The following is a 57671-nucleotide window of genomic DNA, read 5'->3' as shown; positions in this document are numbered from 1 at the left end:
CTTGTTCTTAAATTTTTATACGAGGAGGTGAGGGCAATGGATGCTGGTGCCAGTTTTGATCCCAAAATACGAACGAAAAATAAAATAATGAAAAGGAGAACTGACTATGAACAGAACAACTTTTATCGAACTGTTAGAGAAAAGAGATTTCAAAACGCTCAAAAACACGTTGGAGATAATGAATGCAGTAGACATTGCCCTGCTGCTTTCTAACTTAGAAGACAAGGAGAGAGCCTTTGCGTTTCGTCTGATTCCCAAGGACAAAGCTGCAGATGTATTCTCCAATATGAGTAATCCCATTCAGTCTTACCTTGTAAAAATTTTTACCGAAAAAGAACTTCGTGAACTGCTGGATAATTTATATATGGATGACACGGTAGATTTATTAGAGGAACTTCCGGCAAATCTTGTAACCAGGATTTTGCATACTGTCAGTTCCGATAAACGAGATCTGATCAATCAACTTTTGAAATTCCCTGAAAACAGCGCGGGAAGTATCATGACAACCGAATATGTATCTTTAAAGAAGACTATGACAATCAAAGAGACTATGAAACATATCAAAGAAGTCGGAATACACAAAGAGACCATTTATACGTGCTATGTGTTGGAAAACCGTCGTTTGATTGGAATTGTCTCTGCCAAAGACCTGATGACTTTAGACGACAATACATTTATCCAGGATATTATGGAGACTGAGATCATCTCTGTAGGCACACATACCGATCAGGAAGAGACAGCCAGACTGTTTTCCAAATACGATCTGCTCGCACTTCCTGTTGTAGACCTCGATAACCGAATGGTGGGAATCATCACTGTGGACGATGCTATGGACGTTATGGTGGATGAGGCAACTGAAGATATCTCTATCATGGGGGCTGTAAATCCAAGTGAAAAAACTTATTTTGAGACTTCAGTCTTTTCACATGCAAAAAACCGTTTTTTATGGCTTTTGATTTTAATGCTGTCGTCAACCATTACCGGAACAATTATAACACAATATGAAAATGCATTTGCTGCTATCCCTCTGCTTGTCTCCTTCATCCCAATGCTGATGGATACCGGCGGAAACTGTGGTTCTCAGAGCTCCACTTTAATCATACGCGGACTTGCATTGGACGAGATCCGTTTCAAAGATATTTTCAGAGTCATATTCAAAGAATTCCGTGTGGCACTGCTTGTAAGTCTTGGACTTGCACTCGCAAACGGACTGCGAATTTTTATCATGTACAAAGATTTGAAGCTTGCTGTCGTGATTGGTCTTTCCCTAATTTGCACTGTCATTTTATCAAAGATCATCGGCTGTATTCTGCCACTGTTTGCGAAAAAAATCAATTTAGATCCTGCAATCATGGCAGCTCCGCTTATCACAACACTCGTGGATACCTGCTCCATCATCATCTATTTTACGATTGCCACGCACATCTTTCAGCTTTAGAGAAAATTAGGGACATCACAACTTTCTGCGATGTCCCTTCTGTTTCTTTCCTATTTAATAACTTTAATCCAGCTTTCCGGAGCTTTGATATGTCCCATTTGAATTCCTGTCAATGTGTCATATAATTTCTTTGTAACAGGTCCCATCTCCTCCATTCCACTTGGGAAACAGATCTCTTTTCCATGATCTACCACTTTCCCAACCGGTGAGATGACTGCTGCTGTTCCGCAAAGACCACACTCTGCAAACTCCTTCACTTCTTCAAACAACACTTCTCTTTCTTCCACTTCCATACCAAGGTACTCTTTTGCAACATATACAAGTGAACGCCTTGTGATAGATGGAAGAATCGTATCAGACTTCGGCGTTACCAACTTATTGTCTTTTGTAATAAAGATAAAGTTCGCTCCACCTGTTTCTTCTACTTTTGTTCTTGTAGCAGAATCTAAGTACATATTCTCATCATATCCCTGTTGATGCGCATCTACAATTGCATGAAGACTCATCGCATAGTTCAAACCTGCTTTGATGTGTCCTGTCCCATGTGGGGCAGCGCGGTCAAAATCGCATACACGAATTGTGATTGGTTTTGCACCACCTTTGAAATACGGTCCTACCGGTGTTGCAAATACACGAAATTGATATTCATCTGCCGGTTTCACTCCGATCACCGGATTCGTTCCAAACATATATGGGCGGATATACAATGTAGCTCCTGAACCATATGGAGGCACATAATCTGCATTTGCCGCAACAACCTGCTCAACCGCTCTTATAAAACGATCTTCCGGAAACACCGGCATCTCCAGTCTTCTTGCACTGTCTGCCATTCTGCTCGCATTCAAATCCGGACGAAATGTGACAATATGTCCATCTTCAGTCCTATATGCTTTAAGCCCTTCAAAAACTGTCTGAGCATACTGAAGAACACCCGCACACTCATTTAATACCACATTCGCCTCTTCTGTAAGTCCGCCTTCATCCCATTTTCCATCTTTATAATTTGAAACATATCTTTTATCCGTCTGTACATAGCCAAATCCGATATTTGACCAATCTATCTCTTTTTTACTCATCACAATTCCTCCATTCCGTTACTGATTTCTCTTGTTTTTTATTATTATACTTTTTTATCCGCCTGTCAATAGAGCGCACTCTGTTTTTTTGTGTTTTTTCAAAAAGAGACTAAAATACTTATCGTTCTGCCATATTGATTGCTTCTATTCCAACGCTTCCGCCACGTACAACCTCAATTGCCTGAAATTCTTCATTCATCAGCTTAATCAGCGCATCATTTTTTGACGCCGTCTGCACAAATTCCAAAAGCAGGCTGTCTTTCCCGTAATCGATGATCTTTGCTTTAAAAGACTGTGCAATCTGGAACAGTTCTTCTTTATCCTCTCTCGTACATTTTTTGACTTTCACATACATTAGTTCTTTCATGCACACAGAACTGTTTGTAAAGTCAATCACTTTAATGACCTCCACAAATTTATTGAGCTGTTTTTTGATCTGTTCAAATGTCTCATCGTCACTGACTGTCTCAATCGTCATTCGCGAAATCGTCGGATCCTCCGTTGTTCCTACGGTAAGACTTTCCAAATTGTATAATTTTCCGGAAAACAACCCTGATATTTTAGGAAGTACACCTACCTGATTTTCCACATACAGAGAAATCCATCTCTTTTTCATTGTCGTATTCATAATTTTTGCTCCTCCTAACAATCCATCAACATCTCTTCTAATGTTCCGCCCGGCTTGATCATCGGATATACCAAGTCCTCCGGATCCATAATGAATTCAATCAATGTCGGGGTCTTTGTATTCTTTCTCGCCTCTTCAAATGCTTCTTTGATTTCCTCCGGTTTGAATACGCGAATTCCTTTTGCGCCATAGCTCTCTGCCAGTTTCACAAAGTCAGGTGTATACGGCGGGCACTCACATTCCGGTGTTCCGCATTTTCCCTCGCAGGATTTTCTAGCACGAAGGCAGGTCATGGAATAACGCTTTCCGTAAAATAACTTCTGCCACTGACGCACCATTCCAAGATAGTTATTGTTAAACACGCATAAAATGAGAGGAAGTTCCTGCCCGACTGCAGTCGCAAATTCCTGTATATTCATCTGCATACCACCATCTCCGGAAATCGCAATGACCGGTGTGTCTGGATTGCCAAGTTGTGCGCCGATCGCCCCCGGAAATCCATACCCCATTGTCCCCAGTCCACCGGATGTCAAAAGTTGTTTTTTCTCCGTCAGCTCCAAATATTGTGTTGTGAACATCTGATGCTGTCCCACATCTGTCACCACAATTGCCTCCTCAAACATCTCATTGATTGTCTCAATGACTTTTTGTGGTGTCAGCACTGGTTTTTCTTTCATTTTCAATGGATGTTCTTCTTTCCATCCTTCTATCTTTTCAAGCCACTGTGCCGTATCATGAAAGGCCGCATACTCCAAAATCTTTTCGGTCGCGGTTTTCGCATCTGCCACAATCGGAATATCTACATGTACGTTTCTTGAAATAGAAGCAGTGTCAATATCAATGTGTACAATCTGTGCATTCGGAGCAAATTCATGTATCTTTCCGGTAATCCGATCATTGAATCTTGTTCCAATCGAAAACAAAAGATCACATTCACTGACTGCCATATTTGCCGCATATGCTCCATGCATGCCCAAATTTCCGATAAACAGTGGGTGATTCGTAGGAATCGACCCTCTTCCCATGATCGTTGTCACTACCGGAATCTTTGTGATGTCTACAATTTTTGTAAATATCTCGACCGCGTTTGCAATCTTTACACCGCCCCCTGCTAAAAACAGCGGTTTTTTCGCTTTATTCAGCATCTTCATGGCACGTTTTAGCTGTCCGATATGAACCTCTGTATTCGGCTTATACCCTCTGATATTCACAGTCTGCGGATACTCAGGACTTCCAAGTTCTGCCATCACATCTTTTGGAAGGTCTATGACTACCGGTCCCGGTCTTCCTGTCCTTGCAATATAAAATGCTTCTTTGATAATCCGCCCCAAATCTTCTCTTTTTTGTACCGTAATTCCATATTTGCAGATACTTCTTGTAATTCCGACAATATCAACTTCCTGAAATGCATCATTTCCGATCAGATTTCTTGCGACCTGCCCTGTAAAACACACAAGCGGAACACTGTCATAGTTGGCTGTCGCAATTCCGGTAACAAGATTCGTCGCCCCGGGACCGCTTGTCACAAGACAGACACCTACCTTTCCGGTAGATCTTGCATAGGCATCCGCCGCATGCACAAGCGCCTGCTCGTGTCTTGGCAAAATCACTTTTGTATAGTCCTGCTTATAAAGCTCATCGCTGATATCAATCGTACAGGCGCCTGGATATCCGAACAGAATATCCACCCCTTCTTCTTTTAGTGCCTTCACAAACAATTTATTTCCTGTAATCTTCCTCATATATGTCCTCCTTCCAGATACAAAAAAACACCCCAAGCATACAGCTTAGGGCGAATCATTTTCTATATTGCCGACCAGTTTTTCAAAAACTGTGTACTCCTCCTTGACACTGTATTTTACAGACAATTTAGAGTTATTATAAAATTTTCTGACACTTTTGTCAACTAAAGTTTTCCTTTTTTGCAAAACTAATTGCAATGCATCCAGGACCCACATGTGTCCCGATAATGCCGCCAACCGGATAGATCTCGTATTTTTTCAGACCATATTCTGCTACCGTCTTTTCCATAAATTGTTCTACAATCTCTTTATCGGAAGTATATCCAAAATATACCGGCTCATTTTTATCAATCTCATATGAGCCAAACTCCTTCCAAAGATATTTCATGCCTCCTTTTTGTCCCCTCGCTTTTCCAAGCATGACCAACACCTTGTCCTTCAATTCAATGACCGGTTTGATTTGGAGTGCATTTCCAAGCACTGCCAACGGTGCAGGTATTCTTCCGCCCTTTTTCAAATAGGTCAGAGTGTTCAGCATTCCACATACGGTCAAACGCTTCTTTAAATCTTCAAGACATGCGACAATCTCTTCCACACCCTTCCCTTCTTTGCGCATTTTCACCGCGCGCTGAACAAGAAAACGCTGAGTGATGATTGCCTGCTCTGAATCCACAATCCAGATTTTTTCATACTCTGCCATCTGTTTTGCCAGATTCGCCGCATTGACCGTTCCACTTAATCCACTTGAAAGTGTGATCACCAGTACTTCTTCTCCTGCATCTTTCGCTTCTTCGTAAAGCTCCAAAAATTCTTCCGGAGATGGCTGACTCGTAGTCGGAAGATCTTTTTCCGCTGCAAGTTTTTCGAAAAACACAGAAAAGTCTTCTTCCGTATTCTGAGGAAACTCCCCATCTGAAAATCTTATCTTTAAAGAAACGATTCGGATATTCATCTCCAATGCTTCCTGCTTTGTGATATCCGAAGCAGAATCCGTAATAATCATCATATCATTTTCCTCCTGTACCAATTGACAACATCTGTTTGATTTTTTAAAATAGATGATACGAATGTATCAACGAGAAACTATATCACAACTGTTAAAAAAAGCAATTAAAAAATTATAAAATAAAAGGAGAATGACTATTTATGATAAATCCGATGAAATTCATGCAGGTAAAAAGCATGTTAGCAACACTCAAACAAAACCATCCAAAGTTTCCTTCTTTTTTAGATGCTGTTTCAAAAAGAGCACTCTGCAAAGATACAATCATTGAAATCAAAGTTACAACACCGGACGGGGAATCTCTCGAGTCCAATCTTCGCTTAAAAGAATCCGATTTAGAGGTCTTACGGCAAATGCAGGAGCTCAGAAAAGAAGGGCTGTCTTCTTAAGACACGCCCTCCTTTGTTTCTTTATAATGCTTCAAAAGCTCTTCTATTGCATACGACACTCCATACGCTTCATTGCTTTTTGTCACATATTTTGCCACTTCTTTAATCTCAGGTTCCGCATTTTCCATTGCAACCGTCGCTCCAAAATCCATAGAAAGCATTGAGTAATCATTCATGCTGTCGCCAAATACCATCACCTCATCCATCGTATATCCAAGCGACTCAATATACCGCTTTAACATCGGCCCTTTCTGCGCATGTACATCTGTAATCTCCAGATTCGTAATAAACGAAGATGCCACCGCAACCTTGTTGTTTTCACCTAGTACGCTCTGAATCCGTTTCAATAGCGGAATATCTTCGGTAAAAATAAAAACCTTATAGATTGGCGCTTTTCCCTCTTTTAATTCTGCAAAATCCGATATTCTTCTGGTCGCTTTACAGATACGCTCATACAATTCAGAATGTCGGATTTTCTCCGGCTCCAAATCCAGATGGAACAGATGAATCTGTTCTACAATGCTTTCCTCTATCTCCTCCTCGGTTCCGATTCGATAGTCAAAATCATCTGTAGAAAAGATGATCGACACCGGAAATTTTATCAACTGTCGATATAGTTCTTCACACACCTCAATCGGAATCGGTGTTTGCAGCACCACTTCTTTTTGCGAATTTCTCACTTCTGCGCCACTTCCCACAAGATAATCACACTCTAGGTCCAATTCCTCCAGTTCCTCCATTGCACTTCGGAAATTTCTTCCTGTCGCGATCATAAAACGAATTCCCTGCTCCTGTGCCCTATGAATTGCCTCCAACGTCCTCGGTGCGACCTTATGATCTAACCCAAGCAGCGTCCCGTCCATATCTGATGCAATCACTTTTATCATCTTGTCTTATCTCCTAACCAATTCTTTCGTATTTTACAAATTCATATTCCAGATTGAAATATGTCTGTTCCTCGCTGATCCCTGTAATCTTCCACTCCGGCATCTCATCCAGATTTGGAAAATATGTATCTGCCTCATACGCATGGTCAATCTTTGTAATGTGCGCAACCTTACAGTATGGGAGAAGCTGACGGTAAATGCTTTCCCCGCCGATCACATAAATATCCTCATCGTTATACTGTCTCAGTTCCTCCAAAAGCGCTTCCACACTGTTGACTACAACAGCATCTTTGACCTTGTAATTCTGATCACTTGTCAGAACAATATTCGTTCTCTTTTTGAGTGGCTGCCCTCCCGGAAAACTCTCCAATGTCTTTCTTCCCATCACGACCACTTTTCCCATCGTCGTCTCACGGAAAAATTTCATATCTGCCGGAATACTTACCAAAAGTTTATTATGCAGACCAATTGCCCAATTCTTATCCACTGCTACAATCAAATTCATCTTTTTTCCTCCTACACTGCAATCGGAATATTTTTAATCTGTGGCCCTGTCTCATAGTTGTCCAGTCGCACATCATCCGGTGTGAATTCATAAAAATCCTTCACCTTTGGATTCAGCCAGAACGTAGGTGCAGGCAGCGGCTCTCTGGAAATGAGTTCTTCCACAAGCGCAATATGTCTGTCATAAATATGCGCATCTGCGATCACATGGACAAACTCGCCCACTTGCATATCACACACCTGTGCCAGCATATGCATCAACACCGCATACTGGCATACATTCCAGTTATTCGCCGCAAGCACATCCTGAGAACGCTGGTTTAAAATTCCGTTTAGGACCAGCTTGTCACTGTCATTCTTCTTTGTCACATTAAATGTCATGCTGTACGCACACGGATACAGGTTCATCTCGTGCAAATCCTGGTGGACATAAATATTTGTCATAATACGGCGGCTATATGGATTATTTTTCAAATCATAGATTACACGGTCCACCTGATCCATCATTCCCTCTTTATATTGATGCTTTACACTCATCTGATATCCATAAGCCTTTCCGATCGACCCATCTTCATCTGCCCAGCTGTCCCAAATATGTGGCTTTAGATCATGCACATTATTGGATTTTCTCTGCCAAATCCACAACAACTCATCCACACAACTTTTGATACCGGTACGTCGAAGTGTCAACGCCGGAAATTCCTTTGACAAATCATATCGATTCACCACACAAAACTTTTTCAGCGTATAGGCAAAGCTTCCATCCTCCCACTTTGGGCGCACCTTTTCACCTTCCGTACTGACACCGTTATCGATAATATCACGGCACATATCTATAAACACTTTATCTGCATAACTCATATCGTTAACTCCTCCTTTTCACGCTCTCCATTGTACCACGAGAAGCAATTGTTCTGCAATGCGATTTTCCACACAGACCTTCCACATAAATATTCATTGACTGCATGCACTTTTGCCATATCATACATCAAAAACTGTAGTTGTGCTTTCTTTATATTCGAATAAACCTTCCAATATCCGCACAAAACCGCCCCCTTCCCATTTTGCTTTATAAAAGCTTTTACATCCTCAGGCGGATACCCCAAGAACACACCTATCTCATGTGGAAATAGCTGTTCTTTCTGCAAATAGCATTTCAGTCTCATGCCGAGCAGGTTCAAACAGTTTTCCATATGCTCACAGTCATATCCATATGCTATTAAAAACTTACGCACCTCCGTCCTTCTCAGATAGGTTTGAAATTCTTCTTTTCGATATAAGAACACTTGAAAACCACCCTGCACTTTATAGAGCAGTTTATAACAGATATCCGTATTGTTCAATACTTCCACACATATTTTCTCGTCAAAGCACTTCGCACAAAACATACCTGCTATCTTTATCCTTTTCAGAAAAGGAGCACATTGCAGAACCATCTGAGACTGCAAGTACTCCTTTTCATTCTCCTGTGAAAGCAAATAAGAGATTACTTCTGCCGTCATCTCGCATTCTCCTTTTTGCTTTAGTATGCCACATTCTTCTTTAATTATTTTATACTTTCACTCGAAATGCGGAAAAGACTTTTGCTTTTGCGAGCACCTCAACAACCGCATACAACATGATCGACTGTATCGGCACCATGATGATCTGTTTGATCAGACGTGGCGGTAAAATTGCCATAAATGCATTTCCATACAACATCGAAAGCCAATACGTATTCAAAAATACATTGACAACGATTGCCACAACAATCTTTGACGCCAATATTCTTTTAAAGCTGATCGGCTTTTTATAGAGCATCACGCCATAGATCACTGCTCCGAGTATCGCATTGAATGTAAACCCAAAGAAAAACGGACCGGTAGGTTTGAGCAGATATTTGATAATATCGGCAACTCCTCCCATAATACCGCCGACTACCGGACCAAACAGCATGGCTGTCAGTTCATTGGCAATAAATGAAAATCCGATTTTCAAATTTTCCGTCAACTGAACACTGAAAAATCCAAGTACGACGGCAATGGCAATCAGCAGCGCTGTCACCACAATTGTCCTCAAGTTCTTCAACTCCTCAAAAGAGTCTGCAAATTGTTTCTTCATTTGCAACATAAAAAATACCTCCTTTGCAGTAGTCCTGAAGCTACGCATAGCAGGTATTTTCCTTATATCTGTCATGTGCAGCAGCGGGATGCAGAGTATGTACCGCAAGCAATTTTGCTTTTCGTCCGACTGGCAACTCCCCGTCCAACTGGCACTTAACGCACATACTCTTACTCTGCTTTTCTTTTTATTTTATTTTTCCTCGACAATTGTAACACAATCTGTTTTTCACGTAAAGACTGATTTTTAATAAACACGGATCTTACTGCTGATTTCCTCCAAAATCGGCATTTGCATCAGCTCATCTAACGCCTCCTGTAAATATCCTTCTTTCACATACTCTGTCACAATTACCAGCTCCGCTTTTTCTTTTTCAACATCTTTTTGAATGATTCGTTCGATACTTACCTTATGTTTTCCAAATACATTTGCAATGCTTGCCAGCACTCCCGACTGATTCGTGACCTGCATGCGGAGGAAAAATTTATTCTTGACATCGGCTATTGATTTGACCTGTGTTTCTCGATAACAACCGCAGCCAATTCTGCCTGTACATCCATATTCCATATTTCTCACAACGTCCAAAACATCTCCCACAATCGCGCTTGCCGTCGGAAGTTCTCCCGCGCCCCTTCCATAGAACATGGCATCGTCCACCGCATCTCCATGCACAAATACTGCATTGAATGAATCTCTTACCGACGCAAGTGGGTGCTGATTTGAAATCATCATCGGATAGACAGCTACCTCGATTCCTTTTTCTGTATTGTGAGCTGCGCCGAGCAGTTTGATCACACTGTCAAATTCCTTTGCATACGCAATATCCTTTGCTGTAATTTTTGTGATTCCCTCTGTATAGACATCCGAAAAAACGACTCTGGAATGAAATGCAATCGATGCCATGATTGCAACTTTCCGCCCTGCATCGTATCCTTCTATATCCGCTGTAGGATCTGCTTCCGCATATCCAAGCTCAGTAGCTTTTGCAAGCGCCTCCTGAAAATCCATTCCTTCTTCGCACATCTTGGTCAAAATATAATTCGTTGTTCCATTGACAATTCCGATAACATCTGAAATCTCATTTCCCGCAAGACACTGTTTCAGCGGACGGATGATTGGAATACCACCTGCGACAGCCGCCTCGAATAAAAAGTCTTTTTGATTCCTCTCTGCTGCTTCAAACAGTTCTTTTCCGTGCTCTGCCACCAGATCTTTATTCGCTGTCACTACATTTTTTCCTGCATTTAACGCCTCCAAAATCATAGCTTTTGCCGGTTCGATTCCACCCATCACTTCTATCACAAGCTCAATCTCATCATTTTCAATGATCTCTTTCCACTGATCTGTCAAAAGACACTTCTTCACTCCCGGTCTTTCCTTTTTCAGATTATGTACCAGAATTTTTTCAATCTGAATCTTCGCACCCGTGCGTTTTTCAAATTCTTCTCCCTTTTCTTCGATCAATTTATATACACCGCTTCCGACTGTTCCCAAACCTAATAATGCTATTTTTACAACTTTTATTCCTTGATTCATCACTTATTTCTCCTCCTGTTTTTTGATTTGTATATAAGAATAACACATTTGTACGCACTTTGCACACGACAAACGCATGAATGAATAAATTATGAACACCCTGTCCGGATTTTTTGATATAATCAAAGAAAAAAGGATGGGGTGTTCCTATGAAAGAGATTTTAGACTATGCAGGTACGGTGATGGACATAAGACAGGAGAAGAAAGTTTTGCATAAGATGGCGGATATTATCCTGCTTGTATTTTTTGCTACGCTTGCAAATGCAGATGATTGGGTAGAGATTGAGATGTTTGGAAAAGAACATGAAGATTTTTTGCAAAATTATCTGGAACTTCCAAATGGAATCCCTTCCCATGATACACTCCAAAGAGTTTTTGCAATGGTGCCCACTGAATTTCTGGAAAGTTTTCAGCAAAAGTGGAATGAAATGTTAAGCAGCGATGAGGGGGAGAAAGTAAAGCGCCTGCTTGCGATTGACGGAAAAACCCAGAGAGGGAACGGAAATAAGAACCAGAGACCGAATCATATTGTCAGTGCTGTAGATGAAAGAGGCTTTTGCCTGGGACAGAAACGAGTAGAAGAAAAAACAAATGAGATCAAAGCAATCCCAGAACTGTTGGACCATCTGAATATAAAAGGGACAATCATAACAACAGATGCCATGGGAACCCAGGTGGCTATTGTAAAGAAAATCCGCCAAAAGCGTGCGGATTATGTTCTGGCATTAAAGGCAAACCAGGGGAGTCTTCTGGAAGATGTGAGGGAATATTTTGCAGATAAAGAACTTCGTGAGAAATGCGCTTATAAAAACCGGATAGAAAAGGCCAGGGGGAACCTTGAGAAACGGGAATACTGGCAGACAGAAGACATCAGCTGGTTAAGCCGGAAGAAAGAATGGGCAGGATTAAAAAGCATTATCATGACTCGTAATACAATAGCAGGGACAGATGGCAGTACAACAGTAGAAGAAAGATATTTCATAAGCAGCCTGTCGACCAATATAGAAGAAGCAGAGCGAGCTGTGCGTGGTCATTGGATGATAGAAAGCTATCATTGGCATTTAGATGTAACCTTTCGAGAAGATGGGAATCACACATTAGAAAAGCAGGCATCCTATAATCTGAACATTATAAGAAAACTGGCTTTGAATATGTTAAAAATTTTAGAGGTAGGAAGCCGTCCGTTAAGCATGAAAAAGAAACGGTATGTGATTGGAACAAATCCAGAAAAGCATTTAGAGAAGATTATGTCTTTATAATTTTTGAATTTAGTATATGGTGTGGTTGAGGAGCACATTCATGCGTTTGGCTTGGCACTTTGCACACATTTTCTTACGTTAAATGATTCACGTAGTTAAGTATTTCTTGACTTTCCCTCATTTTTATATTACACTTTAACCAAATAAAATCTAGAAAAAAGTAGCAAGTACTTGTGAAAGCCAATCAAATTTGACCACAAGTACTTTTTTTAAGAGAAAAAATCCTTTGCTGCTTTTTTCTGCCAAGCAAAGGAGGAACTTATTGTGTTTAACAATTTATTGGCAAGTCTAAATGACTTTCTCTACAGCTACATTCTAATCTTTTTACTTGTAGCTGCTGGTATCTATTTTTCCATTCGTACAAAATTTGTACAATTTCGTCTGATTGGTGATGCGATCAAAGCGCTGAAAGAAAAAGCGGAAAAGAATGACAATGGAAAATCCGTCTCTTCTTTTCAGGCTCTGATGATTTCTACTGCATCAAGAGTCGGTACCGGAAATATTGCCGGAATTGCAACTGCAATTGTAGCCGGAGGACCGGGCGCTGTATTTTGGATGTGGGTTATGGCAATCGTCGGCGGTGCATCTGCCTTTGTCGAAAGTACACTGGCACAAGTTTACAAAGTAAAAGATGGAAAAGAATTCCGCGGAGGTCCATCTTATTATATTGAACGTGCCCTCGGCAAACGTTGGCTTGGAGTTCTCTTTTCCATTCTGCTGATTGCATGTTTTGCCTATGGTTTCAATGGTCTTCAGACTTATAATATGTCATCTGCTTTGGAATATTACATTCCAAATTACAGCGATACAATCCTTCCTGCCGTTGTCGGACTTTTGATTGCTGCTGCAACTGCATTTGTCATCTTCGGAGGGGTTCACAGAATCGGATTCATTTCTTCTGTAATTGTTCCGATTATGGCTGGAATCTACATTTTGATGGGAATCTTCATTACACTGACAAACTTAGACCGTGTTCCTGAGATGTTTTCACTCATCTTTGAAGGCGCCTTTGATTTTCGGGCAATCTTCGGTGGATTTGCCGGAAGTACTGTCTTAATCGGGATCAAACGCGGGTTATTCTCCAACGAGGCCGGTATGGGTAGCGCGCCAAATGCATCCGCAACCGCAACTGTTTCTCACCCGGTAAAACAAGGAATGGTTCAGGTTCTTTCTGTATTTATCGATACACTTATGATCTGTACGACTACCGCTTTTATCTTGTTGCTTTCCGGAGTAACGGGCATTCCTGAAAAATTGGACGGTATCCCATATGTACAGGCTGCGATCAGTGCAAATGTCGGTTCACTTGGTATCCATTTTATTACATTTTCCATTTTTGCATTTGCATTCACAAGTTTAATCGGAAATTACTATTACGCCGAATCAAACATTCTGTTCATCAAGAACAATCGCATTCTGCTGAATGTATTCCGAATCACATGTCTGATTGCGATTTTTCTCGGTGCACAGGCTGATTTTAGCACTGTATGGAATCTCGCAGACGTATTGATGGGATTCATGGCAATTGAAAATATTCTGGTCATTTTCTTGTTAGGCGGAATCGCTTTCAAAGTGCTTGACGATTACACAAAACAGAAGAAACAGGGAATCGATCCCGTATTTAAGGCAAAAAATGTCGGTTTAAATAATACTGATACTTGGAAATAATCATTTTCAAACAAAGAGAGGGCATCGCTCAATCATCTCACCCGATGATTTTGCGATGCCCTCTCTTCATTTTTAACTTATATTATATTAGCGTTTTTTTCTTCTTACAAAGAACGCTGCCACAACCGCAAGCACTGCCAAAACACCTGCAAGTGTCCATCCGATTGGTGATGTCGCATCTCCTGTCTTAGCCACTTTCTTACTGCTATCTGCTTTTTTCGCATCTTCAACTGCTACAAGTCCATCTCGACTTGCCCTTAGGGCTTTCTCAGCTGCATCTACTTCTTTTTGGTCAGCTTCCGGATCTTCCATAACTGCTTTTACTTCAAGAAGCACATTTTTGAGCGCCTGTACGCTCTCCGTTGTGTAACCGCTCAGATCCATACTTTCCACTTTGTTAATCAAATCTTCCAACGCCTCTTTGTTTGGAATCAATCGTAATCCAAAAATAGCTTTTTGAAGCGTTGTATAGGCTGAATCCACTTGTTTCTGAGTTGCATTTTCATCTGCGAGAACTGATCTTGCCGCATCCAACGCTTCTTTGAAACTTTCTCCACTCGCCGGAGTATACTTGTCTAAATTCGGCTCATATTTTGTCTCAGAATCTTTCACCAGTTTTTCCAGTTTTGATTTATCTGCCAATGGTTTCTTCACCAAGCCGTCCATCGCTGTCTTGAGAGCTGCTCTCACTGCATCAATTTCCTCTTGAAGAGCATTCTCATCTGCAAGAACTGCTTCTGCTTCTTTCAGAGCCTCCGTAAATGGCTTCCAGCTCTCTGCTGTATAGAATTGTTCTTCTAATCCTTTTGCCGCGTCCACAAGCACTTTCAAAGAACTTGTATTTCCTGTAAATTCCAAGTGATGAACCATATCTAACAACTTATCATATGCTGTATTCACTGCCTCCTGAGTTGCCGCATTATTTGCACTCACTTTCTCAGCTTCCGCTAATGCCGCCTCAAATTTTTCTTTTACAACCGGCACTACATACTGATAATTTTCATTTTCCTGCTGGCTCTTTGCATACTCGATCAACGCATTTAATTCTGTTTTGTCTAACTCTACTACATATTCCGCTGCACCAATGTCTGTCTTTCCATCAGCAAGTGGTGTTCCAAAGTAATCTTTTCCACCATTGTTTTCGATATTCAGACCTGCATCAATTGCCGGTGAGTCTGCCTGAAGTTTGTAACCTTTTACAGAATCAATTCCTTTTCCACCTGTTCCAGGAGCCACAAATTTCGGGTCTTCCTGAATCAATGTTGTATCGTTTGACGGAACTTCATCAAATCCTACAAAGATATTGCTCTCGTAGTCGATTTCCTGTTCATTAAATCCTTTTCCAGGTGTCATATTTCCTTTATTTACTACGATATTATTGTAGAACTTCGCATCACTCTTTCCACCTGTATAGCCGTTTTTCAACCATTCTCTGTCAATTCCTTCACCTAGATAAATCGTGTTGTTGTAAGCCATACTTCCTTCATGACCTTCTCTCCAGTCAATTACACCGTGTTTTGCACCGTCATTCTGACTGATGTTATAGCGATAAATTCCATTAAATCCTCTTAAGCTTGCAGTACAGCACCACATAAATACGCCACCTGCGTTATCATGCAGATAATTGTACTGTACTAATGTATTTTGGTTCAGCGCATCAATTTCGATTCCCTGTCCATCTCCTGCTCCAAGTAATGCATCTGCCGGAGATGATTCATATACTTCATTGTATTCAAATACGACATTGTCTGAGTTCCAGTTGAAAAGTCCAACACCATACCAGCAGTTATATACTGCACGATATACTGTGTTATGATCTACTGTTACATCTTTACAACCATCTACAATTGTTCCATCACCGTCAATATCATGAATAATATTGTTGCTCAGTGTAAATCTTTCATATGGTTTCCATGCACCTTTTCCTGCATATCCAAATGGTGCATACTTATTCCATTTGTCACCTTCTCTTGTTGTCCAAGGTGAAACAAAGTTGATTCCAGATCTTCCCAGATCATACAGTTCACAGTTTGTAACGCTGATGTCATGCACCGCTGTTGGAACTCTTTTTGATGCATCGTTCAGGTTTGTTGTCACTGTCATAATAATTCCACCGGAAGATTTCCCTTCATTGCTGATTGGTCCTCTAAATCCGTGAATTGTCAGATTATCAAACTTAAAGTAAGAAAGATCCCCAACATCTTCTGCTGAGATATTGATACCTCTGCGGTAAACATTTGTATTTGTATTTTGTTCATACGTAGAATCATATAATTCCAAATCTCTTACTTCCCAGTATTCCTGGTTGAAGAATGTAATTACATTGTTGACTTTTGGGTTGCGAACAACTTGATTCGCAATGTTCATATGAGAAATCGTCCAGTCTTCACCTGGCATTAAAATTGGTTTCTTTCCTTCACCATAGCTTGCAATCACAATCGGTGCTCCATCCACACCAGATCCTTGTGGTTTTAATGCACCTGTCCAAGTCTCTCCTGCTTTAAACAGAATCTGGTCTCCCGGCTGGAAATTTTCCTGGTTGACTCTGTCAATTGTCTGCCATGCAGTCTCAGGACTTGTACCGTTGTTGCTGTCCTTTCCGTTTGTAGCGTCCACGTAATATTTCACGCCGCTTCCAAGTTCTACTCTGAACTCTGCTGTCTTAGCCACATCTTTATATGTTACTTTTACGGTTACATCTTTCGGATCTACAGCCCCTGAGATTTTGTCAAATGTCATAACAACATTTTTGCTGTCCTTATTATAAGTAAACTCTTTAATTGCAGCCTTCTCAAATGCTCCATCATTCACTTTATATTCTAATGTAAAGTCATATTTTACCGGAGCTACTGTAGGCACTTTATCCAAATTCGCTGTGACACTGCCATTTTCAGCAGTAATTCCGGTAAGATTTGCTTCTACCAACTCTTCTCCGGATGCATCTACATCAAAGTCTACTACCATAGGCTGTTTGCTTGGTTTATAAGTAGCAGTGACTGTGATTGTCTGTTTCATAGGCTGTTTTGCAATCTCTGCAAAATTCATTGTCAATGCCTTGCCGTTCACAGTTTCACTTGTAATATCCAGTTTCTTTGCCACTTCAGGTTCTAAAGAGGATGTATAAGAGATATCAAAATCAGAACTCTTCATTTCGCCCTGATAGTCTGCATTATATTCTGCTTTCAGCGCTCCATTTTCCACGCTTAAGCTCTTAAGATCACTGGAAATCTGTAATGACCAGTCATCCACATATACATTTCCACTATTGCCTCTTTCCACCCAGATTGCAGCTCTTGTATTTTTTCCTGCATCTGTTCCAGTTGCCCCTGTATATGTAAATTCAATCTCATATTGTTTGTATTCTGAAGAATCGATTGCAACTTTCTTTTCGCTTCCTCCGTACCATTTCAGACACAGCCATGTTTTAAGACCAGATGGGTTCGTATTTTTTGCCCATACAGAAAGTTTGTATGTTGCTCCCTTCTGAAGATCCGGCACATCCTGCTCCAATGCATCATTTTGTTTTGCAACAGTTGCTGACCATTCTCCGTTGTGTGCATTTTCCTGTACTTTTTTTACTGTTCCCGGATTTTGTGTTGAATACGCGAACCAGTTTCCTACTTTGTTATTCTGATTACTATCAGAATGAGTGCCAAGATCCACACCTTCTTCAAATGTAGGATTTTTCAGCAGATTTTCATTTGTCACTGTAGAAGCCGCCTGTACAATTCCAGGACCAGAAGTTCCCACTGTCTGGAACGTTGTCACCGCCATTGCAATAGACAAACCAACTGCCAGTAAACGTTTTACCATTTTCCCTTTCATATTTTTTTACTTCCTTTCTTTATTATTTCTTAAAACAGAAACAGTACATCCTCTTTACTGCCCCTGATTTAATTCAAACTCCAGTGGATGCTCTTTCTCAGCCTGTTTCACCAGCTTTTCATAATAAACATCCGATATGTAAATCTTAAGGACCGTGCTTTTGTCCGCCTCAAAATCAGCAGTCTTCATTGTTTTTTTCAAAATCTCTCCACTGATTGGTTCGTCCCTCTCCGATAATGTGAACTGATCACCCTCTTCCCCATAATACAAATATTCAAACAATTCACTATCTGTCTTTTCCAATGTGGAAAGTTCATCCCAGACAACTTTTTTCGTCTCTTCACCTAAACGATATGTGATCTCATCTACTCTCTCAAATTTATCAGGGTGTGCTTCCCAATATGTTTTTGCTTCTTTCTCTAAGGATTCCTCATGATTTCTTACCATATAATCCACTGTCTGTATTTTCAGATTACTGAGTGTATATTCAAGATAACTGTCTAATGTATATTCCAATGTACCGTAAACAACTTCTCCTGCACTCTTTTTCGCCTGACGCTGCTGATTTTCTGCTTCCATATCCATCTTTAGCGATTCATAGGAGTACGGTTTGCAAAGATTATACGCTTCCCCTAATGCAAATTGAGCATACACTTCCTTTGCATATTCTTTTGTCTTTTTCTCTAGTTCTTTCTGATCTTGCTCTTTATAATCTTTTTGCACAACTTCGCTATAAAACTGATATCCTTCCTCCGACACAACTGTCACCACTTTCGACGAAGAATTTTCTTCTGCATTCTTGTTTCTGCCATTAAAGATGACGGCAATTGCTATACCTAAAATGACTAATATAACTATCCCCGCCAAAAAATATTGTTTCTTTTTCATATATCATTTCTCCCGACTAATCATTTTTATCTCTCTTTTTTATAATTATAACACCTTTTTTTTTCAATAATGCTTATATAAACTGCTCCTGTTTCCCTTGTTTTTTGTATAATTCGGAACTCCATTTCGACCTTTATCTTAGAAGTGCATTTTTTTATTATAGGATTCCAAAGGATTTTCCTATAATAAAAAAAGCCAACAGCACCTGCATATCATCAGGCAGCCATTGGCAATCCATTCTTTCCTTATCAGTCAAGACACAAAAAGCACGAGACGGGATTCGAACCCGCGACCCTCGCCTTGGCAAGGCGATACTCCACCACTGAGCCACTCGTGCATATTATTGTTCTTTAAATCAGAACCTTTATTCAATTGTCATTGAAAGAGCACGAGACGGGATTCGAACCCGCGACCCTCGCCTTGGCAAGGCGATACTCCACCACTGAGCCACTCGTGCATATTGTGTTCTCTGAATCAGAACAATATTCATTATACTGATGAAAAGCACTTTTGTCAACACTTTTTTTATTTTTTTATTTTGTACTATTATTTAGAATATTTACAACACCCCGGAGCATCAACTTCCCCGGGGTGCACATATCACCTTATTACACTACATGTTTTTTTCTTTACGAAATTTTGCCACTACAACTAAAATCGCTGCGAACATTAAACCAAGAAGGTTTCTCTTTCTTCTTTTTTTGTGATAGCCAAGCAAAGCTCATCTAACTGTTTCTGATCTACCCCTGAAGGTGCTTCTGTCATCAGATCCGATGCATCTTTTACTTTCGGGAATGCAATAACATCACGGATACTGTCTTCTTTTGCCATCAGCATCACAAGACGATCCAATCCATATGCAAGTCCTGCGTGAGGCGGCACTCCGTATTTGAATGCATTCAACAAGAATCCAAACTGTTCCTGCGCCTGCTCTTTTGTAAACCCAAGCACTTCAAACATCTTGCTCTGAATCTCCTGATTGAAGATTCTGACACTTCCACCACCGATTTCTGTACCGTTCAGTACAATATCATAAGCTTTTGCACGTACTTTTCCCGGATCTGTGTCGATCAGATGCAAATCTTCTTCCATCGGCATTGTAAATGGATGATGCATTGCTGTGTATCTTCCGGCCTCCTCATTCCACTCTAACAATGGGAATTCTGTGATCCACAAGAATTTATATTCATTCTTATCAAGAAGTTCCAGCTGACGTGCAATTTCAAGACGTAAGTTTCCAAGGACATCCCATACGACCTGATTTTTATCTGCTGCAAAGAGCAGTAAGTCACCATTTTCTCCATCCATTGCTTTTACAAGTGCTGCCATTTCCTCTTCACTCATGAATTTTGCAAAAGAAGACTTGATTGTGCCATCTTCCTGTATTGCCACGTATGCGAGACCTTTCGCACCAAAGTCTTTTGCCAAATCAACCAGTTTATCGATTTTCTTACGCGGCATTGCCCCCTGGCCTTTGGCATTGATTCCTCGAACGCTTCCGCCATTTTCCAATGCATTTTTAAACACTACAAATTCGCAGTCTTTCACAACTTCCGACACATCTGTCAATTCCATTCCGAACCGGATATCCGGTTTGTCTGAGCCGAAACGATCCATTGCTTCCTGCCATGTCATTCTCTGGATTGGAAGAGAAACTTCTATCCCAAGAATCTCTTTGAACATTTTAGCCAGTAATCTTTCATTAACGTCAATGACATCGTCCACATCAACAAACGATAATTCCATATCAATCTGTGTAAATTCCGGCTGACGGTCTGCACGTAAATCTTCATCACGGAAACATTTTACAATTTGGAAATAACGATCATATCCCGCACACATCAAAAGCTGTTTAAAAATCTGTGGTGACTGTGGAAGCGCATAGAAATTTCCCGGATGCACACGGCTTGGCACAAGGTAATCTCTCGCTCCCTCCGGAGTACTTTTGATCAACATCGGTGTCTCGATTTCCAAAAATCCTTCCTCTGCAAGGAATTGACGTGTCAATGTCGCCGCTTTACTTCTCATCATCAGGTTTCTCTGTAAATCTGGTCTTCTCAAATCCAACACGCGGTATTTCAGACGTAATTCCTCTTTTGTCTTGCTGTTCTCTTCAATTGGGAACGGTGGTGTCTCAGACTCAGATAAAATACGAAGTTCTTTTACACGAATCTCAATCTCTCCTGTCGCAAGATTTTCATTCACTGCACCGGAACGTGCTTCTACAGTACCCACTGCTGCAATTACAAATTCACTGCGAAGCTTTCCTGCTTTTTCAAAATCTTCTTCGCTCACGCTTCCATTTTCAAAAATAAGCTGCAGCAATCCGGAACGGTCACGTAAATCCACGAATACAATTCCACCTTTATTACGGTTCTTCTGCACCCATCCCATTACAGTTACTGTCTCTCCGATATTTACCTTACTTAACTCTGCACATCTGTGGCTTCTCTTCAAGCCCTGCATTGATTCTGCCATTGTTCTCTCTCGCTTTCTATTTTATATTATCTTTAAAAATTTCCTGAATATCTGTATATCCTTCATTCATAAGCTGTTCTTTCTGGAACTTTTTGTTTTTCTTCATATTCACAAGCATCACCTGTTTTCCGTTTGCACGCTCTTCTTTCGCAATCGCAAGGATTTTTAACATTCCTTCTGCAGACATTCCTTTTTCAATCAGCAATGCCTTCTTTTCTCTGCTGGTTGGAACTTTATATCCTCTTTCCAAAAGCAGCATTACGATACGCTCAAATCCGATTGAAAATCCACATGCCGGTGTCGGCTGCCCTGTAAATTTCCCGATCATCTCATCGTAACGTCCGCCGCCTCCTACAGAGCCGCCGAATTCATCCATGGAAATCTCAAAAATCGTTCCTGTATAATATGACATACCGCGTACTAATGTCGGGTCAAAGCTCACTTTAAATTCTGCCTCTTTTGCACTTTCTACACTGGAAATAATCATTTCTAATCCATCGGCTGTCTCTGCTTCCAAAAATCCTTCCAGTTTTTCTTTGCAGTAGCGCACACCTTCGATATCATTTGTAATCTTTTTAAAGAGTTCTAAGTATTTCTCAATAGATTCCTTTGCATATCCGTTCTCTTTCAGTTCTTTCGCCACACCGTCCAAGCCAATCTTATCCATTTTATCTAAAATAATAAATACAGTATCGTAATCTTTCTCTTCAAAACCACTGTAAGCAGCCATTGCTTTTAAGATTTTTCTGTCATTGATACGAATTGTAAAGTTTTTGAAATCTAACTTTCCAAGCAGTGTTGTTGTCGCCAAGATCAGCTCAATCTCCGCTAAGTTACTTGGTTCACCAAGAATGTCGATATCGCATTGCATAAACTGACGGAAACGTCCTCTTTGCGGTCTATCCGCTCTCCACACATTTCCCATCTGCAATGCTTTAAACGGTGACGGCAACACACTTGCATTGTTCGCATAATATCTGGACAACGGCACTGTCAGGTCATAGCGAAGACCTCCATCCACCAAATCCATCTCTTCTTTCGCTGTATCTAATTTTAATTTTTCTCCACGTTTTAAAATCTTGAAAATTAGTTTTTCATTGTCTCCACCCTGTTTGCTGCACAGATTCTCAATGTGCTCCACACATGGTGTCTCCATGGAAGAAAATCCAAATGTGCGGTATGTGTCTTTAATCATCTGAATCACATAATCGCGGATCTCCATCTCTGCCGGCAACATATCTTTCATGCCTGTGACTGGTTTTTTCTTTAATGCCATAACCATTCTCCTTTTCGCTCTATCATTTCATCAATTCGATTGATGTATTGTTCGACGTCTTTTACATTCTCCGTCCTGACAATCTGCTTCGGATTGCCTGTCTTTTCATCTATCAAGGTCTTCTCTTTTGGCAGCACGATCTTTGTCGATGCCCCTGCTCCCACAGCCACGATAGATTGTTTCTCTTCCATAATAAGTATATTGTATATTCCGGCTTTGTCAACCTTTGCATAACCAACATTTTCAAAATTTCCCGCAATATTCTTCTGCCTATACAGATAATACGGTACGAGCTGCATTTTCCCCGCATATTCTGCTGCGAGTTCGATCATCTCCGATAACATCGTGGCACTGTCTGCCTGGTCATTTCCCCGATAGCTTCCCTCTCGTTTTTCCTGTGTCAGTCTGGATGCACGCTTCATCGCAAGCGCATGCACAGTCAGACTGTCCGGGGCAAACATTTCTATCTGTCGCAGTGTATCTTTCATATCGTCTAAAGTTTCTCCCGGGAGTCCCGCAATCAAATCCATATTAATGTTCTCAAATCCCAGTTCCCTTGCCATCGCATACACTTGTCGAATATCCTCTACTGTATGTTTTCGCCCGATACAATCTAATGTCTTTTGCTGCATTGTCTGCGGATTGATTGAAATTCTGGAAATTTGATGTCTTCTCAGCACTTCCAACTTTTCTTTTGTAATACTGTCCGGACGCCCCGCTTCCACCGTAAATTCTTTCAAATCTTCAAATGAAAATGTTTTTTCAATATGTGACAAAAGTCTCTCCAACTGTTCCGGTTCCAGCGTCGTAGGCGTTCCTCCACCAATATAAACCGTATTTAGTTTCTTTTCTTTTGACACTTCTCCTACAAAAGTGATCTCTTTACACAAGGCATCTAAATATTCGTCTACCCGGTCTTTCCATTTGTGAATTGGCTGCGAGGTAAAGGAGCAGTAACTGCAGGTAGTTGGACAAAATGGAATCCCCACATAAAGACTGTAGCCATCCTTATAGTCTAATTGAGCCAGCAGCGCTTTCTCTCGTTTTGCAATCTCCATGCCGAGGTTTGCTTTTTTGTCCGTTGTCCGATAATTTTCTTTCATATAGTCAATGACATCCTGTTCGCTTTTTCCTTCTTCCAGCAAGTTCATCATAATCTTCGTCGGTCTGATTCCTGTCAACACACCCCAGGCAAGTTCCTTTTCGGTTTGTTTTGACAACCAGTCATACACTTTCAGGTTCACATACCTCTTTTTCTGCTTTCGCTCTGCGTATTCTTCCACCTCATTTTGGTTGATCAAAAGACACTCTTTTCGCTGCCCATCTATTCTCAGTTCAATCAAATTAGGGACACCACTGTCGATTGTTTGGTCAATCTCACTCCCCGGGTAAAAAGCCCTTAAAATATGGTACATATCGTATATATACATTTCCTCTTTTACGATTATTTTTATCATTTTACACCTCACTTCAACCCAATTTGGGACGTAGTAAACTTCAATTTTACTACGTCCCAAATTGAACCTTTAAATAAACGGATTATACTGTTTTTCATCCGCAATGCAAGTCAAATCGTTATGCCCCGGATAGACCATCACCTGATCCGGAAGGGAGAATAATTTTTCTTGAATCGATTTCACCAAAACTGATGCGCTTCCGGTCGGGAAGTCGCTTCGACCAACGCTTCTGCAAAACAGTGTATCTCCGCTAAACAGCACTTCCTCATCCTTCACATAGTAACAGCATCCGCCACTTGTATGCCCGGGTGTATGAATCACTTCAAACGTATATCCTGCCAGCACAAGTTTTTCCCCATCACTCAGACAGGTTACTTTCTCATAGGCATAACTTGTCCCAAACATGCTGGAAAGATTTAATGCCGGATCTCTCAATATTGCCGCTTCATCTTTATAAATATATACCGGAATATCGAATTCTTTTGTCCACCCTTCAATTCCCATCACATGATCAAAATGACCATGTGTCAGAAGAATTGCTTTCGGCTCATAGCCGATTCGTTTCACATAACTGATCATATAATCCGGACAAATCGCCGGATCAATGATAACCAGCTCTTTTGTCTCCTCATTTTCCACTAAATAACAGTTGGTCCCCAGTGAACCCAATGCATATTTTTCTATCTTCATTCTTTTACCCTGCCGTACGTTCAATATCAATCACGCCCTCTATCTGACGCAATTTTTCCACAATTCGACTCAATTCTTCTCTGCCGCGAACAACAAAACCAAGTTCAATTGTTGCAACTCCCTGTTTGCTGACACGCGTATTCATCAAATTGATATCAATTTTATTCTCTGTAAATATCTTAGAAATCTCCATAAGCAGACCTTGCCGGTTATTTGCATACATCTTGATTCCCGACATATACTGCCCACCGGCTTCATCCGACGCATTTGTCTCCCACTCCGCATCAATCAATCTGGCTCTTTCCGCCTCCGATAAATGAATGATGTTGACACAGTCCGTTCTATGAATAGACATTCCACGTCCTCGTGTCACAAAGCCGACAATCTCATCTCCCGGAACCGGATTACAGCATCTGGAAAACCGAACCGCCATGTCATCAATTCCCTTTACAACAATTCCGCTTTTCGACTTCGTCACATGTACTTTATTCTTAGACGCTTCAGATACCCGTTCAATAATCGTCTCATCTGTCACAGCTGCCTTATGATCTTTTTCGTATTCCTCCAAAAGACGATTGATAACCTGACCTTCTTTTAAGCCGCCATGCCCGATTGACGCAAGCACCGCATCCCAATCACGGAAGCCATATTTGATCTGTACTACCTGCATGTATTTCGGCTTGGTCAAATCACTGAGCACAATAGATTTTGTCTTGCAATACGCCGCAAGCATCTCTTTTCCGCGAACAATATTCTCTTCCTTAAATTCTTTCTTAAACCACTGATTGATCTTGTTACGCGCCTGCGTACTTTTTACAATGTTCAGCCAGTCACGACTCGGTCCCTTGGAATTTTGCGAAGTAAGAATCTCAATTCTGTCACCATTTTGAATCTTATAATCAATATTTACAAGTTTTCCGTTCACACGGGCTCCTACCATCTTATTTCCGACCGCACTGTGAATTGCATAAGCAAAATCAACCGGCGTAGAACCATTCGGCAGATTCTTTACATCCCCATTCGGCGTAAAGCAGTAGACATCTTCTGCGAACAAATCCAGGTCTCCTTTCAAGAGACTTAAAAATTCGCGGTTATCTGTATCCTGCTGCCATTCCAAAATCTGTCTTAACCAGCTTAGTTTTTCCTCTTCCTGCGCGGCAACACTCTTTTTGCCATCATTGGATTCTTTATATTTCCAATGGGCAGCAATACCATACTCCGCCGTCTTATGCATCTCCTCGGTACGGATCTGAATCTCAAATGGCTGTCCCACTGAGCTCATCAATGTCGTATGCAATGACTGATACATATTCGGCTTTGGCATCGCAATATAATCTTTAAAACGCCCCGGAATCGGCGTGTACATCTCATGAATAACACCAAGTGCAGCATAACAGTCTTTCACTGACTCCACAATGATCCGGACTGCAAACAAATCATAAATCTGATCCACTGTCTTATCCTGATTGACCATCTTTTTATAAATACTGAAGAAATGTTTCACTCTGCCTTTTACTTCTGCCTTAATCTTCGCATTTTTCATATGTTCTGACACTTCTTCGACAATCTGCTGCACAAATTCTTCACGCTCTGTCTTTCTCGCATTGATCTGCTGCACAAGATCATAAAATACTTCCGGTTGAGAATATTTCAAAGACAGATCATCAAGTTCTGTCTTAATCCTGGAAATACCAAGTCTCTGTGCAATCGGCGCATAGATGTCCATCGTCTCACGCGCTTTCTCAATCTGCTTTTCCGGACGCATGAACTGAAGTGTTCTCATATTATGCAGTCTGTCCGCAAGCTTGATCAGAATCACTCGGATATCTTTTGCCATCGCCAAAAACATCTTTCTTAAGTTCTCCGCCTGCACCTCCAGTTTGTCAGCGGAATACGACAATTGTCCAAGCTTTGTGACACCGTCCACAAGCAGTGCAACTTCCGAACCAAAAATCTCGGTAATCTCCTGCTCTGTCATCACAGTATCTTCCACAACATCATGCAAAATTCCGGCAACAATCGTCTCTTTATCCAACTCCAGATCAGCAAGAATGATTCCTACCCACAACGGGTGAATAATGTATGCCTCACCTGATTTTCGAAACTGTCCTTCATGCGCATGGTACGCGATATTGAACGCTTTTTCCACCATGGAAATATCTGTAGACGGATGGTACTTTCTAATTCGTTTGATCAATGCCTCATATAACATCTTCGGGTCCTGATAATCTTCCGGCGCCTTCACCGCATGCCCATCCACAATCTCAAGTCCCTTGTATGGATTCTCTATTACTTTATTGTCGGCCACATTAATCCCCCCTTTCTGGTTCTTATTTTCCAGGGTATGCAATAACAGTCTCTACGTCAACCCCTTCTAATCTCTTTCTGCCTTCTAATCCTTCCAGTTCCATTAAAAATACTGCTTTGACAATCACTCCGCCCATCCCTTCAATGAGCTTTGTAATCGCCTCGATCGTACCTCCGGTTGCCATCAGGTCGTCGATGATCACTACTTTTTGTCCCGGTTTGATCGAGTTTTTATGCATCTCAATCTCAGCGCTCCCATATTCCAAATCATATTGAATCGAAACAGTCTCGCATGGAAGTTTTCCTTTTTTCCGAACCGGAATAAACGGTTTATGCAGATTATATGCAATCGGTACTCCAAAAATAAATCCTCTGGATTCCGGTCCTACCACTACATCAAATTCCGTGTCTCCGATTTTTTCCTGCATCAAATCTATCGCCAGCTGAAGTCCGTCAGCATCTTCTAAAATACTTGTTACATCTCTAAAAATAATCCCTTTTTCGGGAAAATCCGGTATACTTCTTACATATTCTTCTATTGGTTTTTTCATTCTAACTCACTCCTATTTTTACAGTATATTATAGTATAGCATTTTTTTGTCATTTTTTCAATTCATTTGCACTACTCTCACTGATAGTTCTGAATGATGATCTGAACAGTTTTCTGCCCCATATATTCATTAATTCCGGGATAATATGTAAATGCCGCCTCAACTTTGCTTCTCTGTCCCCGAAGCAGACCATCTACCGCAGGCTTTCCATACTTTTCTCTAAAAAATTCCAAAAATGCCTCCACATCACCAAAGTACATGGCATCCATCTGGGTTCCAGGCGCATCCTGCACCTGCATCTTCAACACATTTTTATTCTTCCCAAGAATTCTCGCGCTTAAAATTTCAATGTTTTTCTCCACAAATACAGGCTTTATATTTCCTTTCCCAAAAGGCTCCAGAAGCTCTAATTCATCCACAAACGCTTCATTGATATAGCCAAGCGGCATCTGCATATCAATAGAAATCTTAGGAATCAGATCTTCTTGTGTGAGTGTTGACAGATCATTTAAAGTTTCTCTGAGTCTGTCTACATTTTCCTCCTCCAAAGACAGTCCCGCCGCAAGTTTATGTCCGCCAAATTTCGTCAACAGCGATTTGCACTTATTCAATTCTTCATACATGTGGTAACTCTCAATAGAACGCCCCGATCCTTTCACGCCTTCTTCTGCCTTCGTCAAGATAAATACCGGCTTATGATAACGCTCCCTCACTCTTCCAGCTACAATTCCGGCAAGACTTTCGTGACAATCCGGAAGATAGATCACCAGCACTTTATCCTCGCCAAGTCTGGTCTCCTCCACTTGCTTCACCGCCTCTTCCACCGCTGAAGCTGTCATATCCTTCCGGTTGTCATTTAGCGCTTTCAAGTCACCCGCCAGTATGTCTGCCTCCTTTTTTGTCTTTGCACACAAAAGCTCCAATGCCCGTTTCGCCGTATCCAGTCTCCCGCTTGCGTTCAGGCACGGTCCGATCACAAATCCGATATGATATGCCGAAAGTCTCTCCACAGGCACACCGGTACATTCCATCAGCGCCCGCAATCCCAAATTATTTGTGCGTTTCAGCATCTCCAAACCTTGTTTTACAAAAATACGATTCTCTCCGACCAGATCCATAACATCTCCGACTGTCGCAATTGCCACATTCTCCATCAGATAATCCACATCTTCGATATCTTTTCCACACGCGCCGAACAACGCCTCGATCAGTTTATATGCAACTCCTGCTCCACACAATTCTTTGAATGGATATGCACATGTCTGCTGTTTTGGATCAATCACTGCATCAGCGGGCGGCAGAATATATCGTTTTTCACTTTCTACCTCCTCATAAGGAATCTCATGATGATCTGTCACTATGATCGTCATCCCAAGACTCTTTCCATACGCAATCTCTTCTCTTGCCGCAATTCCATTATCACAGGTGATGATTGTATCAATATCATCGTCAAATGCACGATCAATCAGATTTCGGTTCAAGCCATATCCATCCTTCATGCGGTCCGGTATATCGATATCAGCTTCTCCTCCAAGATACTTGATTCCTTCCAATAAAATGTAAGTCGAATTGATTCCATCAATATCATAATCTCCGATAATTCGAATCTTTTTGTCCTCACGTATTTTCTCCAGCAAAATGTCTACCGCTTTATCCATATCTTTCATGAGCATGCCATCATACAAATCTGCGATCGTGCCGTTCAGATACAATTGAATCGCTTCATCCCCTATCACATCACGATTCCGTATCAGGCGGGCAAGAATCGGATGAATCTGAAATTTCTCTGCAATCTCCTGAAACGGAGCCCCTTTTCTCATTACAAACCATTTTTCCATACGTACTCCTCAATGCAAAAACGGGAGTAATATCATGATTACCCCCGTCCCCGTTTATTTTTTCTTTGCAAATCTTGTTTTCATAACATACCACAATGGTCCTGTGATACAGATAGAAGAGAATGTACCTCCTAACACACCAACCATAAGCGGCATTGCAAACTCTTTAATCGAACTTACTCCAAGCACATACAGTACCGCAAGCATGATAAAGGTTGTCGCATTTGTGTAAATACTTCTCGTCAAAGTATCTGTAATACATCTGTTGACCAATCCTGATAATTCTTCGTTTTTCTTTTTCGTCTTTAACTCTTCTCGGATACGGTCGAAGATAACAATCGTCGCATTGATCGAGTAACCTACAATTGTCAGGATACATGCGATAAATGTATTTCCGACAGACGTTCTCGAAATTGCATAAAATGCGATTACAAACAAAACGTCATTTAACAATGCGATAACCGCACTTGTTCCGAAACGAATATCTTTGAAGCGGAACCAAATGTAAAGCAGCATACATACCGTAGCAATCACAAGCGCAACGACTGCATCTGTCCGCATCTCGGAGCTGACTGTGGAACTGATATTCTCCGCAGTTATCGTAGATGCATCTACACCGAAGTTATCCGCCATCGCTTTGTTAAATGCCTCACGTGCTTCCAAATCCAAGCTGATTGTCTTAATAACAACCGCATTCGAATCTTTTACCTTCTGGAACTGAACGTTCTTATCTCCTGTTACTTTCTCTACAACCGGCACAATCTTAGAATCGATCTCTTCAATCGAGTAATCTTTGTCAAATGTTACCGTAGATGAAGTTCCTCCCATGAACTCAAGGCTGTACTTAAACGCACCTTTTCCGTTTGCCGAGTTCACTCCCATCATAGCAAATCCCGCTACAATGATCACAAGTGAAATCGAAAAGCTCAACACTCTTCTCTTTAAGAAATCTCTTTCTTTTCTTGGTTTCTGACTACCATATAATTTTGGACTTCTAAGTCCGACTGCATATAATGAGTAGATAATGATTCTTGTCACAACCAGTGCCGTAAACATAGACACTACAATACCAAGCGCCAATGTCTGAGCAAACCCTTTTACGCTTCCTGTTCCCTTAACCCAAAGTACAATTGCCGCAATCAAAGTTGTCATATTACCGTCCACGATCGCTGACATCGCCTTCTGGAATCCAGACTTCAGAGATGATTTTACACTTTTCCCTGCTGCCATCTCTTCTTTTACTCTGGCAAAAATAATAACGTTCGCATCTACCGCCATACCAATTGAGAGCACGATACCTGCAATACCAGGAAGGGTCAATGTAATGTTAAACGCATTCAGCAATACAATTACAATTCCTGTGTAGATAACCAACGCAATGCTCGATGCAAGTCCCGGAAGCAGATATACGATACACATAAAAATAAATACAATTGCAAGTCCGATTGCACCTGCCATCAAACTTGTGCTGATTGCCTCTTCTCCAAGCTGTGCTCCGACTACTTTTGAGCTCAATTCCTCCAGCTCCAGTTTCAGACCACCTATACGGATTGTAGATGCAAGATTGTCTGCTTCTTCATAAGACTCCATTCCATCAATATAAGCCTGTCCACCGGTAATCGCTTCGTTTACTTTTGGATTACTGATGATTTCATCATCGTAGACAATAGCAATCTGTTTCCCGATATTCGCCTCTGTAGCCTCAGCAAATTTAGTCTTTCCTTCATCTGTAAGATTCAACTCAACGATATACTGTTTGTTTCCCATGTTATCTTGACTCGTTTTCGCAGATGCTGTTTTGATATCTGTTCCTTCTAAAACAACATTCCCTTCCGCATCCTGAAATTCAAGCGATCCCGGTTTTCCGAGTTCTTCCAGAATTGCATTCGCATCTGAAACACCTGGAATCTCAATATTGATACGATCCGAACCTTCCTGATAAACAGTCGCTTCTGTACTGTATTGCTCTACACGCTTTTGCAGCTTGTAGATCGTATCTTTCATCTCTTCCTCTGTCGGATTCTCATCTTTTACCTGGTATGTAATGCTGACACCTCCGGCAAGGTCAAGTCCAAGCTTAATATTTTTTGCCGCTCCCGCACCTGTTGCACCAAATCCTACAACTGAGGTAAACCCTAATAAACAGATTACCACCACTGTGAGGATCAGGTTAATGACACCTCTACTCTTTTTCATCTCTTACATCCTTTCTCCGTCTGCCAATGCAGCCTTGATCATAATCGCACATTCCACACGTTTCCTTTGCATCTCACAGCCAATATCATATGCATCATGAATCGAACCATGAAACTTGTAAGAATTTGCCATACATCCCCCACTACAATAGAATTTCGCAAAACAGTTCTTACATTTTTCTTTGGAATAGACACTGCAGCCTCTGAATTCATCTGCAATTTCCGGTCTCACAATCCCTTCGTCGACATTTCCCATCAGGAAATCTTCCTCACCGACAAACTGATGACAAGGATATAAGTCCCCCCAAGGTGTGACTGCAAGATACTCTGTTCCCGAACCACATCCGGAAAGTCTCTTCGCAACGCAAGGACCTCCGTCCAAATCAATCATAAAATGGAAGAAGTTAAATCCTTTTCCCGCCTCTTCTCTCTCAATGATTGCTTTTGCCAATGTATCATATTCTTCAAAAATCTGTGGAAGATCTTCTTTCTTGATCGAATAAAAATCTGAATCCTCTCCTACTACAGGCTCAATGGAAATCTGCTCGAATCCCAAATCCGCAAAATGCAGAACATCTTTTGAGAAATCCAAATTATCTCTTGTAAAAGTTCCTCTGATATAGTATTTTTCCTGATTACGGCTTTCTGCCAGTTTCTGGAATTTCGGCACGATCAGGTCATAACTTCCTTTTCCGTTGCGGAACGGACGCATCTTGTCATTGACTTCTTTTCGTCCATCCAGACTTAATACCACATTGTCCATCTCTTTGTTGACAAATTCCTTTACCTCGTCATTCAGAAGCACACCGTTCGTTGTCAGTGTAAAACGGAAATGCTTATCATGGAGTTTTTCCTGCTCTCTTCCGTACGCCACAAGATCTTTTACTACCTGCCAGTTCATAAGCGGTTCCCCGCCAAAGAAATCTACTTCCAGATTCTTTCGGTTACCCGAATTTGCAATCAAGAAGTCCAGAGCCTTTTTCCCGACCTCATATGACATCAGAGCTCGTCTTCCATGATATTCGCCCTCTTCTGCAAAACAGTATTGGCATGCGAGGTTACAGTCATGCGCAATGTGGATGCACAATGCCTTTACAACCGTCTTTCTGCTTTTTACCTCTCCGATATATGCCTCGTATATATCTTTTGTAAAGAGCTGTCCAGCCTTTGTAAGTTCCGCAATATCTTCTAACGCCTCTTTTAATTCGTCCTCTTTATATTTTTCTCCTAATTGTTCTTTCACATACGCCGATGTCTCTTCGCTTTGCAGTGTCGCTTCTGTATGATCCGGGTTCATTGCCTCTAAACAGGCGATCAAATCATAACACAAATCATCTACCACATGCACGGAACCGCTGTTCACATCGAGCACAATATTATAACCATTGTTTCGGTACTGATGAATCACAACATGTACCCCTTTCTATTTTCTCTATTTTTTCTGTCATGCAAAAAGAATGTGCCATCGCACATTCTCTGCCTGCGTCTACTGTCAAAAGACAGCACTTGTCTTTTTGTTCAGCTTACGCAATCATTATCTTTTTTGTTCGCAAGTCTGATTTCCTACTGTACAAGATGTCTTACATGCTGACTGGCATGATGTCTGACATTCTCCACATCCACCTTTTTTCACTGTATTGTTTAATGTCTGTGTATTCAATGTTTTGATATGTTTCATTGTCATTTCCTCCTTCGCTTTGCATTACTTCTGTTATTATACCACAGGACTGTATGTTTTGAAAGCCTTTTTTCTCAGTTCGGTTAAGAATTACTTAAGAAATCATTCCTCCAAACATCCCCCCTCCGGCACACATCAGAAATGTCGTAAGAATATTGCTCCAGTTCCCGTCAATCCCCCTGTATATCCCAAGCGATATCAAAAGCAGCAATACAAAATAAGCAACCCCAAGCGTCAAGCCCCATGCAAATCGTTTTACTTTTGTAAGCTTTCCTAATATAAGACCTCCCACAAAAGTAGACACCACATAAATCACCACAATCCCCGCAGTCACTTTCTGTTCGTCCAGCTCAAACTGATACAATAAAAATGTCAGCAGCACAAGCAATATACCCGTTACAAGATACGCCGCAAGCAGTGATTTCAAGATCCATATGAGCTTCGATTCTTTTTGAACCTGTTTTTCCATACTATTCCCTCCTCGCATATCACAATCTATGATTGTCCGAAGGGTTTTATGCTTCTATTGTTCCATTTGTCTTCCAAGAAAATTAGCTGCGCATGCGGCGAGTTTTTCTTCTGTCTCTCCAAATTTTTTCTTCTTTTCTAACAGAATTACCGCTCCGATGACATCTCCTCCGCACAGGATCGGATGAATGATCTCATCTTCATATTCCTGTATCCGTTCATCAATCACCGCCACATATTTCTTTTCACCTGCCGATGCATGCACTGCTTCCCGTTCCTTAAAAATACGTTCCAACTGTTTACTCACATATTTATCCTGTAATTCTTTTTTTCCCGCACCGGATACCGCAATAATCTGATCATGATCCGTCACACAGACCGTTGCTCCGCACGTTACCGCAAGACTTTCCGCATATTCTTTTGCAAATGAGGAAAGCTCACTGATCGGTGAATATTTTTTCAGGACAATCTCTCCCTCTCGGGCCGTGAATATTTCCAATGGGTCTCCCTCTCGAATCCGAAGTGTTCTCCTGATTTCTTTTGGAATGACCACTCTCCCCAGATCATCAATTCTTCTTACAATTCCTGTTGCTTTCATAATAAAAATTCCTCCATTTACTGTACTTTCCAACTTTGGAAATAGTATCTGTAAACAGAGGAAAATTATACATTTTTACTGGTTCAAATAAAATCTATTATTTTAACAGTGCGTTTTCTAAATCTTCAAGCATAAATCCGAGTGCATTTACACCGCCTTCTGCCGTATACCAAACTGCAGGATGTTCTAAATAGACGATTTTTCCGTCCTTATAAGCATCTGTTCCCATAATCAGCTCGTTTTCCATAATATCCTTTGCAAGCTGCGCGCCATCTGTACCGATCGCCGCATCACGGTCCAATACAAAGATGTAATCCGGATTCTTCTCTACCACAAATTCAAATGACGCCTCATTCCCATGTGTAGAAGTATCGACATTTGCATCCACTCCGATATTCTCAAATCCAACCTCATTACCGATCAAAGCGCAACGTCCATCGTTTCCGAGAACATTGAATCCTCCACTTGTACACATTCCGATAATCGCACTTTTTCCTTCGGCAAACGCTTTCAGCTTTTCAATTCTCGCATCATAGCCGTCCATCAGATCTTTCACATCATCTTCCACACCAAACATAGATGCAATCGTCTTTGCATTTTTCTCCACACTTTTTACAAGTCCGATTTCTGTGTCTGTGGACAGATAGACAACCGGTGCAATTTCACTCAGTGCATCATAAGACTGTGCAAGACGTCCTCCGATAAAGATCACATCCGGCTCACACGACATCACTGCTTCCATATCTGCCTCTTTGATTGTTCCTAAATCCACAATTTCATCATTCGTAACGTACTCCTGAAGATAGTCCAATGATGTGCTGGAAGAACCCACTACACGATCTCCCAATCCGAGACTGTCTAAAATATCAAGCGCCGCCATATCCATCACAGCGATTCTTTGTGCATCATAAGGCACTTCCAAATCTGTTTCTTCATTGTTCGCATTAAAGCTTTTAATTGTAACTGTTTTTGGTTTTTCTGTTTTATTTGTATCTTCTTTTGAAGTTGTTCCTGAATTCTTATTTCCGCAAGCTGCAAGACTAAATACCATCACAAGCGCAAGCACTAAAGTTGTCAATTTTTTCATCTTGTTTTCTCCTTATCTCTTCCCAATAATCTTTTGTTGTAAAATTCTGTTTCTACGTCGTTTCAACAGACCTGATTAATAATAGATTGATAGCGGTTTCCCGGCAATCTTCATAATCTCAAAATCTACTTTATAAATTTCTGTCAATGCCTCTTTCGTCATCACCTCCTCCACGGTTCCGAATTTTGCGATCTTGCCGTCCACAAACGCACAGATATAATCGGAATAAAATGCCGCATAATTAATCTCATGCAATACTAAAACAATCGTTTTCCCAAGCTCATCACAAAGCTTTCGAACCGTTTTCATCAGATTTGTTGCATGGTAGATATCAAGGTTGTTCGTCGGCTCATCGAACAGAATGTACTCCGTATCCTGTGCAATTACCATTGCGATATACGCTCTCTGTCTTTGACCTCCTGACAGCTCATCGATAAAACGCTCTCGAAATTCGTCCAGTTCCATGTATGAGATTGCCCTGTCAATCATCTTTTTATCTTCCTCTGTAAGACGGCCTCCTGAGTAAGGGAATCTTCCAAACGCCACCAACTCTTCCACCGTCAGCTTCATCTGAATGTGGTTGCTCTGCGTTAAAATCGCAAGGCGCTTCGAGAGCTCTTTGCTCTTCCATTTTCCGATATCCTGCCCTTCAAACTCGACAAGTCCTCCATCTCTTGCAATCAGTCTGGAAATCATTCCCATAACCGTTGATTTTCCTGCTCCGTTTGGTCCGATCAAAGATGTCACTTTCCCTTTCGGGAGTGAAAAGCTGACCGAATCTACCACCGGTTTTCCATCATATGTTTTTATCAATTCTTCTACAATCATTGTCTAACTTTCCTTCCTTTCTCTCAGCAGCAGATACAGAAAATAGATTCCTCCAAACACGGTAATAAACACACTTACCGGAACGGTATAGGAATAAATCTGCTCTACCAAAAGCTGTCCTGCCACCAGAATCACCATTCCGAAAAATGCCGATCCCAAAATAAGATGACTGTGACGATATGTCTGCAAAAGCTGTCTGGAGAGATTTGCAATGATCAGTCCCAAAAAGGAAATCGGTCCAACCATCGCAGTCGCCACTGCAATAAACAGCGTCACACCCAATAACAGTCGTCTGATACATCTGTCATAATCCACTCCCAGATTAATTGCCTGTTCTTTTCCGAGTGTGATCACATCTAACAAAGCCAGTTCTTTTCTCAGGCAAAAGACCACGAGTCCCATAACAATCACAGAAAATACAATAATCTCTGAATTGACGTTACTAAAACTTGCGACTAAGGTCGCCAGCAGGCTGTCATATTCATTCGGATCCATCACCCTCGTCAAAGTGGACTGGATACTTCCGAAGAAGGAAGTCAACACAGTTCCTATAAGCAGTACATAAAGCACATTATGATTTGTCTTTTTAAACAGATAACTGTAAATAACGGTCGCGGTTCCGCCCATCAATACAAGATCCACCGCAAATGCAGCATTTGGATTGACAGCTAAAACACTTCCTGAGCCGGCGACAAACACAACCGCAGTGTGTATGACCATGTACAGAGAATTCATTCCAAGCAGACATGGTGTCACAATAGTATTGTTGATAATAGACTGGAACACAATAGATGCCCCGCCGATGGCAAACGCCGTGATCAGCATCACAATTAATTTTGGTGTACGAATTTTCATCGCATACCAGAACAATTTCTCATTGCCAAACTTTACATTCACCAACATGTAAAGCGCACATGCTAAAATCACAAGAACCATCATCACGATAAGTTTTTTCTGATTTCTTCGATTTACCGCTCGATTCACAGACTCGTTCCCCCTTCCATAATGCACGTCTTATTTTCCCCTCTACGGGTAAAATGGATCGCCTTGCGGCCATGTTTCAGCCGGTAAAGCAACAGCATAATAAAAAGCAGACTTCCGAAAATTCCCACAATCAATTCGATCGGCAATTCATACGGCGCAATTACGACTCGACCGATCAGATCACACATAAGAACAAAATTTGCCCCAAACAATGCCGTATCCACAAGCGTTCCACGAATCTTATCCCCTTTAAACATAGAGACAATATTTGGAACGATCAGACCGATATAGGAAATGGAACCCACCACGACAACTACCGATGCTGTAATCATCGCTGCAATCGTCAGCCCCATAAACAGAACAAACTTATACGGGACTCCAAGATTTTTGGAAAAATCCTTTCCCATTCCGACGATGTTAAAATGATTCGCAAACAGAAATGCCAGTATCACAAGCGGTACCACAAGATATACAATCTCATATCTGCCCTTTAACACCATTGAAAAATGCCCCACAAGCCATGAGGAAAGTGCCTGCGTCATCTCATATTTGTAGGCGAGATAACTCGTAATTCCAGACACCACATTCCCGAACATAATTCCCACAAGCGGTACCATAACCGCTTCTTTAAACTGAATTCGTTGTATGAACCACACAAAAATCCATGTTCCGAGAATCGCCGTGGTAAATGCAAATATTGCCCGCCCCCACAGCGTGGACTGCGGCATAAACAAAAGTGCCAGAAGAATTCCAAATTGCGCAGACGAAATCGTCGCTCCCGTAGTCGGAGAGACGAATTTATTCATGCAAAGCTGCTGCATAATCAATCCCGCCGTACTCATCCCGACACCGGTGCAGATGATTGCAAGCAGGCGTGGCAGCCTGGAAATCAAAAAGATTTCCAATTGTTCCATATTTCCACGGAACAATTCTATAGGGGTCACATCAATCACACCCACAAATAAAGACACCGCTGACAGAACCAGAAGAAGTGCTGCAAGGATGATTGTTGACATCCGCTCTTTCATAAATTTCCTCCTTTTTAAAGTTAGCTCAAACTAACTCGTAGTTAAAATAAAATGTGCCTGATCACTGCCAAAATCATTTTCTGTGTGGTCACAGCACATTTCCACGTTAGTTTAAACTAACTCATTTGTTTTGTCAAGTATTTTCATATTACATATTTTTCATTGAATACCATACTTTATTATGCTAAAATATATACATTCAGATTGAATGGAATCGTTCATAGAATAGGAATAATCAGGAGGACATGAAAATGAGTAAAACAGATGAAGTAAGAAAAGCAATGGTCGATGCAATGAAAGCAAAAGATAAAGACACAAAAGATACACTTTCTCTTTTACTTGCTGCGTTAAAGAACAAAGCCATCGATAAAAGAGCTGATTTGACTGAAGAAGAAGAGGTTCAGGTCATCTTAAAGGAGATCAAACAGACAAAAGAATCGTTGGAGATGACGCCTTCTGACCGCACAGATATGATTGAAGAGTGCAAAAGACGACTTGCAGTGCTGGAGACATTTGCTCCGAAGATGATGGATGCCGACGAGATCAAAGCAGTTGTGGAAAGCGTTTTGAGCGAGCTTGGAATCACTGCTCCGACAGCCAAAGATAAAGGACGGATCATGAAAGAACTGATGCCGAAAGTAAAAGGAAAAGCAGACGGAAAGCTTGTCAATGAGATCGTTGGTTCTTATATGACAGAGTAGAAAAAGACGGGGATACCCGTCTTTTTCTATGCATAATGGTATTTTTTGTGCTGACTTTTAAAGTAGCCGACAGATATGAACAGCGTCACAAATTCCGCCAGCGGAACAGACAGCCAAACACCCGTCACCCCCATCACCAATGGCAGTACAAGGATACTCACCACGATGAAAATAAACGTCCTGCAAAACGAGATGATCGCAGATCTTTTCCCATCACCAAATGCAGTAAACATCGCAGATGCAAAAATATTGATTCCCGCAAATATATAATTAAAAGAAAACAAGAAAAATCCATCTGCTGCAATTTCATATGTCCTTGAATCTCTTCCACTGAAGATTCCTACTATCGGCTCTGCAAAAACAAGCGCCATCACAAGAATCACAATAGAAGATACCGTGATGAAGTACATGCAGATTTTATAAATTCGCTTCAGCTGGTCATAATTTTTGTCCCCGTAATTAAAACTGAACACCGGAGCCACTCCCATTGAAAATCCCAGATACATTGATGTGAACAAAAACTGACCGTACAGCACGATCGTAATTGCTGCCACTCCGTCTTCCCCGAGGAGACGCAGCATCGTCAGGTTAAATAAAAAGGTCACAATCGCCATTGAAAGATTGCTCACCATCTCCGAAGAGCCATTTCCACAGCTTTCCAGCAATACTGTTCTGCGAAATACCGGTCGTACAAAATAAAGCCCCTTTTTGATCACGAAAAAGTACACAATTCCAACAACCGCCATGATCGTCTGTCCAATTCCGGTTGCAAGAGCCGCTCCAATCACGCCCATTCCCATAGGTCCCATAAACAGATAATCTAAAATGACATTGGTAACTCCGCCTGTAATCGTTAAAACCAATCCGAGTGTCGGCTTTCCCGCAGTCACAAAAAATACCTGAAAAAACATCTGCATCATCGTCAGCGGTCCAAACAGTAAAAGAACACCCAAATATCGTTTACAGTCTGAAAGAATCAGAGGTGTCGCTCCAAGCACATTGCAAAGCGGTTCCAAAAACAGTATCCCGACCGCTAAAATCACCACTCCTACCAGAAAGCTCACCAATGCGATCAAAGAAAAATTTTCCCTTGCCTCACTTTCTTTTTTCTCACCAATCTGACGTGCGACAATGGCGCTCCCACCTGTTGATAGCATAATCCCGCATGCAAACATCAGATTGATGACCGGATAAACGATATTGACCGCGGACAACGCATTGCTCCCGACAAGTCTGGATACAAAAATTCCGTCTACAATCGTATATAAAGACATAAATACCATCATCACCATCGTCGGGAATGCAAACTTCAGCAATGAAAACACATTAAATTTCTGCGCTATTGAATTCGTCATATTTCATCTCATCCTCCAATTGTATATTGATTTTTTCCAATCTGTACCCTATCATAAACTATAGGGTAACACGATAGTCAAGGGAGGTTTTACAAAAATTGGAGAAAAAATTAAAATCGAATCGAGATGCCTATCTGACAACCGGAGAATTTGCAAAACTTGCAGGTGTCTCCAAGCACACATTGTTTCACTATGATAAAATCGGGCTTTTATCACCGGAAATCAAACTCCCCGAAAATCAATATCGCTACTACTCCATCTCACAGCTGGAGCTTTTGGAAATCATCACCTTATTAAAGGAACTTGATATGCCGCTGTCTGAGATCAAATCATATCTGGACAACCGGACAACATCGCTTTTCATTGAGCTGCTCACCAAAGAGCAGACACTTATCCGTGAAAAAATCCAGGCGATGCAGCAGATGGAGCGTTGGATTCAAGAAGAACTTACGCTGCTTCACAATGTATCTGCATCTGCATTGGACGATATTTCTGTTATTCATTTTCCGGCAAAATATATGCTTACCACACCTGTGCATTCCCTGCACGACAAAGAAATTGCAAAAACGATCCGAGACCTCATTCTTTACGGCAATGAACATCAGATTCAAAGTCCTTACGGAGTCGGGGGAATCCGCGACCTTTCTTCGTTCGATTTAACGACAGAAGAGTATACCGATTTCTATCTGCTTTTAGACCATAGGCCAGAGAATGTTCCGCTTTGTGTCCGGGAATCCGGACACTATCTTCGTGCATTTCACTGTGGAGGCTACGAGACCATCCATACGACCTATGAAAAAATGCTGCAATATGCATCTGAAAACGCCTTAGAGCTGACTGGTATATTTTACGAAGATGTTCTGATTGACACGCTCACCGAAAAAAAGGAGGAAGATTATATCCTCCAGATCAGCTGTAAATTAAAAAAGGGATAGGAGAACTCCAAATTGTTCTCCCCTCCCTGTTTCTAGACAGCCTCTATCAAAAAACCTTTTGCTCTGAGCATTTCTTCTATCTCATCTAATATTTCTTCACTCTCCGCACTCACTGTATGGTAATGATAGTTTGAAGTAATATTTTTCAGTGGACTTGATTTTCCACTTTTGATGTCTTCTATAAATGCTGCCGCTTTTCTTCTTGAGTGTATGCCAAGCGGCGCTTCCATATGACCGTATACTCTGTGGTTTACCATCACATTTTCCACGCATCCTCCCAAATCTACAATCTCATACAACTCCTCCTCCGTCTGCTCATCAGTATGCTGCACCTTAAACACACGGCTGATTGCTTTTTGCGTATTCAGTATATATCCTCTGTTCGTTGAGATAATATCATAACCTGCTGTGCGGATCAGCGCAATATCCTGCACGATCACCTGCCGGCTCACACCATAAAGTTCCGCCAGCTTTTTTCCTGACACAGGTTCCTTACTCTCCTGTATCTGACGAACAATCTGCTCTCTTCTCTGCGAACCATTCACAAACCTTCACCTCCTGTTTTTGCATCACTGGTTCTATTATACTACATGAAGGTTCTTTAAGGAAATATCTAAAATTGGTGCAGAGTGTGTCAATGCTCCGCTGGAAATATAGTCTACCCCAAGTGACGTCAGGCGGGCAATATTTTCTTTTGTCACATTTCCGGAACATTCTGTCTCAGCTCTCCCGTCAATGATACGGATTGCCTCCGCCATCTCCTCTGTGGACATATTGTCAAGCATAATAATATCTGCTCCCGCATCCACAGCTTCTTTTACCATCTCCAGCGTTTCTACTTCCACTTCAATCTTTCGCACAAACGGCGCATATTCTTTTGCCATGCGCACTGCATTCGCCACACTTCCGGCTGCCCCGATATGATTATCTTTTAAAAGGACACCGTCTGACAGATTATAGCGATGATTGTAACCGCCTCCCGCACGCACCGCATATTTTTCAAAAATACGCATATTCGGCGTCGTCTTTCTCGTATCTAAAAGCTTTGTACCGCTTCCCTTTAAAAGCTCTGCAACGGAGCGTGTGTATGTTGCGATTCCGCTCATTCTCTGCAGATAATTCAACGCCACTCGCTCTCCTGATAAAAGTACACGGATATCGCCAACCACTTTTCCCATCAGTTCTCCATTCTTCACCTGATCCCCGTCTTTACAATATAATTCCACCTTTGTATTCGCATCCAAAAGACGGAACACCCGTTCAAACACATCTAATCCGGCAATCACTCCATCCTGCTTACAAATCAATTCTACCTCTCCTGTGACCGCTTCTTTCATCACGGCATTCGTTGTCACATCTTCGCTGGAGATATCTTCTCTCAACGCCTCCAAAATCAAATGATCCACTTGAAGATCCATCGTAATTTTATTCATCCTTCTATTTCCTTTCTTATCGGTTTGCTCCAATTTTTTTTGCTGCACGTTTCGCAAATACAAGGCTTTCCAACAGCGAGTTACTTGCCAGACGATTGGCGCCGTGCACTCCGTTACAGCTTGTCTCGCCTGCTGCATACAGATGCTCCATCGATGTCAGGCTGTCAGAATCCACCCAGATGCCACCCATAAAATAGTGCTGTGCCGGTACAACCGGAACCCACTCTTTCGTGGCGTCGTATCCTTCTTCCAGACATTGTTGATAAATATGTGGGAAATGTTTTCGTATCGTCTCCTCTGAAATATGCTCCATCGACAACCACACGAACTCTGTATGATCTTTCTCCATCTGCTCCTGAATTGCCTTAGTCACAACGTCTCTCGGAAGAAGTTCATCTACAAAACGCTTTCCTTCTTTGTTATATAACACTGCTCCTTCCCCACGCACTGACTCTGATATCAGAAATCGTCTTCCCGGTTTTTTCGAATACAGTGTTGTCGGATGAATCTGCACGTAATCCAAATGCTCCAGGCGAATTCCATGCTCTTTTGCAATTCGAAGCGCATCTCCTGTCAGATGAGCAAAATTAGTAGAATGCTTGTAAGTTCCGCCGATTCCTCCGCTTGCTAAAATCGTGTCCTTTGCATGGAGATAAATGATTCCTTCCTCATTTTCAGCAACAATTCCTGCACATCGTCCTTCTTCTTCCAAAATATCCGTCATCGTAGTATACTCAAAAATCGACACATTCTCAAGTTCTTTCACTCGCTCCAAAAGTTTGCTTGTAATCTCTTTTCCGGTCACATCCTCATGGAATAAAATACGTGGCGCAGAGTGCGCACCTTCTCTTGTATATAAAAACTCCCCATTTTCCTGTTCAAATTCCACTCCATATCCCACAAGATCTTCAATCACCTGACGGGAGTTACGAATCATAATATCGACCGACTCTTTTCGGTTCTCATAATGTCCCGCTTTCATAGTATCTTCAAAATAGCTTTCATAGTCATCCTCATCTCGCTGTACACAGATTCCCCCCTGTGCAAGAAAAGAGTCACTGCTCTCTACATCTGATTTTGTAATCATCACAATCTTTTTTTCCGCCGGCAGATTCAGCGCACTGAAAAGTCCTGCCACTCCTGTTCCGACTATGACGACATCTGTATTGATATCCATATTTCCTCCTTCACTGCAAACACGGTTATTTTGCAAGCTCCAACATCCTCTCCAATGCTTTTCCCGATTCTTCTCTTACTTTCTCTGTCACGTGCACTTCATTTTCCCCTGTCTTTAATACATGCAATACCTTTTCCAATGTGATCTTCTTCATGTCCATGCAGACAGGCTCAGTCTCTGTAAAATAAAATTGTTTATCCGGGTTTCTCATCTCTAATTCATAGCGCACTCCATTTTCCGTACAGATAATAAATTCTTTTTTGGGGCTTTGAGTGACATACGAAATGATTCCCGATGTGCTGCCGATGTAGTCGGAAATCTCGCAGATTGCTTCCGGACATTCTGGATGTGTCAATATTTCCGCCTCCGGATGCAATTCTTTTACCCGCTTCACCTCTCTAAGCTTCATGTGTTCATGCACCGGACAATATCCCTGATTGAATACAAACTCCTTTTCCGTCACTTGTTGGGCCACATATCTTGCCAGGTTTTTATCAGGAATAAAGAAAATGTGCTTGTTCGGCAATGCTTTCACGATCTGCACCGCATTCGCCGATGTCACACACACATCCGAGTGACGTTTTAATTCCGCTGTCGAATTAATATAACATACAACCGCCAAATCTTCATATGTATCACGCATTTTCTGAATGGTCTGTGCATCTGCCATATGTGCCATCGCACAATCTGCTGACTTGTCCGGCATCAGCACGGTCTTATCCGGATTAAGTATCTTCGCACTTTCTCCCATAAACGCCACCCCGCAAAACACAATGGTCTGCTCTTTTAATCCAACCGCTACTTTGCTCAGATAAAAAGAATCTCCAATGTAATCTGCTATCTGCTGTACTTCTGGATTCACATAATAATGTGCAAGAATCACTGCATTTTTTTCTTTTTTCCATTTCTTAATTTCATCAATCATATCCATGCTTTTCTTCTCCTTATGTAAACTTCCATTATTATAGCACTGTATTTTACAGGTGACAAGACACATGCTTTTACAAAAAAGAAGGATTTACACATGAATTTTTATCGATTCTGTGCAAATCCTTCCTATTTTCTCGAAAAAATATGTTTTAAAAACACATACATCACAATGGCAAACGCAATCAGATAACCAAATGCTCCCAGTGCCGGAATCCCCCAAATCTTAGGTTTCATGTTCGTTGTACAGATAATGCTGGAACTGATCAACAGCGCCATCACCCAAAGTCCCATCACAACATTTCTCACAAGTCTTCGCAGCAGTCTCTCCAACTCCATCGATGCATGCAGATCCAGATTAATCTTTGTCTGCCCCTTCAGGTATCCCTGTAAAATATCAGAGATCAGTGACGGAATATTGATTGCTTTATGAAACGATCTGTAAATTGTCTTACCGCTGTTTTTTAATTCCTGCTTCCAGTCTTTTTCCTTCAGCATCTTTCCCGCCATATGTCTGGAGGCTATCTCCACCATGTTCAATTCCGGCGCAATATCAGCAAGCACCCCTTCCATATGGGTCAGTCCCCTTGCAAGCATCGTCAGTCCATGCGGCATGATAATCTTATTTTCCTTCATCACTTCCATGAGACTCATCGTCACTTTGGCAATATCAATGCTCCCCATATCGGCAGTACCATACTGTGAGAGCAAATTGCTGATTCCTTCATACAGGCAGCTTTGATCCGGTGGCTCCTTAAAATCTCCAAGCGCCATCACCGCATCCTGAATCATTCCGATATCACTCATAGCAATTCCTTCTACCGCATTTCCAATCAGTTCTCGATCACGTTCTGTGAGACGCCCCATCATCCCCATGTCAATCCAGATAATCTTTCCGCCCCGAATCTTTACATTGCCGGGGTGTGGATCCGCATGAAAAAATCCGTCATCCATCACCTGCTTGATATAGTTGTCAATCAGCTTGATACCTACCTCTTCTAAATCATATCCGTCTCTCAGAAGATTTTCTTTATCATCGACGGCATATCCGTCAATATATTCCATCACCAGCACATAGCGGTTCGTGTACTCATGGTACATCTTGGGTGCTCCAACAAACACAATATCTTTATTTCTTCTTGCAAACTCCTCCAGGTTAGATGCCTCTGTCAGAAAATTCATCTCTTCTCTTGTAACTGCCCACAGTTCATCAAGTACCATGTCAAGATCAACCATACCCTTTAAGCTGACTGGCGGAAGTAACTTTACCGCACGATGCAAAAGTCCGATATCTCTTGCCATCTTATCGTAGATCCCTTTTCGCTGTATCTTTACAACAACTTCCTCTCCATCTCTCAAGACTGCTTTATGCACTTGTGCGATAGAGGCTGAGCCAAGTGGTAATTCTTCAATCTTTTTAAAAATCTCTTTCCATGGACAGCCGTACGCCTCCCGCAATACTTCCTCCACCTCCGAAAACGACATCGGCGCCACCTCAGAGCGAAGACGCATCAGCTCATCACAATACCGCTTTGGCAAAATATCAGAATGCATCGACATAATCTGTCCTAATTTGATAAACGTCGGTCCCAAATCTTCCAAAATCAGACGTAGCTTCTCCGGGGATACTCCTCTGGTAATATTATGCTTTCGGAGTACCCCTGTCATCTCTTTCAATCTTTCTTTGTATTCCTGCGATTCCTGTCTGCCCATCTGTCACATCTTCCTATTCTGTCTAGAGCTCTTCATCCGGTTGCTGCTCAGTCTCAGATTGTTCTCCTTCCATAGCATTCAGTCTCTCCTTCAACGCTTCGATCTGTTCCGGCGTCATCTTTTCCAATAGTTCGTCCAGTTCTTCCGGAGAAGTCGGTTTCACTGACACATTCACATTCTCTTTGACCGTCTTTTTGATATTGTGCTTCAGTTCCTCATTCAATGCTTTCCCCTGCTCTACCGTTAATTCTCCTTTTTCTACCATATCATCCAATAACTCTTTTGATTTTTCCGCAGTTGTTGCTGCCGCACCGATTCCTGCCAACAATAGTTTTTTTACGCTTTCTCCAAATCCTTCCATCATTCTGTCTCCTTTCATTTTGCCATGAAATTCTTTGTTTATATAAGTTCTAACACTTTCGGGACAAAAATCAAAAGTCCCACTCCTGCTGCCATAATTGCCGCAATCAAAACTGCCCCCGCCGCTGTATCTTTCGCAAGCTTTGCAAGCGGCCTTCTCTCTTCTGTGACAAGATCTACCACCGCTTCCATCGCCGTATTGACAAGTTCCAGTGACAGAATCATTCCAAACAGAATCAGACAGATACACCATTCAGAAACTGAAATTCGAAACACAAATCCTGCCGCAACAACACATAGCATTGTCAGACAATGAATCTTCATATTTCGTTCTTTTTTGATTCCGGTAAAAATTCCTTCAAAAGCATATCCAAAACTCTTATATAATGGATTCTTCTTTTGTCCCTTCACAAACTTCACCTTCTTGTCCTAAATTTGTTTTTATTATACTACAAAAAACTCCCCAGTGAAACCGGAGAGTTCTAAAAACATTATAATCTTTATTGATTTTTTCTTTCGACTTCATATATCGCTTTGCAATCCTTCCCAACCTCTTTCCATATAAAGTTGTTTTACAATTTCTTCCAATTTTCTCCGGCTTTTCCTATCCGGTACCTGTCTGCAAAAATCTTTCACCCACTGTTCCTGCTGATCTTCATCTGTTTCCGATGGATCATAAGGTACAATGCTGCTTGTCTCATCATACAATCGCTGCAACTGTTGAAACTGCTCCCTGAACTGTCCGGCATATTTGTTCCAAATCTCCAGCCCGTAAAGCTTTAGTCCCAAAAAATCAGTAATATAGTTCAATCTGTCAAGATCCGAAAATGTCATTTTTTCTTTTCCCTGCAAGATGCGCCTGTCCCTATTTCCACATAAAAATAAAAATGCAAACCGTTCCATATCCACTTGATGCACCATCATCACCTTCCTTTTTTGTGTTCCACTTCATCTCCCTTTTACAATCGATTGTATTCCTAATTTCATGTGAAATCAATAGAGAAAGTGCAAAAAGTGAGACAGATATGCAAGTCCCTTTTTTATATAATTTCTTCTAACAATCGTTCCCACTGTGCCACGATTTTGTCTAGTGCAAATTTTTGTCTGCTCTTTTCCGCCTGCTGTGCAAACTTTTTGCGCAAAGCATCTTTTTGAATGAGCAGTTCTATCTTTTCTTCCATCTGCTCTAAGTCAAACGGCGGAATCAAAAATCCGGTTTTCCCATCTTCGATAATCTCTGCTGGTCCGGTCTGAATGTCAAAGCTAATACTCGGCACTTTGTATCCTGCCGCCTCCAGAAGAACCATCGGAAGCCCTTCTGCTCTGGACGTCATCACATAAAAGCCAACATGATTGACTCCAAAGAATCTTTTAAATCTCCGCGAATCACATTCATCATCAACATACGAAGATTTTTTCTATCACTGACCGCCAGCGCCTCCTCAATCGGTACCATGTTGCGTTCACGCTCTTCATCTGCTTTCAGATGCGTCTTAATGCGCTCTTTACTGAAAATCACATCTTCCAAATCTACCTCCTGCCGAAAAATCGTTCGATAGACAAGCTGACTGCACGCAAAGAACAGTGGTCCTATAACCGGGCAGAGCACCATAACGGCAAGCCGCATTCTCCATGTCGTTTTGTTTTCCTTTGCTTTCCACAAAAAACACAAGATCGAGATCAAAAAATTTAATCCCCATATTACGCAAAACAACATTTCCTCTCTGTCCATCATCCCGTCACCTCCCTATTCCTCAGTTCACAGTTACATCCCTGCTCTTGGAATCTTGCGATAACCCATTTTGCATTTTCCTCGCTGGTATTTGGAAGCAGTACATATAGCCCATCTTGCAGCACGCCCAGATAATCGGTCTGGCGAAGCAGCGAACTGAAGGCATGCGCGGTGTCCTCATACGTTCGCGCTGCATCTTCTATCTTTAAAAGAGAACATTCTGTCCATCCTTTACCCTTTGCATCGAAAAACGCATTCACAAGTCTTTCAAAAGCTTCCTGCTCTAAAATATTTGTATCTGCCACATATCGGTTTTCATGCAGCGCTTCCAGATAACGACTTGCACGAACTGCGGCATTTTGCACAAGAGAACCGATAATCATCAATCGGTTCGATTCTGCCAGATTCATCCGTTCCCATGGAATCCCCCACAGCATCATAATAATCTGCATCTGTTCTTCCGCATATACCCCGACCGCCATCAAGGAATACCTGTTGTCCATTGTCCGATTGATATACACGCGGCGTTCCTTCAGTTCTCCATACAGTTCTTTCATATCTGTGTACTTAATGGAATTTCCCATCTTCTTTGCAGTATCAGATGTGAAAGAAAACAGACGCGCATAGTCTCCATTTACTACAGTATAAATTGCAGCATCGGGCGTATCCATCAAATGTGACAGCACATGCGCCGCATAGAAAAGCACCTCCTCCGGACCATATTGATCAAGTTCTGACACAATCGCATAAATTTTCCCAAGGCTGTCTTTCTGATTCACAATCTGGCGTTCAAACATATGCTTCATTCGCACATTTCTCTCATTGATATCGATCATATCTCCAAGCTGCCCGTTCAGATAACCAATTTCTTCTTTGTCCTTCTCTTTTATGTAGCGGATTTGATCCCGCATATATCCAACAACCATTCCGAGTATAAACAGCTGAGCCATCCAGACATACGTACCGTAATCCATCAGGACTTCAAATCCACTTCGGTCATACATCTGTCGGAAACAATATCCAACCACGGCAAGCAGCGCTGAAAAAATCGCCTGTTGCTGCCCATATACGATTGCAAACAAAAGCACATATAACAGATAAAAGTCTAATTTATTGTAATACGCACTGGAAACAGCCCTGTTATTCAGCATAAAAAACACTCCAAAGCAAAACAGGTTTTCCAGATACGGGATGAGCAAACGTACAATGTTTTTTATCATTTTCCACGTGCGGCTGCCAATACTTCCCCCGGCATCTTCCTTCTTCAGAAATCTCCTGCTATGTTTCTTCATGTATTTGACTGTTCTTTTTACACCTTCTTCACTTGGAACAAACACTTTGTGTGGAAATTCGCATTTATAACGCTCGGTACTTAATACCCGGCGATATCCCTCTCCCACCGTATTGTCCACCAGTTCCATTCCCGTCCCCGCATACTTTTGAATCTGTCTTGCCAGTTCCATCTGTGTAATGCTTTCTCCTGATGCAATGTTGTAAGTCGCATGTAATAGATTCTCCGCTTTGATAATCTGGTATGTAAACTCTACTGCATCACTCATATACAAAAGAGAAAATACATTTCGACTGTTCGCAGAAATCTTGCCGGTCTTTAGCGCCTCCAGCATCATCTGAAAACAAGGATTCTCTTCCTGTCGTTCTTTCTTTGGTTCCCCGTAGAGGTGGTCAAATCTCAAAACAACCGTGTTGCTCCCACTCGTCTCTCGATAACTACGGCACAATTCCTCTCCCTGCGCCACTGCCATCGTGCGGAAACTTCCTGTTGACAATTTTAGAGCGAACATAAAAAGAACTAACTCGTATTTCTGTTAGTTCATTTCTATACTTATGTATTTTTCATCGCAACACTTCCTACGATATCCGCCACATGTTCACAGGCATCCGCACATTTTTCAAGATATGTGTAAATCTCTCTCCAGGCAATCACATTTCTGACATCCTTCTCTTCCACATGCAATTTTCTCATGCTGGAAATAAACAGATCATCTTCTTTTTCTTCCAATGTATTCAATCGGATAATACTCTGTTTGAGTTCTTTAGAATGTTTGAAATTCTTAAATTCTTTCAACAGATTCCGAAGTTCTTCACAGCATTCAATGACCACATTCAGCATGCTGAAGACTTCCTCGCGCATCTCCTGTACATTGTTGATATAAACACGGATCAACACTTCCTCAATCTTATCTGTCACATCATCAATGTGATGGCTGAGCGCGATGATATCTTCCCTTTCAATCGGAGTAATAAATGCCTTCGCAAGTTTGTCTGTGATCTCGTGTCTGTGCGTATCTGCCTCACGCTCAATTTCATGAACTTCCTCCATACGCTTTGAGATTTCTGCTGGTTGAAAATCCGTCAGTATCTCTTTCAATAAATACGCTTCTTTGCATGCGTATTCCGCACATTTAATAAAATTGTCAAAGTAATAATCATCCTGTTTTTTTGACATTGCCATCTTCCTCCTTTTATCCAAACATGTACATAAATATTTTTGCCATACAAAAACTGATCAATCCACAGCCTGGAAATGTAAAGATCCAGGTTAGCATCATATCCTTTACAACCGAAAAATTAATAGCCGAAAGTCTTTTTACTGCCCCTACTCCCATAATCGCACTTGTCTTTGTGTGCGTTGTCGAAACCGGAACTCCCATCAGGCTCGAATACAGCAGACAGATTGCTCCCGCAAGGTCAGCAGAAAATCCCTGATAACGTTCCAGTTTTACCATATTCATTCCTACGGATTTGATAATCTTCTCTCCTCCTACGCTGGTTCCCACACCCATAACAATACTGCACAAAAGCATCAGCCACACCGGAATTTCCATACCATTTACAGAATTATGTCCTCCCGCAAATGCAATCCCTAAAAACAAAACACCTATGAACTTCTGTCCATCCTGTGCACCATGCATAAAACTCATAGCTGCGGCACCTGCAATCTGTGCCCCGCCAAAAAAGCGATTTGTCTTTCGGCGATCCATCGCCCTGCACAAAACAGTAAGCAATTTGCACACTGCCCATCCTGTTGCAAATCCCAAAACCAAACTCAGCACAAGTCCGTACAGCACTTTTATCCACTCATCAAAATTAATTCCGCTCACTCCATGCTGAATGGCGATTGCCGCTCCTGATAAGCCTGCAATCAGACTGTGGCTCTCACTTGTCGGTATCCCGAAAAACGAGGCGGCTGTGCTGTAAACCACAATAGACAGCAACGCCGCACACAGTGCAATCAAAGCTTCGTTTGTGTGCTCTCCAAAATCCACCATATTACTGATCGTAGATGCAACAGAACTGTTGATCTGTGTCATCACAAAAACACCGAGAAAGTTAAACACCGCACTCATCATGATTGCAGCACGCACAGGCATACATCTGGTAGCCACACAGGTGGCGATCGCATTCGGTGCATCTGTCCAGCCATTTACAAAAATAACTCCCAATGTAAGTAAAACTGTGATAAACAGCATCGGATTTCTCACGATCTCCTGCCAGAAATTTATAAATGTCATTTCCATAATCTTTCCCTCCGGCACTTAAATCTCATTTACAAAAACATCAATGTTATCGACTTTTCCGATGACCACAATGATATCCCCATGACGCAGACGGTAGTCCGGCATCACTTCGATATCTGTCTCATCACCATTTTCAATAGCAATAATATTCAGTCGGTATTTGTGGCGAATCTCTGTCTCTTCTATGCTCTTTCCAATCAAATGATTCGGAACCCGTATCTGACGGATTTCGACCTGATTGCACAGAGAAACATACTCCAAAAAATTGTTAGACAATAGCTTTTTCCCAAGTCTGAGCGCCATATCCCTCTCCGGATATACTACTTCAGCGCCAAGCTTGCCAAGCACTGCACCCTGCTCGGGGCTCAGCGCTTTTGCAATAACACGAGGCACGCCCAACTCTATCACACTCATCGTTGTCAATACGCTGACGTCGACTTTCTCTCCAATACAAATAATGACCACATCACAATTTTGAATTCCGATCTCCTTCAGAGTGTCCGAACTGAGATCATCTGTCACAAAAGCACAATCGGTATACTGACGCATCTCTTTTACTTTCTTTTCATCTCTGTCTACTGCAATCACTTCATTGCCGGATTGTGCCAGCATCATTGCCAGGGCTGCTCCAAAACGCCCCAGACCAATCACTCCATACGCTGTCTCTAATTTCTTTTTCATTTTCTAATTTCTCCCTTTTTAGCCTATTGAAACTTCCTCTTCTGAGTATCTCGCTCTTGGTTCTACACGATTCACCCACATAGAAAGTAACGTAATAATTCCAACTCTTCCTATAAACATAACAATAATAATAACAGCCTTTCCAGCTACACTGAGTTCAGGGGTAATTCCAGTGGAAAGACCTACCGTTCCAAATGCGGAAACCACTTCAAACAGAAGCTGCATAAAACTATATTCCGGTTCCAGTACACACATGAAAAATGTTGCGATACATACAACCGTTCCGGAAAGAATCGTAATCATAAACGCCTTTGTAATATTCTGCTCTGATATGTTTCGGTGAAACGCATGCACCGTTCCCTTTGTGCATGTTCCTCTTATCTTCTGGAACATAATGAAAAATGTACTCGTCTTGATACCTCCACCTGTAGATCCTGGAGAAGCACCTATAAACATCAAAATACACAATACAAACAAACCGGCGTTTGTAAACTCTCCAATCGGGTATGTGGAAAATCCGGCTGTTCTTGCTGAAACACTTTGAAAGAACGCCCCAAGCCATGTCACATTTTCTGTCAACTTCAATATAACCGTTCCCGCAACCAGCAAAACTAAACTCGTGACAATAACCACCTTAGAATGCAAGGTCAGTTTGCGAAAACGCTTTTGTTTTAGTATATCCAAAATCACAAGGAATCCCAGTCCTCCAAAAATAATCAGGATACAGGTTGTCAGATTCAAAAGAACATTGTCCTGATAAATCGTAAGGTTCCTAAGCCCTCCCAAAATATCAAACCCTGAGTTGTTAAATGCCGCAATTGAATGGAATATACTGATTCCCACTGCATGAACCGTATCGTAATCCTGGCTGAAAACAAAAAAACTTAAGATAGCGCCTCCGGCTTCAAAGCACAGCGTCATTAGCAATACCGCTTTCACCAGCTTAACAATACCCTTATAACTGTCGATATTCAATGCTTCTTTTACCAACATTCGGCTCTTGATTCCGACTCTTTTTCTTGCCACAAGCATAAGCCCCACACCAAGCGAGGTCACTCCAAGCCCGCCAATCTGTATTAATGCTGCCACAATCCCCTGACCAAAGGCAGTGAAATGATCTGCTGTATCAATCGCGATCAAACCTGTTACGCACACTGCGCTGGTAGAGGTGAATAACGCGTCGATGGCAGATACTTCTGCTCCATCTTTTACAGATATCGGAAGGAGCAGCAGAATCATACCAAACAGTATGACACCTGCAAATCCTCCCACAATCATTCTGCCTGGAGGCTGATTTCTTAAAAACATACTTATCTTTTTCATTTTCCTTTTCGTCCTGTCTTTCTTTTCTGAATCCTTTCTTTATGTTCTTCCCACCATACCCATAGTGGTCCGGCTATACAAATGGAAGAATAACATCCCGAAATGAGTCCTGCTAAAAGTGGAAGTGAAAAATTCGTGATGGATTCCATTCCATACACTACGGAAACTACAAAAATAACAAATGCGCACAGAACCACAGTAAATGCTGTGTTTATAGAGCGTTGCAAGGTCTCTGTCGTACTGATATCCACCAGCTCTGCCAGTGTGCTTTTATTTTTTGCACCATTTCTGTGTTCCCTAATTCTATCATATAACACGATTGTATCGTTGATCGAATATCCGATAATCGTCAAAGTAACAGCCACAAATGCATCGTTCACAGGAATCTTGAAAATTCCAAAGATAAACAACACAATAAGTATATCGTGAAGCAGCGCAATCACCGCCGTAACTCCTGACGCCAGTCCTCCTAATGCTGAAAACCGCACTCGGATATACACTACAATAAACAGGAATGACAAAACAATCGCAATCGCTGAGTTTTTCAATGCCTTCGCACCAATATATGGTTCTATCGCCGATGTCTCCGCCGTCTCAAACTGATTTGTATTTCCCTCATTGATCGTATTCAGGATCTCTTTTTGTTGTTCCGGTGTCAGTCCTTTCTTCCCTGATAATGTAATTACCAGATTCTTTTCCCCTGTAGCCGAATTTTTTGCAGTCTGCACATTGACATTTCTGTCTACAACATCCTGAACCTCTTTTTGGATTTTTCCGGTATCAGCCTCTCCGCTATATGTATATCTTAAGATGACTCCGCCGGTGAACTGGGTATCTAATTTCATTCCATTTACCGAACTCCAAATCAATCCAGCCATAAGCAGCACAACACTTGTCAGGAAGAAATATTTTTTTGTTTCTGCAAATTTCAGAATCTTTTTTTCTTTCTTTTTGCGGAACCATTTTTCCTGATTGAAGAGCTTATATCTTATAACCGAATTCAACATATATCTGGACATCCATACACCTGCAAGCAGGTTGATGATAACTCCTGTGAGCAGTGTATATCCAAAGCTCAGCATCGTGCCGGAGCCTAGCACCATCAAAATTCCAGCTACTACAGCCGTCGTAACATTTCCATCCAAAACAGACGAAAAGGCACGCTTATATCCATTCTTCACCGCAGTTCTGACCGAATTTCCCTTTTTCAGTTCCTCACTGATTCGCTCACTGATAATAATATTGGCATCCACCGCCATGCCGGCTGATAAAATTAACCCTGCAATTCCGGGCAGTGTGATTGTATACTGCGGAACCGAAATAACTAAAACCTGTAGCGCGACCTGAAATGCCAGTGTCAGACAACTGATCACTCCCGGAAGGCGATACCACGCAATCATAAACAGGCAAGTCAATACCAATGCAATCTCAGCAGCCAGTGCCATCGCATTTAACGCCTTATTTCCAAGTGTCGGGCTGATTGTATTGTAATTAGTCGTCTCCATTGAAAACGGAAGCGCTCCTGAATTAATCTTGTCGGAAAGATTCTGCGCTTCTTCCTGTGAAGCCATCCCTGTAATTTCAGCTTTCCCGCCTGTTATTTTTGCATTGACAGTCGGATTTGAAATCAACTCTTCATCCATGTAAATCCTCATAGTCTGTCCGACAAGCTTCTCTGTCGCATCTGCAAATTTCTTTGCACCCCTTACTCGTAAATTCCAGCTCTACGACATACCGATTCTGTTGATCCACCGCCACCTGACTTTTGGAAACATCCGACCCTTTCACATACACTGTGTTATCTTCTCCTCGAAATGTCAACTCTGCCATCTCTCCAAGTTCCTGAATGGCGGTTTCCGGATCAAAATCTTTTTCATCTGATTTCCACGGAAATCTCACAATAATATCTCCCGCCTTTTCGTCCACCGTTACTTCTCTGTCTAAAATATTCTGTGCATCCAATCGGGTCTCTATTACATCTCTTGCCATTTCCAACTGTTCCTTAGTCGGCTTTGTTTTTAACCCCGCCGGTTCAAAGACCGCCTCTACACCTCCGCGAATATCGATTCCAAAACGCATATCGCGAATTCCTTTGATACTGTCTCCGCATCCAAAGATTGCCAGGCACACAAAAAAAGCGATTACTACAAGAGCAATCCAAATATGTAATTTTTTATTTTTCATTTTCTCGCTTTCCTTCTTTACTTCTCTCTAATCTTTAAAGGCAAAAGCAAATCCTCTCTTTTTTCCCATCCTTTTTGAGCAAAACACTTTGCTCCCATAGGAACCTCTCAAAGGGGAATGAATAGAATTGAATATACGACAAATAGACTCTCTTCAGACATATGCCCAAAGAGAATATAAGAATCACAAAGAATTCAATTGATAATCGCTGAACACTCTTACGCTGTTCAAACTTTTGAGCAGAAAACGCTTCTTTCCGATTTTCCGAACGCAAATAACTATCATGAAGAATTTTCGCGCCCATGTCATCTGTGTACTTTGTTTCTGTTCGTATGCTTGAAGTTGTTCTCCCCGCATACGAATCCATATCTCGAAACTGTAAAAAAGAATGGAGAAAAAGACCGAATATTAAAATCAAAACGGTTACACCAAAAACTTTTAATTTATTTTCCATTGTCTTCTCCTTTCCTATCTTCTCAAAGTATATTGAGATTAACACTAAACCAACTATATGTCAATATAAAAATTTTTCTTAGATGCAACAACTACCTAAAAAACCCCTTACGCAATGAAAGCGTAAGGGGTTCTGTTATTGAAACTAATGAAGTTTCTACACCTGTTATCTACGGTGTATTACTTGTTATTGATAGCAGCCTGTGCAGCAGCTAATCTTGCGATTGGCACACGGAATGGTGAGCAAGAAACGTAGTCTAAGCCAATCTTGTGGCAGAATTCTACAGAACTTGGATCTCCACCGTGTTCTCCACAGATACCTACGTGAAGGTTTGGATTAACTGGTTTTCCTAATTTAATAGCTGTTTCCATTAATTTACCTACACCGATCTGGTCTAATTTAGCAAATGGATCATTTTCAAAGATTTTTGCATCATAGTAAGCATCTAAGAACTTACCAGCATCATCACGAGAGAATCCATATGTCATCTGTGTTAAATCGTTTGTACCGAAGCAGAAGAAGTCTGCCTGTTTTGCGATCTCATCAGCTGTAAGGGCAGCTCTTGGGATCTCGATCATAGTACCAACTTCGTATGCAAGCTCAACACCTGCTGCAGCGATTTCAGCATCTGCAGTCTCTACTACCATATCTTTTACATATTTTAATTCTTTTGCGTCACATGACAATGGGATCATGATCTCTGGTTTTACTGTCCAGTCGCTGTGTGCTTTCTGTACATTGATAGCAGCAC

At 41.5% G+C, this 57671-nt stretch carries 52 protein-coding genes, 2 tRNA genes, 1 pseudogene and 1 riboswitch (1 of these 56 running past the window's edge); of the genes and pseudogenes, 6 read left to right on the top strand and 49 right to left on the bottom strand.

The features are described 5' to 3' along the window. Positions 1 to 106 precede the first annotated feature (106 nt). Positions 107 to 1438 (top strand): magnesium transporter, encoded by a 1332-nt coding sequence (gene mgtE / locus BQ5364_RS05625; RefSeq protein ID WP_004614082.1) that lies wholly within the window; start codon positions 107 to 109, stop codon positions 1436 to 1438. 50 nt (positions 1439 to 1488) lie between these two features. Here the strand turns inward: mgtE and BQ5364_RS05620 are convergent, their stop codons facing one another. The 4 genes from BQ5364_RS05620 to BQ5364_RS05605 form a co-directional block, all read right to left on the bottom strand. Further along, positions 1489 to 2514, bottom strand: a complete 1026-nt coding sequence (locus BQ5364_RS05620; RefSeq protein WP_004614083.1) for a branched-chain amino acid aminotransferase — start codon at positions 2512 to 2514, stop codon at positions 1489 to 1491. Positions 2515 to 2632: 118 nt separating this feature from the next. Next, the gene (gene ilvN, locus BQ5364_RS05615; RefSeq protein ID WP_022250821.1) at positions 2633 to 3142 is read right to left on the bottom strand and encodes an acetolactate synthase small subunit; all 510 of its coding nucleotides are present in this window, start codon (positions 3140 to 3142) and stop codon (positions 2633 to 2635) included. Positions 3143 to 3156: 14 nt separating this feature from the next. Next, positions 3157 to 4884 carry a biosynthetic-type acetolactate synthase large subunit gene (ilvB, locus tag BQ5364_RS05610; RefSeq protein ID WP_004614085.1) on the bottom strand — a complete coding sequence of 576 codons (1728 nt, stop codon included), beginning with the start codon at positions 4882 to 4884 and terminating at the stop codon, positions 3157 to 3159. A gap of 160 nt (positions 4885 to 5044) precedes the next feature. Next, positions 5045 to 5890 carry a DegV family protein gene (locus BQ5364_RS05605; protein WP_071143818.1) on the bottom strand — a complete coding sequence of 282 codons (846 nt, stop codon included), beginning with the start codon at positions 5888 to 5890 and terminating at the stop codon, positions 5045 to 5047. 140 nt (positions 5891 to 6030) lie between these two features. On the opposite strand from BQ5364_RS05605, the gene BQ5364_RS05600 reads away from it, so the two are divergent. Continuing rightward, positions 6031 to 6276, top strand: a complete 246-nt coding sequence (locus BQ5364_RS05600) for a hypothetical protein (RefSeq protein WP_004614088.1) — start codon at positions 6031 to 6033, stop codon at positions 6274 to 6276. On the opposite strand, the gene BQ5364_RS05595 is transcribed toward BQ5364_RS05600, so the two are convergent. From BQ5364_RS05595 to BQ5364_RS05570, 6 genes are all read right to left on the bottom strand, one after another. After that, positions 6273 to 7163: a Cof-type HAD-IIB family hydrolase gene (locus tag BQ5364_RS05595; RefSeq protein ID WP_071143817.1), complete on the bottom strand. Its 891-nt coding sequence runs from the start codon at positions 7161 to 7163 to the stop codon at positions 6273 to 6275. The genes BQ5364_RS05600 and BQ5364_RS05595 overlap by 4 nt on opposite strands. A gap of 13 nt (positions 7164 to 7176) precedes the next feature. Continuing rightward, a complete protein-coding gene (locus tag BQ5364_RS05590) occupies positions 7177 to 7668 on the bottom strand; it encodes a dihydrofolate reductase (RefSeq protein ID WP_071143816.1) in 492 nt (163 codons plus the stop codon). An 11-nt stretch (positions 7669 to 7679) separates the two neighbouring features. Continuing rightward, positions 7680 to 8528 (bottom strand): thymidylate synthase, encoded by an 849-nt coding sequence (gene thyA, locus BQ5364_RS05585; RefSeq protein WP_071143815.1) that lies wholly within the window; start codon positions 8526 to 8528, stop codon positions 7680 to 7682. Further along, entirely contained in the window at positions 8525 to 9169 is a 645-nt protein-coding gene (locus BQ5364_RS05580; protein ID WP_022250816.1) for a DUF3793 family protein, read from the bottom strand. The genes thyA and BQ5364_RS05580 overlap by 4 nt, the downstream gene beginning before the upstream one ends. 49 nt (positions 9170 to 9218) lie before the next feature. Continuing rightward, the gene (locus tag BQ5364_RS05575) at positions 9219 to 9776 is read right to left on the bottom strand and encodes a folate family ECF transporter S component (protein WP_022250815.1); all 558 of its coding nucleotides are present in this window, start codon (positions 9774 to 9776) and stop codon (positions 9219 to 9221) included. 70 nt (positions 9777 to 9846) lie between these two features. Next, positions 9847 to 9947: riboswitch (THF riboswitch) on the bottom strand. A gap of 66 nt (positions 9948 to 10013) precedes the next feature. Then, a complete protein-coding gene (locus BQ5364_RS05570) occupies positions 10014 to 11303 on the bottom strand; it encodes a homoserine dehydrogenase (protein ID WP_071143814.1) in 1290 nt (429 codons plus the stop codon). A gap of 149 nt (positions 11304 to 11452) precedes the next feature. Here BQ5364_RS05570 and BQ5364_RS05565 point away from each other — a divergent pair, with 149 nt between their 5' ends. Both BQ5364_RS05565 and BQ5364_RS05560 read left to right on the top strand, forming a co-directional pair. Beyond that, complete coding sequence (locus tag BQ5364_RS05565) at positions 11453 to 12562, top strand: ISAs1 family transposase (RefSeq protein WP_071143769.1); 1110 nt, start codon at positions 11453 to 11455, stop codon at positions 12560 to 12562. Between the two features lie 264 nt (positions 12563 to 12826). Further along, on the top strand, positions 12827 to 14230 hold the full coding sequence (locus BQ5364_RS05560) for an alanine/glycine:cation symporter family protein (protein WP_004614096.1): 1404 nt from the start codon (positions 12827 to 12829) through the stop codon (positions 14228 to 14230). Positions 14231 to 14317: 87 nt separating this feature from the next. On the opposite strand, the gene BQ5364_RS05555 is transcribed toward BQ5364_RS05560, so the two are convergent. From BQ5364_RS05555 to BQ5364_RS05460, 20 genes are all read right to left on the bottom strand, one after another. Continuing rightward, positions 14318 to 18055 (bottom strand): right-handed parallel beta-helix repeat-containing protein, encoded by a 3738-nt coding sequence (locus BQ5364_RS05555; RefSeq protein WP_071143813.1) that lies wholly within the window; start codon positions 18053 to 18055, stop codon positions 14318 to 14320. Positions 18056 to 18109: 54 nt separating this feature from the next. After that, positions 18110 to 18943 carry a hypothetical protein gene (locus tag BQ5364_RS05550; protein WP_071143812.1) on the bottom strand — a complete coding sequence of 278 codons (834 nt, stop codon included), beginning with the start codon at positions 18941 to 18943 and terminating at the stop codon, positions 18110 to 18112. A 265-nt stretch (positions 18944 to 19208) separates the two neighbouring features. Beyond that, a tRNA-Gly gene (locus tag BQ5364_RS05545) sits at positions 19209 to 19280 on the bottom strand. Between the two features lie 48 nt (positions 19281 to 19328). Further along, a tRNA-Gly gene (locus BQ5364_RS05540) sits at positions 19329 to 19400 on the bottom strand. A gap of 212 nt (positions 19401 to 19612) precedes the next feature. Further along, positions 19613 to 21421, bottom strand: coding sequence for an aspartate--tRNA ligase (gene aspS / locus BQ5364_RS05535; protein WP_004614099.1), 1809 nt, complete (start codon positions 21419 to 21421; stop codon positions 19613 to 19615). Between the two features lie 16 nt (positions 21422 to 21437). Next, on the bottom strand, positions 21438 to 22697 hold the full coding sequence (hisS, locus tag BQ5364_RS05530; RefSeq protein WP_071143811.1) for a histidine--tRNA ligase: 1260 nt from the start codon (positions 22695 to 22697) through the stop codon (positions 21438 to 21440). After that, complete coding sequence (hemZ, locus tag BQ5364_RS05525) at positions 22688 to 24154, bottom strand: coproporphyrinogen dehydrogenase HemZ (RefSeq protein WP_004614102.1); 1467 nt, start codon at positions 24152 to 24154, stop codon at positions 22688 to 22690. The genes hisS and hemZ overlap by 10 nt, the downstream gene beginning before the upstream one ends. Before the next feature lie 69 nt (positions 24155 to 24223). Continuing rightward, entirely contained in the window at positions 24224 to 24844 is a 621-nt protein-coding gene (locus tag BQ5364_RS05520) for an MBL fold metallo-hydrolase (RefSeq protein ID WP_004614103.1), read from the bottom strand. Between the two features lie 4 nt (positions 24845 to 24848). Beyond that, on the bottom strand, positions 24849 to 27152 hold the full coding sequence (locus BQ5364_RS05515; protein WP_044987785.1) for a RelA/SpoT family protein: 2304 nt from the start codon (positions 27150 to 27152) through the stop codon (positions 24849 to 24851). A gap of 22 nt (positions 27153 to 27174) precedes the next feature. Continuing rightward, positions 27175 to 27702: an adenine phosphoribosyltransferase gene (locus BQ5364_RS05510; RefSeq protein WP_004614105.1), complete on the bottom strand. Its 528-nt coding sequence runs from the start codon at positions 27700 to 27702 to the stop codon at positions 27175 to 27177. A gap of 77 nt (positions 27703 to 27779) precedes the next feature. Then, positions 27780 to 29540 carry a single-stranded-DNA-specific exonuclease RecJ gene (recJ, locus tag BQ5364_RS05505; protein WP_004614108.1) on the bottom strand — a complete coding sequence of 587 codons (1761 nt, stop codon included), beginning with the start codon at positions 29538 to 29540 and terminating at the stop codon, positions 27780 to 27782. A 54-nt stretch (positions 29541 to 29594) separates the two neighbouring features. Continuing rightward, positions 29595 to 31736, bottom strand: coding sequence for a protein translocase subunit SecDF (locus tag BQ5364_RS05500; RefSeq protein WP_004614109.1), 2142 nt, complete (start codon positions 31734 to 31736; stop codon positions 29595 to 29597). A 3-nt stretch (positions 31737 to 31739) separates the two neighbouring features. Beyond that, positions 31740 to 33143 (bottom strand): thioether cross-link-forming SCIFF peptide maturase, encoded by a 1404-nt coding sequence (gene scfB / locus BQ5364_RS05495; RefSeq protein ID WP_004614110.1) that lies wholly within the window; start codon positions 33141 to 33143, stop codon positions 31740 to 31742. 126 nt (positions 33144 to 33269) lie between these two features. Continuing rightward, positions 33270 to 33413: a six-cysteine ranthipeptide SCIFF gene (scfA, locus tag BQ5364_RS05490; RefSeq protein ID WP_004614112.1), complete on the bottom strand. Its 144-nt coding sequence runs from the start codon at positions 33411 to 33413 to the stop codon at positions 33270 to 33272. Between the two features lie 94 nt (positions 33414 to 33507). After that, positions 33508 to 33882, bottom strand: coding sequence for a TIGR04086 family membrane protein (locus tag BQ5364_RS05485; protein ID WP_044987787.1), 375 nt, complete (start codon positions 33880 to 33882; stop codon positions 33508 to 33510). A 54-nt stretch (positions 33883 to 33936) separates the two neighbouring features. Continuing rightward, the gene (gene spoVT, locus BQ5364_RS05480) at positions 33937 to 34479 is read right to left on the bottom strand and encodes a stage V sporulation protein T (protein ID WP_071143810.1); all 543 of its coding nucleotides are present in this window, start codon (positions 34477 to 34479) and stop codon (positions 33937 to 33939) included. 97 nt (positions 34480 to 34576) lie between these two features. Next, positions 34577 to 35566 (bottom strand): siderophore ABC transporter substrate-binding protein, encoded by a 990-nt coding sequence (locus BQ5364_RS05475; protein WP_004614115.1) that lies wholly within the window; start codon positions 35564 to 35566, stop codon positions 34577 to 34579. 75 nt (positions 35567 to 35641) lie between these two features. Then, positions 35642 to 36394, bottom strand: a complete 753-nt coding sequence (locus BQ5364_RS05470) for an iron ABC transporter ATP-binding protein (RefSeq protein WP_004614116.1) — start codon at positions 36392 to 36394, stop codon at positions 35642 to 35644. A 3-nt stretch (positions 36395 to 36397) separates the two neighbouring features. Further along, positions 36398 to 37333, bottom strand: a complete 936-nt coding sequence (locus BQ5364_RS05465; protein WP_083382935.1) for an iron chelate uptake ABC transporter family permease subunit — start codon at positions 37331 to 37333, stop codon at positions 36398 to 36400. A 41-nt stretch (positions 37334 to 37374) separates the two neighbouring features. Next, entirely contained in the window at positions 37375 to 38406 is a 1032-nt protein-coding gene (locus tag BQ5364_RS05460) for an ABC transporter permease (protein ID WP_004614118.1), read from the bottom strand. Between the two features lie 251 nt (positions 38407 to 38657). On the opposite strand from BQ5364_RS05460, the gene BQ5364_RS05455 reads away from it, so the two are divergent. Further along, on the top strand, positions 38658 to 39107 hold the full coding sequence (locus BQ5364_RS05455) for a GatB/YqeY domain-containing protein (RefSeq protein ID WP_044987789.1): 450 nt from the start codon (positions 38658 to 38660) through the stop codon (positions 39105 to 39107). Positions 39108 to 39133: 26 nt separating this feature from the next. On the opposite strand, the gene BQ5364_RS05450 is transcribed toward BQ5364_RS05455, so the two are convergent. Then, positions 39134 to 40462: an MATE family efflux transporter gene (locus BQ5364_RS05450; RefSeq protein WP_004614120.1), complete on the bottom strand. Its 1329-nt coding sequence runs from the start codon at positions 40460 to 40462 to the stop codon at positions 39134 to 39136. A gap of 98 nt (positions 40463 to 40560) precedes the next feature. Here BQ5364_RS05450 and BQ5364_RS05445 point away from each other — a divergent pair, with 98 nt between their 5' ends. Continuing rightward, positions 40561 to 41397, top strand: coding sequence for a MerR family transcriptional regulator (locus BQ5364_RS05445; RefSeq protein ID WP_004614123.1), 837 nt, complete (start codon positions 40561 to 40563; stop codon positions 41395 to 41397). A 32-nt stretch (positions 41398 to 41429) separates the two neighbouring features. Here the strand turns inward: BQ5364_RS05445 and BQ5364_RS05440 are convergent, their stop codons facing one another. The 18 genes and pseudogenes from BQ5364_RS05440 to ppdK all read right to left on the bottom strand — a co-directional run. Further along, the gene (locus BQ5364_RS05440) at positions 41430 to 41942 is read right to left on the bottom strand and encodes a transcription repressor NadR (RefSeq protein ID WP_004614124.1); all 513 of its coding nucleotides are present in this window, start codon (positions 41940 to 41942) and stop codon (positions 41430 to 41432) included. A gap of 36 nt (positions 41943 to 41978) precedes the next feature. After that, positions 41979 to 42830 carry a carboxylating nicotinate-nucleotide diphosphorylase gene (nadC, locus tag BQ5364_RS05435; protein ID WP_071143809.1) on the bottom strand — a complete coding sequence of 284 codons (852 nt, stop codon included), beginning with the start codon at positions 42828 to 42830 and terminating at the stop codon, positions 41979 to 41981. Positions 42831 to 42846: 16 nt separating this feature from the next. Then, a complete protein-coding gene (locus tag BQ5364_RS05430; RefSeq protein WP_022250802.1) occupies positions 42847 to 44007 on the bottom strand; it encodes an L-aspartate oxidase in 1161 nt (386 codons plus the stop codon). A gap of 25 nt (positions 44008 to 44032) precedes the next feature. Further along, positions 44033 to 44938 (bottom strand): quinolinate synthase NadA, encoded by a 906-nt coding sequence (gene nadA / locus BQ5364_RS05425; protein ID WP_044987791.1) that lies wholly within the window; start codon positions 44936 to 44938, stop codon positions 44033 to 44035. A gap of 125 nt (positions 44939 to 45063) precedes the next feature. Then, a complete protein-coding gene (locus BQ5364_RS05420) occupies positions 45064 to 46647 on the bottom strand; it encodes an ABC1 kinase family protein (RefSeq protein ID WP_004614128.1) in 1584 nt (527 codons plus the stop codon). A 22-nt stretch (positions 46648 to 46669) separates the two neighbouring features. Then, positions 46670 to 47008, bottom strand: coding sequence for a hypothetical protein (locus tag BQ5364_RS05415; RefSeq protein ID WP_044987793.1), 339 nt, complete (start codon positions 47006 to 47008; stop codon positions 46670 to 46672). A gap of 38 nt (positions 47009 to 47046) precedes the next feature. Continuing rightward, the gene (locus BQ5364_RS05410) at positions 47047 to 47418 is read right to left on the bottom strand and encodes a diacylglycerol kinase family protein (RefSeq protein WP_022250798.1); all 372 of its coding nucleotides are present in this window, start codon (positions 47416 to 47418) and stop codon (positions 47047 to 47049) included. A 111-nt stretch (positions 47419 to 47529) separates the two neighbouring features. Then, a complete protein-coding gene (locus tag BQ5364_RS05405) occupies positions 47530 to 47931 on the bottom strand; it encodes a hypothetical protein (RefSeq protein ID WP_004614131.1) in 402 nt (133 codons plus the stop codon). Between the two features lie 116 nt (positions 47932 to 48047). Then, positions 48048 to 48341, bottom strand: a complete 294-nt coding sequence (locus tag BQ5364_RS05400) for a glycosyltransferase (protein ID WP_004614132.1) — start codon at positions 48339 to 48341, stop codon at positions 48048 to 48050. Further along, positions 48341 to 48742, bottom strand: coding sequence for a hypothetical protein (locus tag BQ5364_RS05395; RefSeq protein ID WP_004614133.1), 402 nt, complete (start codon positions 48740 to 48742; stop codon positions 48341 to 48343). The genes BQ5364_RS05400 and BQ5364_RS05395 overlap by 1 nt, the downstream gene beginning before the upstream one ends. Beyond that, a complete protein-coding gene (locus BQ5364_RS05390; protein ID WP_004614134.1) occupies positions 48739 to 50541 on the bottom strand; it encodes an NAD-dependent epimerase/dehydratase family protein in 1803 nt (600 codons plus the stop codon). Before BQ5364_RS05390 ends, BQ5364_RS05395 begins: the two co-directional genes overlap by 4 nt. Before the next feature lie 41 nt (positions 50542 to 50582). Further along, complete coding sequence (locus BQ5364_RS05385; protein WP_071143808.1) at positions 50583 to 51206, bottom strand: DUF47 domain-containing protein; 624 nt, start codon at positions 51204 to 51206, stop codon at positions 50583 to 50585. 16 nt (positions 51207 to 51222) lie between these two features. Continuing rightward, positions 51223 to 52278, bottom strand: coding sequence for an inorganic phosphate transporter (locus BQ5364_RS05380; RefSeq protein ID WP_044987877.1), 1056 nt, complete (start codon positions 52276 to 52278; stop codon positions 51223 to 51225). 18 nt (positions 52279 to 52296) lie between these two features. Further along, complete coding sequence (locus BQ5364_RS05375) at positions 52297 to 52959, bottom strand: potassium channel family protein (RefSeq protein ID WP_004614137.1); 663 nt, start codon at positions 52957 to 52959, stop codon at positions 52297 to 52299. Between the two features lie 18 nt (positions 52960 to 52977). Then, complete coding sequence (locus BQ5364_RS05370) at positions 52978 to 54282, bottom strand: TrkH family potassium uptake protein (RefSeq protein WP_004614138.1); 1305 nt, start codon at positions 54280 to 54282, stop codon at positions 52978 to 52980. Continuing rightward, positions 54279 to 56466, bottom strand: a pseudogene (secD, locus tag BQ5364_RS18830) (protein translocase subunit SecD). Before secD ends, BQ5364_RS05370 begins: the two are co-directional and overlap by 4 nt. Before the next feature lie 34 nt (positions 56467 to 56500). After that, entirely contained in the window at positions 56501 to 56920 is a 420-nt protein-coding gene (locus tag BQ5364_RS05360) for a hypothetical protein (protein WP_071143807.1), read from the bottom strand. Positions 56921 to 57099: 179 nt separating this feature from the next. Beyond that, on the bottom strand, positions 57100 to 57671 hold the 3' end of the coding sequence (ppdK, locus tag BQ5364_RS05355) for a pyruvate, phosphate dikinase (protein WP_004614442.1). The gene runs 2053 nt beyond the window's last position; the window shows 572 of its 2625 coding nt (coding positions 2054-2625); its start codon lies off the right edge, out of view; it ends in the stop codon at positions 57100 to 57102.

The organism is Coprococcus phoceensis, assembly GCF_900104635.1.
GTDB classification, from domain to species: domain Bacteria; phylum Bacillota; class Clostridia; order Lachnospirales; family Lachnospiraceae; genus Faecalimonas; species Faecalimonas phoceensis.
Note: the sequence above shows the minus strand (reverse complement) of the source record. Positions and strands in the feature narration are given on the sequence as shown.

Coding starts and splice junctions, on each gene's coding strand:
- BQ5364_RS05620 (WP_004614083.1), bottom strand. CDS start 2,514: ATGAGTAAAAAAGAGATAGATTGGTCAAATATCGGATTTGGCTATGTA.
- nadA (WP_044987791.1), bottom strand. CDS start 44,938: ATGGATATGATTGATGAAATTAAGAAATGGAAAAAAGAAAAAAATGCA.
- BQ5364_RS05580 (WP_022250816.1), bottom strand. CDS start 9,169: ATGACGGCAGAAGTAATCTCTTATTTGCTTTCACAGGAGAATGAAAAG.
- aspS (WP_004614099.1), bottom strand. CDS start 21,421: ATGGCAGAATCAATGCAGGGCTTGAAGAGAAGCCACAGATGTGCAGAG.
- BQ5364_RS05485 (WP_044987787.1), bottom strand. CDS start 33,882: ATGGAAAAACAGGTTCAAAAAGAATCGAAGCTCATATGGATCTTGAAA.
- BQ5364_RS05420 (WP_004614128.1), bottom strand. CDS start 46,647: ATGGGCAGACAGGAATCGCAGGAATACAAAGAAAGATTGAAAGAGATG.
- hemZ (WP_004614102.1), bottom strand. CDS start 24,154: ATGATAAAAATAATCGTAAAAGAGGAAATGTATATATACGATATGTAC.
- BQ5364_RS05450 (WP_004614120.1), bottom strand. CDS start 40,462: ATGACGAATTCAATAGCGCAGAAATTTAATGTGTTTTCATTGCTGAAG.
- BQ5364_RS05595 (WP_071143817.1), bottom strand. CDS start 7,163: ATGATAAAAGTGATTGCATCAGATATGGACGGGACGCTGCTTGGGTTA.
- BQ5364_RS05470 (WP_004614116.1), bottom strand. CDS start 36,394: ATGATTGTAGAAGAATTGATAAAAACATATGATGGAAAACCGGTGGTA.
- BQ5364_RS05395 (WP_004614133.1), bottom strand. CDS start 48,742: ATGATGGACAGAGAGGAAATGTTGTTTTGCGTAATATGGGGATTAAAT.
- BQ5364_RS05565 (WP_071143769.1), top strand. CDS start 11,453: ATGAAAGAGATTTTAGACTATGCAGGTACGGTGATGGACATAAGACAG.
- BQ5364_RS05385 (WP_071143808.1), bottom strand. CDS start 51,206: ATGTCAAAAAAACAGGATGATTATTACTTTGACAATTTTATTAAATGT.
- nadC (WP_071143809.1), bottom strand. CDS start 42,830: ATGAATAAAATTACGATGGATCTTCAAGTGGATCATTTGATTTTGGAG.
- BQ5364_RS05375 (WP_004614137.1), bottom strand. CDS start 52,959: ATGAAAAAGAAATTAGAGACAGCGTATGGAGTGATTGGTCTGGGGCGT.
- BQ5364_RS05370 (WP_004614138.1), bottom strand. CDS start 54,282: ATGAAAAAGATAAGTATGTTTTTAAGAAATCAGCCTCCAGGCAGAATG.
- BQ5364_RS05600 (WP_004614088.1), top strand. CDS start 6,031: ATGATAAATCCGATGAAATTCATGCAGGTAAAAAGCATGTTAGCAACA.
- scfA (WP_004614112.1), bottom strand. CDS start 33,413: ATGAAACATATCAAAACATTGAATACACAGACATTAAACAATACAGTG.
- BQ5364_RS05510 (WP_004614105.1), bottom strand. CDS start 27,702: ATGAAAAAACCAATAGAAGAATATGTAAGAAGTATACCGGATTTTCCC.
- BQ5364_RS05400 (WP_004614132.1), bottom strand. CDS start 48,341: ATGACGTCCAGAGCAGAAGGGCTTCCGATGGTTCTTCTGGAGGCGGCA.
- BQ5364_RS05405 (WP_004614131.1), bottom strand. CDS start 47,931: ATGATGGTGCATCAAGTGGATATGGAACGGTTTGCATTTTTATTTTTA.
- BQ5364_RS05575 (WP_022250815.1), bottom strand. CDS start 9,776: ATGTTGCAAATGAAGAAACAATTTGCAGACTCTTTTGAGGAGTTGAAG.
- BQ5364_RS05590 (WP_071143816.1), bottom strand. CDS start 7,668: ATGAATTTGATTGTAGCAGTGGATAAGAATTGGGCAATTGGTCTGCAT.
- BQ5364_RS05380 (WP_044987877.1), bottom strand. CDS start 52,278: ATGGAAATGACATTTATAAATTTCTGGCAGGAGATCGTGAGAAATCCG.
- ilvN (WP_022250821.1), bottom strand. CDS start 3,142: ATGAATACGACAATGAAAAAGAGATGGATTTCTCTGTATGTGGAAAAT.
- hisS (WP_071143811.1), bottom strand. CDS start 22,697: ATGGCATTAAAGAAAAAACCAGTCACAGGCATGAAAGATATGTTGCCG.
- spoVT (WP_071143810.1), bottom strand. CDS start 34,479: ATGAAAGCAACAGGAATTGTAAGAAGAATTGATGATCTGGGGAGAGTG.
- BQ5364_RS05460 (WP_004614118.1), bottom strand. CDS start 38,406: ATGAAAGAGCGGATGTCAACAATCATCCTTGCAGCACTTCTTCTGGTT.
- BQ5364_RS05475 (WP_004614115.1), bottom strand. CDS start 35,566: ATGAAAAAATTGACAACTTTAGTGCTTGCGCTTGTGATGGTATTTAGT.
- BQ5364_RS05430 (WP_022250802.1), bottom strand. CDS start 44,007: ATGGATATCAATACAGATGTCGTCATAGTCGGAACAGGAGTGGCAGGA.
- BQ5364_RS05500 (WP_004614109.1), bottom strand. CDS start 31,736: ATGAAAAAGAGTAGAGGTGTCATTAACCTGATCCTCACAGTGGTGGTA.
- BQ5364_RS05390 (WP_004614134.1), bottom strand. CDS start 50,541: ATGTTCGCTCTAAAATTGTCAACAGGAAGTTTCCGCACGATGGCAGTG.
- BQ5364_RS05455 (WP_044987789.1), top strand. CDS start 38,658: ATGAGTAAAACAGATGAAGTAAGAAAAGCAATGGTCGATGCAATGAAA.
- BQ5364_RS05520 (WP_004614103.1), bottom strand. CDS start 24,844: ATGAAGATAGAAAAATATGCATTGGGTTCACTGGGGACCAACTGTTAT.
- BQ5364_RS05605 (WP_071143818.1), bottom strand. CDS start 5,890: ATGATGATTATTACGGATTCTGCTTCGGATATCACAAAGCAGGAAGCA.
- mgtE (WP_004614082.1), top strand. CDS start 107: ATGAACAGAACAACTTTTATCGAACTGTTAGAGAAAAGAGATTTCAAA.
- thyA (WP_071143815.1), bottom strand. CDS start 8,528: ATGAGTTATGCAGATAAAGTGTTTATAGATATGTGCCGTGATATTATC.
- recJ (WP_004614108.1), bottom strand. CDS start 29,540: ATGGAAAAATGGTTTGTAATGAGAAAAGGGGCTCCGTTTCAGGAGATT.
- BQ5364_RS05415 (WP_044987793.1), bottom strand. CDS start 47,008: ATGGAAGGATTTGGAGAAAGCGTAAAAAAACTATTGTTGGCAGGAATC.
- ilvB (WP_004614085.1), bottom strand. CDS start 4,884: ATGAGGAAGATTACAGGAAATAAATTGTTTGTGAAGGCACTAAAAGAA.
- BQ5364_RS05465 (WP_083382935.1), bottom strand. CDS start 37,333: ATGATGGTTCTTGTGATTTTAGCATGTGCGCTTTACATGTTGGTGAAT.
- BQ5364_RS05570 (WP_071143814.1), bottom strand. CDS start 11,303: ATGAATCAAGGAATAAAAGTTGTAAAAATAGCATTATTAGGTTTGGGA.
- BQ5364_RS05555 (WP_071143813.1), bottom strand. CDS start 18,055: ATGAAAGGGAAAATGGTAAAACGTTTACTGGCAGTTGGTTTGTCTATT.
- BQ5364_RS05550 (WP_071143812.1), bottom strand. CDS start 18,943: ATGAAAAAGAAACAATATTTTTTGGCGGGGATAGTTATATTAGTCATT.
- BQ5364_RS05360 (WP_071143807.1), bottom strand. CDS start 56,920: ATGGAAAATAAATTAAAAGTTTTTGGTGTAACCGTTTTGATTTTAATA.